This is a genomic window from Streptomyces sp. NPDC092369 (assembly GCF_044755245.1).
Lineage (GTDB): Bacteria > Actinomycetota > Actinomycetes > Streptomycetales > Streptomycetaceae > Streptomyces.
The window spans coordinates 266440-324110 of the sequence record NZ_JBIVQP010000001.1 but is presented as its reverse complement, the minus strand read 5'-3'; the positions used below and the strand labels follow the sequence as shown (position 1 = coordinate 324110).

Here is a 57671-nt window from a genome sequence, read left to right as displayed (position 1 = left end):
AGAACTTTCAGGCGCACGTCCCGGAGTCTAGGAATGGGCCGTTTCCGCGGTGTTTCGTGGTGCCCGTGCGAGTTCCGTGCCGCGGTCAGCCGTGCCGCAGCAGCCCGTGTGCCAGCAGCCGCGTCAAGGCCTCGACCGCCGCGTCGCCCTCCTCCTCGCTCGCGGCCTCGCTCTCGGCGGGTGTCGCGAGCTGGCAGAACCGCTCGATCATCGCCACGGCCGCGAGCGCGGTCAGCCGCGTGTCCCGGTCCGGGGTGGCGAGAGCGCGCGCCTCGGTCACGTGCGCGGTCCAGATGTCGACGTGCCGCGCCCGCATGTCCTCCCAGTGGGTGGCGAACTCCGCGCTGACCAGCGATGCCTCGTAGAGGGCGGTCATCTCGGCGCGGTGGGCGCGGTAGGTGTCCCAGTAGGCGCGCACGTGTCCGCGGATGTCCTCGACCCCGTCGAGCGCGTGCGGTCCGCCGGCCTGCTCGGTCACGCGCTCGCGCAGCGCCGCGGCGAAGTCGTCGACGACCGAGCGCAGCAGGTCGTCCTTGTCGGTGAAGTACCGGTAGAAGACACCGGCCGACTTGCCCGCCTCCGCCGTGATGTCGCCGATCTTCGTCGACAGGTATCCCTGGCGGGCGATCACCCGCAGAGCGGCGGCCTTGAGCTCGGCGGCCGAGCGCTCGCCCTTGGACGTCACGGGTGCGGGCATCGGCCCTCCGGCATTCTGGAGAACGGGCACTGTGGAGAAGGGGCACAGTGGAGAGGAGCAGCAAATGTGAATTCAGGTTCAGTTATAACACCTGACGCGCATCCGCCTGACGCCCATCCCGCCTGATCCCTGTCCGCCGCATGCCCTCCCGCCGTCTACCGCGCCCCCGTCAACACCTCCGCCGCCGCCACGCCGGAGGCCGCCGTGGCCCCGTGCGTGAAGATCTGCACCGCTCCACTCAGGCCGGTCCCCGGCAGGCCCATCTCCACCACGATCGCGTCGGGGCGCGCCGCGATGACGTCGGCGAGGGCGTCGGCCATCCAGGTGTGCCGGGAGACGTCCCGCACCACGACGACGAGGGGGCGGCCCGCGGCGGGCTCCAGCGCGCACGCCCTCAGGGTCGCCGGCTGGAGTTCCTGTCGCCGGACTCGGACGGCGGTCGTGCCGGGCAGGCGCTCACTGAGAGGGGCCGCCACGCCCCACGGGGTTTCCCTGCCGATGGCCAGGTTCGCGGTGGGGGCGAATTCCACGACGTGCGGGGCGGCGGCGAGCGGCAGGGCCGCGGTGACCGCTCCCGTCAGCCGGATGGCACGGCGCGCGGCGGCGAAGCCGATGTCCCCACCGGTCGTGCCGCCGCCGTCGGCATGGGCCAGGCCCGCCGACCAGGTGGCGAACTCCCGCACCCGCGCGGCGGCTTGCTCCAGCCGCTCCCGGGTGAGGCTCCCGTCGGCCACGGCGTCCTCAAGAGCGCCGGCGAGCCGGCCGACCATCGACTCCTCGGCGTTCTCACCGCCGACACAGACCGCGTCGGCACCGGCCGCGACCGCTCGCACGGTCGCGCCCTCGATACCGAACCGGTCGGCGACGGCGCCCATTTCGATGGCGTCCGTGACGATCAGGCCGTCGAAGCCGAGCTCGTCGCGGAGCAGGTCACCCAGGATGCGCGGGCTGAGCGTGGCGGGCAGGTCGGGATCGTACGCGGGCACCAGGAGGTGTCCGCTCATCACCGCGCGCACGCCCGCGTCCAGGGCGGCCCGGAACGGAGGCAGCGCCTTGGCGGCGATCTCGTCGCGGTCGGCGCCGTAGACGGGCAGGCCGTGGTGGGAGTCGACGGCCACGTCGCCGTGGCCGGGGAAGTGCTTGGCGCAGGCGGCGACTCCGCCCGACTGCAGGCCCCGGATCCAGGCGGCGGTGTGGCGGGAGACGACCTTGGGATCCGCCCCGAAGGACCTGACCCCGATGATCGGGTTGTCCGGGTTGGAGTTGACGTCCGCGCTGGGCGCGTAGTCCAGACTCACGCCGACGGCGCGCAGTTGGCGGCCGAGGTCGGAGGCGACGGACTCGGTCAGCTCGGTGTCGTCGACGGTGCCGAGCGCGAGGTTGCCCGGACGGGTGGACCCGGTGGCGGACTCGATCCGGGTGACGTCACCGGCCTCCTCGTCGATCGCGATGATCAACTCGGGGTTCTCCGCGCGTAGTTGTGCGGTGAGCAGGGCGACCTGGTCCAGCGAGACGATGTTGCGGGAGAAGAGGACGACGGACGCCAGCCCGTCCCCGATCTCGCGCAGTACCCAGTCGGGGGCCTCGGTGCCCACGAACCCCGGTTGCAGGACGGAGAGCGCCAGCCGTCGCAACTCCGTACTGTGCTTGCTGGAGACCATCGAGTGTGCTCGCCTTCCGGGTGGTCAACTTGGTACAGACCAATCTGCGCCAAGGCTAGCGGCTCATGTCAAGAGGGAGCCGGGTCGCACCCCGAGTGCCCGCCGCGGCTGCGGTTCCGACCTGCGGCAGGCCCTTCGTCCGCTCCGCCCCGTGCCCTTTCAAGTGCGCATGGATATCGACGAATTGATGGCGACACGCGCTCAACGGGCATGTTTGACACGGCGAGATGGTCTAGTCCAAATTGGTGGCACGCGAGTTCGAAGTGTGGCTGGTGCGGCGCGTGGTGCAGCAACCCTGTAGGCCGCCCGCCCTCCTTCGGGCCGTGCGGCAGCGCGCTGTTCGCCAGGCGCCGTCGCACGGCACCGGTACGCGTCCGGATGCAGGTGTCAGGTGTGCAGACCGCCGCATGCCCGCATTCCTGTGCCGCGGCCGGCACCTCGCACAAGCGGTGGCCTCCGGCCGGTGGCCACCGGTAAGAGATCGAGGTCTGGAACACTGCATGCCCACGCCTGACCGTTATCTCCACCGTGCCGCTTCGCCCGTCCCCTACTTCAGCCCGGACGGCGAGATCTACCTCGCACAGACCGCCCTGCGCGACCTGAAGAAGACCGTTCCCCTGCGCGTGCTGTCCGAGGAGGACTTCGCCTCCTGGCAGAACTACGGCTACGTCGTCGTGAAGCAGGCGATCCCCGCGTCATCGGCCCGCCAACTCGTGGATTTCGCCTGGGACTTCCAGGGGCTGGACCCCGAGCGTCCGGACACCTGGTACGAGGAGCGGGAGTACCGCTCCGACCTCGACCGTGACCTGCACATCTACGGGTTCGTCGAGGCGTACCACCACCAGCTCATCTGGGACAGCCGCATGACCCGGCGGGTCTACGACGCGTTCGTGGACGTCTGGGACTGCGAAGAGCTCTGGGTCACCCTGGACCGGCTCAACCTGAACCCGCCCAACGTCAAGAACCGCTCCCGGGCGCTGATCCCGAGCACCGAGGAGGGGTTCGACATCGAGCTCCACTGGGACGTCGACACCACGCTCGGCGTCCCGCCGCAGCGCGTCCAGGGGATCATCGCCCTCAACGACACCACCGCGGAACTCGGCGGCTTCCAGTGCTGCCCCGAGCTGTTCCACCGCTTCGACCGCTGGAAGGCGCTCCAGCCGGACGGCCGCGACCCGATCCGCCCGCGGATCGACCGCGCCGAATATCCGGTGGTGCGGCCCGAGTTGGAGGCCGGCGACCTGCTGATCTTCAACGGCATGCTGGCCCACGGAGTGGCCCCCAACACCTCGAAGGACGGCGTGCGGGCGGCCCAGTACCTGTCGATGATGCCGGCGCTGGAGACCCACCAGACGCTGCGGCGTTCCCGGGTCGACTCCTGGCGCACGCTCAGCACCCCGGAGTGGAACGCGACGCTGCTGGGCGACGCCCGCAAGCACGAGTCGCTGCGGTACGGCAGGGCCACCCTCGACGAACTGGGCGCCAAGCTCCTGGGCCTCGCGTCCTGGAGCGGCGTCGATCTGGACGACTCGGTCGGAGAAGCCGCATGCGCCGAATATGTCTGACCCTGCCCACCAACCGGCCCTGCTCGGCGACGATCGAGGCCATCGCCGATGAAGCCGCCTACGCCGTCGAGCACTTCGACACCGAAGTGCACCTGCTGATTCTCGACTCCTGCGACGCGCCCGCGTACGCGGAGCACGCCGAGACGGTGCGCCGACTCCCGCACGATCCGCGGATCGTCGTCCACCACCTCGACGAGGAGCACCAACGCGCCTTCCTCCAGCGGACGATCGGCCGGGCCGCGGCCACGAAGCCGGACCTGCTCCTGGAGTTGATGCTCCCCGCGAAACTCTCCTACGGCGCCTGCACCAACCGGGCGTTCCTGATCGCCGCCGCGCTCGGCTGCGAGTCCGTGCACCGCAGGGACTCCGACAGCCGCTACCAGACCCTGAACGGCGAGACCCTTTTCCCCGTCCACCACGAACTCACCTCGCTCGGCCGCCGCGCGGCCGACACGACCGCCGACGTCACCGAGAACATGCTGGCCGAGCGGCACGCAGACAAGACGGTCTCGATGGTGGCCGCCTCCTTCATCGGTGAACTCTCGGTCGACATCGGCGAGATCCTCGACTTCGACCCCGCCGTCTACCACGACATGGTCAGCCTGTGGGCGCCCATGGACTGGTCGGGCGAACAGAAGAAGCAGCTGGTCGAGGAGTCCTTCCGGGGAGCGGGCACCGACCCCTTCGTCCAGGACCACTCGACCCTCGCCCTGGTCGACCCGATGCGCGTCGACATGTGCAACATCAGTTTCCACGGGGTGCACGAACGCGTGCCGCTGCCACCGGCGACGGACACCATCGGCAGCGACTACTTCCTCATCCACCTGGTCCACGACGCGGCCCTGCCCGGAGTGCTGCACAACCGGCACATCGTCAACTTCTACACGGGCGAACGCCGGACCGACGCCGGTTTCACCGCGTACCAGATGCGCTTCGTCAAATTCCTGCTGTCGATGCTCTACTTCAACGTCGTCTACGACCGAATGGCGCAGTCGGGAGCGGAGTTGGTCGACGAGCACGGGCAGGTACGCGCGGCCCCGATCGCCCGGCTGGCCAGGGAGAGCGCCCTGCTCGACCGGACCGAGAACGTGCGCCGGCTGGACGCCCTCGATGTCTCCTACCGGCGACTCGGCGGCAGATACGCGGAGTTCGCCGACCTCCTGGCGGCACGCCGTGAACGCCTCCTCGACGAGGCGCGCGGCGACATCGAGGACTTCGCCCTCCTGACCGAGTCCTGGGAAGCGCTCGTGGAGGCCGCCCGGCACACCCCGGTCCGGACTCCGACGGAGCGGCGGGCGTGAGCGCGACGCAGGTTCAGGAGTCCGCCGCCCTCCGTGCCGCGCTCGTGGCGGCCACCGAGGACCGGATCGTCTTCGACCTCGGCGGAATCGCGGAACGCTACGAGACGCTCCGCCGTGAACTGCCCGATGTGCTCGTCCGGTTCGCCCTCAAGGCCTGTCCGGTCGACGAAGTGATCGCGTGCCTGGCCCAGCTGGGCGCCGGCGCCGACGGGGCCAGCCCACGCGAACTGGAGCAGGCGCTGCGGGCGGGCGTGCCGGTCGAGCGCGTGCACTACGGCAACACCGTCAAGTCCGACCGGGACATCGCCGAAGCCCACCGCCTCGGCGTCGACACCTTCGCGACCGACAGCGTCGAGGATGTGGCGGCGATCGCCCAACACGCCCCCGGGGCACGGGTGTTCTGCCGTCTGGCGACCACCGGCGAAGGCGCCCTGTGGGGCCTGACCGGCAAGTTCGGCTGCTCGCCCGCCGACGCGGTACGCGTACTGGAGACAGCACGCGAAGCGGGCCTCGCACCGGCCGGCCTGTCCGTCCACGTGGGCTCCCAGCAGATGACGGCGGACGCCTGGCACAGCGCCCTCGAAGACCTCGCCGACGTCCTCGCGGAGCTGGGCCGGCGCGGGATCGTCCTGGACCACGTCAACCTCGGCGGCGGCCTCCCGGCGCTCGGCTACCAGGACCGGTACGGCACACCGCTCGAACCGCCGATCGACAAGATCTTCGCGGTCATCCGTGAGGGCATGCGCCACCTCAAGGAGGTCCACGGCGAGCATCTCCGGTTCGTCATGGAGCCGGGACGTCATCTCGTCGCCGACCACGGAGCCATCCGGGCCCGGGTGACCCGACTGGCCGAGCGGCGCGGACCGGACGGCGAACCCCAGTACTGGCTCTACCTCAGCTGCGGGAAGTTCAACGGCCTGTACGAGATGGACGCCGTGCAGTACCGGCTGCACTTCCCCACGCACCCCGACCCCACCCACGTGCTCGCCGTCGTCGCGGGCCCCACCTGCGACAGCGACGACGCCTACCCCAGCGACCAGGGACTCGTCCGCGTCCCCAAGGAGCTGGCGTCGGGGGATCCGGTCTGGGTGCTGTCCAGCGGTGCCTACGCCATGAGTTACATGACCCAGGGCTTCAACGGGTTCGACCCCCTGCCGTACACCGTGACGAACGAGAGGCGCCCATGAGCGACCTCGTACGCATCCGCCCCATCGCGGAGACCGACTGGGACGCCATCGTGGAGATGGAGGCCCGCGCCTACGACGAACTCGGCCTGACGGAGGGCCGCGAGGTGCTGCGCTCCCGAGCCGACGCCTCACCCGATCTGTGCTTCGTGCTGAACGTCGGCGCCCGCCCGGCCGGTTACCTGCTGGCGCTGCCCTACCCGGCCTTCCACTATCCCGACCTGGAACACACCCAGCCGGCGGCGGCCGCGGCGGCCTCGTCGTCGGACAACGTCCACCTGCACGACATCGTTATCACCGAGGGCCTCCGGGGCAGAGGGCTGGCCCAGCGTCTCCTGCACCACCTCGCCTCGACGGTCCGCGCGCGGGGCTACGAGCGGATCTCGCTGGTAGCCGTGGGCTGCAGCCGGACGTTCTGGTCGGCACGCGGATTCACCGCACACCCCCGGGTCCGGCCCAGCGGCTACGGCACGGGCGCCGTCTACATGTCCAAGGCGGTGCGGGCCGACCGCGCCGCGACGCCCGAGCCGGCCGACGTCCCGCCGCGCGGTCCGTTCGCCCCGACGAAGCGAGCTGATGCGCGTGTTCCGTGTCCATGACCCCTTCGTGCGCAGCCAGTTGGCCATCGCCGCACTGTTCTGCGCCCTCGGTTTCCAGTACGCCACCTGGGCCTCGCGGATCCCCGCCATCAAGGCGGACCTCGGACTGACCCCGGCCGAGGTGGGCGTCCTGCTGATGGCGGCCGGAGTCGGCGCGGTGGCGTCCTTCCCGCTGGTCCCGGTGCTCATGAGGAGGCTGGGTTCGGCACAGTTGGCGCTGCTGTCCACCGTCTGCCTGACCGTCGTGCTCCTGGGCCTGGCCGCGGCGCCCAACTACCCGGTCGCCCTGGTGGTCATGGGTGTCGACGGCGTCTTCGTGGGATGCCTGAACGTCGCCATGAACGCGCAGGGCGCCGCCCTGGAGGCACGGCACGAACGCAACACCATGGCCCGACTGCACGCGACGTTCAGCGGCGGTTCCCTGCTGGCGGCGCTGGTCGCCTCCGTCATGACCGCCGTGACCTCGTCGGTCGGGTTGCACTTCGGCGTCGCGGCCGTGCTCCTCGTCCTGCTCGCGGTCGCCGCCCGCCCCGGCCTGCTCGCCGACGACGAGCCGGCAACCGAGGAGAAGGAGAAGAAGAGCCGCGGCACATGGACCCTGCCGTCCCGGATGGTGATGTGGATGTGCGTCGCCATGGCGTTCGGCACCGTCACGGAGGGCGCCATGAACGACTGGTCCGCCCTCTACCTCAAGGATGTGGCCAAGGCGTCCGCGGAACTGGCGCCCCTGGGTATCGCCGTGGTCTCCGGAATGATGGTCCTCGCCCGCCTCTTCGCGGACGGCTGGCGCAGCCGCTGGGGGGACGGCCGGATCGTCCTGTCCGGAAGTGCGCTGGCCGCAGCGGGCCTGGCCTTCGCCCTGGTGAGCGGGGGAGTGGCGCCCGCCCTCATCGGCTTCGCCTGCGTCGGCCTGGGCGTCGCGGCCGTGACCCCGTGCATCTACGTGGCCGCGGCGAAACAGGGCTCGCAGGCCCTGGCCCTGGTCGCCGCGATGGGCACGACGGGCCTGCTCGCCGGGCCGCCGTTCATCGGCTTCGTGGCGAACGCCAGCAGCCTGGTCGGGGGCCTGGCGGTCGTCGCGGCGGCCGCCGTCGTGGTGGCCCTGTGCAGCACGCAGATCCGCTGGACACCCGTGGTCGCCGACCGGACCCTCGCCGGCCAGTAGCGCACCAGCCGACCTGAGGTCGCCACCGGCCCCGCACCGAAGCCGACGGTGCGGGGCCGGTCGCGTCCAGGCCGGTGACGTAGCAGATAGTGTGGCTCTGCGGTGTTTGAGTCGCGCTTATATGTGTACGCGCCCAATATGGCCCACTCGAAGACAGAGACAGAACGAAAGTACCTGGCCCCGCCGACCGGTGACACTTCCTGGCTGACGGAACTGACCGGTGTGGGTGGCATCGCGTCGATCGGTGAGCAGGGCACGGACGAGCTGGACGCCGTCTACTACGACACCGCGGACCTGCGCCTGGTGGACGCGTCGGCCACGCTGCGACGCAGGACCGGCGGCTCCGACGCCGGATGGCACCTCAAACTTCCCCTGTCCGGCGACAGTCGGGAGGAGATCGAGGCCCCGCTGTCTGACTCGGTCCCCGACACCCTGCGCGACCTGTTCCTCTCCCGCACCCGAGGCGCGGAACCGACACCGGTCGTACGCATCCGTTCCACCCGCGTCACCCGCCACCTCGCCGACTCCGCCGGTACGGTCCTGGCGGAGCTGAGCGTCGACAAGGTCCGCGTCGAATCACTGCTCGCCGGGGCCCCGGGCGGACAGGTCTCCTGGACCGAGATGGAGGTCGAACTCGCCGAGGACACCGACCCCTCGCTCCTGGACGTCGTCGACAAGGCCCTCCGCAAGGCGGGCATCGAGCGCGCCGACAACCCGTCAAAGCTGGCCCGGGCCCTGGAGGAGACGGAAATCGGCGTGCCCCGCCGGTCGGACGCGCGTGTCGGCACCGTCGCTCCCGGGCGGGCCGGCGCGGAGATCCTCACGTACGTCGAGGAGCAGGTGCGCGCCCTGGTGGCGCTCGATCCGTCGGTACGCCGTGACGCTCCCGACTCGGTGCACAAGCTGCGGGTGACCTGCCGTCGACTCCGCAGCGACCTGCGCTCCTACCGGTCGGTGCTGAACCGCGAGGTCACCGACCCGATCCGTCGGGAACTCAAGTGGCTCGCCGGTGAGTTGGGGGCGGAACGCGACCAGGAAGTCCTCATGGAACGGCTCAGCTCGCGCATCGGCGCCCTGCCCCCGGAGTTGGTCCTGGGCCCGGTCGAGGCCCGGCTGCGGGCCTGGAACGTGGCGAACACCGCGCGGGCGCGTGAGCGCACCCTCGAAGCACTGCGCTCGCCGCGCTACCTGGCGCTGCTGGACTCCCTCGCCACGCTCGTCCACCAGCCTCCCTTGCGCGGGAAGGCCGGGGGCAAGCCGCGGAAGGTGCTGGGGAAGGGGATCCTCAAGGAGTACGAGCGCCTGGCCGACGAGGTGACGCACGCGCTGGAGCTCCCGCCCGGTAGGGAACGGGACACCGCCCTGCATCAGGCCCGCAAGGCGGCCAAGAAGACGCGGTACGCCACCGAGCCCGCGCGGGCCGCGCTGGGCAAGCCCGTCAAGCGGTTGGGCAGGCGGGTGAAGGCCGTGCAGAAGGTGCTCGGCGACCATCAGGACAGCGTCGTGGCGCGGGAGGCACTGCGGCACTTGGCTGTGGCGGCACACGCGGCGGCCGAACCCGGATTCACCTGGGGGCTGTTGTACGGGCAGGAGCAGGCGGTCGGTGAGGCGCGGGAGCGGGAACTGCCGCGGGCCTGGGCGGTCGCGTCCAAGCCCGGGTTGCGCAAGGCCCTCACTCGCTGAGATCGCGCGGGCTCCGGTCAGTGGATCGGGCGGCCTCGCGGAGGGCGCGTACCGCCGGCAGGTCGCGGTTGGCCGGCAGCCAGGCGAGGAACGACACCGAGTTGCCCAGTTCGGGAACGTCCACGTAGACGAGGCCCGGACGTGGATAGAGGCGCCGTGCCGCTGCCGGGAGGAAGGTGATGGCGCGGGCCTGCAGCACCGCGAGCACCATGGCCTCGGTGTCGCGGACGACCGGTCCGTAGCGCACCGGCGTACCGTCCGGGCGCGGATTGACGGTGAGGTGGTCCCACCACTGCCTGGGTACCTCGCGGGGCATGTCGACCACCACGCGGTCGGCGAGCTGGGCGAGGGTCAACTTCTCCTCGCCCGCGAGAGGATCGTCCGCCGGCAGGCACACCACCCTTGGTTCGACGGCCAGTTGACGGGACTGGAACCCCGACGGCAGCGGCCCGCGCAGGAAGGCCGCGTCGACCTCACCGTGGGCCAAGGCGTCGAACTGCTGGATGAAGTTGAGGTTGTGCACCTCGACCTCGAGATGCGGATGCTGCTCCCGCAGGCGCGAGAGGACGGCCGCGGCGTACGGCATCGCGGCCTCGGCGCCGAGTGAACCGACGCGGAGGGTCCCCCTGATCGCACCGGCGTGCGCGTCGGACACCTGCACCAGCCGTGCCATCGCTTCGACAACTGCCTTGGCCTCCACGGCGATTGCCCGCCCGGCGGGAGTCAGCCGAACCGTCCCGCCGCCGCGCTCGACCAGGGGCACCCCGAGGCGCTGCTCCAGCGCGCGAATCTGCTGACTGAACGCGGGCTGGGAGATGAACACCCGCGCCGCCGCCCGCCCGAAGTGCAGTTCCTCCGCCACGGCAAGGAGCAGCCGTAACTGGTGAACGCTCGGCTCTCGCATCACTCGGCACCTTCCCCCAGGGCCATAGAGACAACGTTATCGAACCATTGATCTTCTCCTCGGTTCCACCTCTACCCCGGCACAGGATCTCCAGCCAGCATGGCAGGCGAGGGCGGCGGCGGATCAGCGGTAGACGATCAACCGGCCGCCCAGGGACCCCGCTTCGGGGGGAGCGGGGACCACACGCGACGAGGACGGGGTTTCACTGATGCACACCACTGACGGGAACGGCTCGCCCGAGTCCGACTCCGGGGCCGGGTCCGATGTCCGCTGGATGCTGGCCTTCGACGCGTCGTGCCCGGCGTGCCGTGCCGTGTCCTCGATCGTGTTCAACGCCTGCGACGGACGCCTTGAGGTGGTCGCCCTCGGGCGCACCGACGTCCGCGCCTGGCGGGCGACGGCACTGGGCCCCGACGCACCCTTGGCTCCGACCCTGCTGAAGGTCTCCGGCACGGGTGGCGCAACCACTGCCTCCGGTGAGACCGTCCGGGCCTGGACGGGCCCGTCGATGACGCTCCACTTGATGCGCCGGCTGGGCCCCCGGGCCACGGTCCGCGTCCTGCGGGCGCTGGGCGAGGCACGCGAGGAGAACCGCGCCGCGACCGGTACGGGATCCAGCCGCGCACAGTTCCTGCGGGTCACCGGCGGGCTCGCGGTGGCCACGACCATCCTGTTCAGGGGCGGTACGCCCGCCTTCGCGGCCGACAAGGGCACCGAGGCCGCCGACGCGTGGGTGAAGGCGCACGCCGGACGCCTACCCACCACCTACTCCGACGTCACCGCCCTGCCACTGGCCCACCGCCGCGCCGTACACGCGGCACTGCCGGCGGCCGCCCGCAGCCGTCTGTGGGTCGAACACATCGACCGCTTCCGGGCAGCGCAGACCCACCTGACCTCTCGTCAGAACACGATCATCAAACGCGCCCGCACGGCAGCCGCGGACACCGCGACCTTCCAACGCCCCACGGCGGCACGCCCCCGACAGAGCGACCTGATCGAGTCCGCGAGCGCGGCCTTCGGCCCGGAGGGCGCGGCCCAACTGCTGGCCACGCTCGGCCCGTCGGAGGCGTTGGCCGAGGACTGCGGATGCAGCGTCTTCTCGGACGCGTGCATCTTCAGCGACTGCATCGGGGGCGGCTGCACGATCACCGACGGCGGGTGCGGGGAGTTCTGGATCTGGGACTGCGACGGGATCTGCCGCTGATCGCAGGACATGCGGGGGCCGCCCGTGCGGGCCCGCTCCTTCGCCTCGCCCTGGTCAGTTCCAGCCGACGACCTTGAAGTCCTTGTTCACGAAGACGTGGTGCGGCCAGTTGACGCTGATGTTGTGGACCTCGTACTCCCCGTCGCTCAGCAGCACCACGCGGTCGTTGACGCCACCGGGGACGACGGCCTGGGCGGCCTTCACCGCCTTGTCGGCCACCGTTCCGCTGACGATCGTGCCCTCACCCTCGGTGTAGTCCGGGATACGGCCGACCGACTTGTCGGGTGACGGTGTGCCCTGCTGGAAGGGGATCACCCCGGCCGCCTCGGCGGCCGCCGCTCCGCCGTCGCCGTGCGGCTGCACGGTGACCTGGGTCGCCTCGATGGTCGCGCTGTCGACCGTGCCCAGCACGAGGACGCTCTCGTCGACCTTCACGGCCTTCTCGGTGGCGTGCTTGGTCCCCTTCTCGTACGTGGTCGTGGACGTCTCGTTGACGGTCACCTTCACCCCGGTCGCGGTCGTCAGCGTGAAGCCCGACGTGGACGTGGACGTGACGATGCCGGTCGCGCCACCGGCGGCCGGTCCTGCAGCGGGGCCGCCGGTGGGCGTCGCGCTCGGTGTGTCCGCGGCCGGGGTCGACGCAACGGACGTACCGGCGAATGCCGTCACCGCCAGCGCGATCCCGGTGAGCGCCACCGCGATCCCGGCGGCGATCGGCACGCGCCTCTTCTTGGACAGCGACGGCCCGGGGGCGTTGGCGGGGTCGTAGTCGTTCATCGGTGAACTCCTCGCGTTGGGATGACGCGACGATCCTCTGGTCCGTACCTACGAGGAGGCTGTGTCCCTGATGAAGAACTTCTGACGACGGCATGAGTTCACGTGGGAGGAAAGGGCGGGCCAGGCGTGTCGATGGCGAGGGCCGCCGCGCGGAAGGCGGCCGCCACGCGGTTGGTCTGCTCGGACGGCGGGTGGGGGAGGCGGGCCAGGAGGAGGCGGCGCTGTTCCTGCGGGCCGCCGTGGACGGGGAGGACGCGTACGCCCGGCGGTGCGGCGGCGGCGAGGACCGCGGGGATCGTGGTCAGGCCGCAGCCGGCGGCGACGAGGTGCAGCTTGGCCAGCCAGTCGCGGGCCGTGTGGGCGATCTCGGGGCGCTCGTCCAGACCGGGCCATACGCCCATCAGGCGGTCCTCGCCGGAGGAGGTGCTGGTGATCCAGCGCTGCCCGCGCAGATCGGCCACGTCGACGAAGTCGCCGCGGGCGAGCGGGTGGGTGGCGGGGACCGCGAGCCGCAGGGCCCGCTCGGTGAGGGTCTGGAGCACGAGCGGGGGCGACTCGGTGTCCGGCGGCCGGAAGGGCGGGGCCGAGCCCAGCAGGGCGAGATCGAGGCTGCCGGCGCGAAGGGCGCGTACCAGGGCTGGAGTGCTGCCCTCCCGGCTGACGACCTGCAGACCGGGATCCGTGCGACGCAGGGCGGCCAGCGCGGCGGGCAGCAGCACGGCACCCGCACTGGGGAACCAGCCCACCCGGACCGTGCCGGCCTGACCGGGCAGGCCGGACAGCTCGCGCGCCGTCGCGTCGATCTCGTCCAGTACGACCGTCGCGCGACGCATGACCACGCGGCCGGCCGGAGTCAGCCGTACCCCGTCCCGGCGCCGTTCCAGCAGCTCGGCTCCCGCCGCACGCTCGATCGCGGCGATCTGCCGGGACACCGCCGACTGCGTGTAGCCCAGCGATACGGCCGCCGCGGTGAAGGTTCCCTGCTCGGCGACGGCGCGGAAGACCCGTAGCGCGGTCAGTGACACATCCGTGAAGTCCATGATGATTACGCATACTAGCCTTGCGTAAGTCTCGTTGGACGCATGCTCGCGGTGTTCCTAGCGTGGATGCATGACCACTTCACGCATCGCCCTCGTCACGGGCGCCAACCAAGGACTCGGTCGCGCCCTCGTCGAAGGACTTGCCGCCCGGATGCGCTTGGACGACCTCGTGCTGCTCACCGGTCGCAGCCAAGAGCGTGTCTCTGAGGCCGCCCGGGAGGTGGCCGCGCTGCCTGACACCCGCAGTCACGTCGAGGGCCGGGTCCTCGACGTCACCGACACGGACGCCATCGCCGCTCTCGCCGACGACCTGCGGGCCCGGTACGGCGGGGTCGACGTCGTGATCTCCAACGCCGTCGCGAGGTTGCTGCCCGAGGACTCGCAGTCGGCGCGGGCCGACGAGTTCATCGACGTCTCCAACACCGCCACCCACGCGATCCTGCGGTCCTTCGCCCCGGTCCTGCGCCCGGGCGGCCGGCTCCTCGTGGTCGCCAGCAGCCTGGGCACCCTCGGCCACCTTGACCCGCGGCTGCACCACCTCTTCGACGGCGCGAGCCTCGAACAGGTCGAGTACGCCGTCGAGTCGTGGCGCAGCGCCATCCACCACAAGACGGCCGCGGAGGCCGGCTGGCCGATCTGGCTGAACATCCCGTCCAAGGTCGCCCAGGTCGCCGCCGTCCGCGCGGTTGCCGCCGAACGCCGCGCACACGACCTCGCCGACGGCACCCTCGTCGCCTCCGTGTGCCCCGGCATGATCGACACCGCCACCTCGCGCCCCTGGTTCAGCGACTTCAGCGGCGCCCAGACCCCGTCCGATGCCGCCCGCGCCGTACTCGACCTGGTCTTCGCCGACGGCGTCGATCCCGCGCTCTACGGCGAGTTGGTCCGCTTCGGCAGGGCACTGCCGTGGCACGACGGCGCGCCGCTGACCGAGCAGGACCGACTGCTCACGCCGTGAACCTGGGGCGGGCGGGCACCTGCGCGCTCGCGCGCGTGGTGCTGAGCACACGGCACTGTGCGCACAACACGGGCCTGTGCGCACGGCATTGAGCACACGGCATTGAGCACACGGCGCTGAGCACACGGCGCTGAGCACACGGCATTGAGTACACAGCAAGGAGTTCGTCCATGAATGCCATCACCACTCCGTTCGGCTTCTCCAGCACGGCCGCCGAGGTTGCGGCGGGGGTCGACCTCACCGGACGCCGTGCGGTGGTCACCGGCGCCTCGTCCGGGCTCGGCGTGGAGACCGCCCGCGTTCTCGCCTCGACCGGTGCAGAAGTCACCCTGGCCGTGCGGGACATCGAGGCCGGTGAGCGCGTCGCCAAGGACATCACCGCTGCGACCGGCAACCAGGAGGTGGGTGTCGCGCCGCTCGACCTGAGCGATCCGGCGTCCGTGGGCGTTTTCACCGCCGGCTGGCGGGGACCTCTGCACATCCTCGTGAACAACGCCGGTGTCATGGCCTCGCCCGAGCAGTACACCGACCAGGGCTGGGAACTGCAGTTCGCGACGAACCACTTGGGACACTTCGCCCTCGCCACCGGCCTGCACGACGCACTGGCCGCTGACGGCTCCGCCCGTGTCGTCGTGGTCAGCTCCACCGGCCACCAGCGGTCGCCGGTCGTGTGGGACGACATCAACTTCGCCTTCCGGCCCTATGATCCGTGGCTCGCCTACGGCCAGTCCAAGACGGCCAACGTGCTCTTCGCGGTGGAGGCGACCCGCCGCTGGGCCAGGGACAACATCACCGCCAACGCCCTGATGCCCGGGGCCATTTACACCAACCTCCAGCGGCACACCGGCGGTCGCGGCAGCGGAAGGGTCCCGACCGACCTGATCAAGACCGTCGAGCAGGGCGCCGCCACATCCGTGCTCCTCGCCACCTCGCCTCTGCTCGACGGCGTCGGCGGGCGGTACTTCACCGACTGCAACGAGACCGAGGTCGTCGACCGCCGCTCCGGCACCCTGCAGGGAGTCGCCCGGTACGCCGTGGACGCGGACAACGCACGGCGTCTGTGGATCCTTTCGCAGGAACTGCTCGCTCAGGCCGGGTGAACCTGTCTCAGACGTCTGAGCCGTCACCGAGAGCCAAGTCGATGGCGTGCAGGTGGTGTTGTACCGGGCCGAAGGAGACGAGACCGCTAGCGGCCCCTGCCAACTCGCCCACGGCCGGCGTGAGTTCCTCCCTCGCTCTGCGCAGGATCCGCTGGTGTCCGACCGCGCCGGCCGCCCGGGCGAGAACGCACCACATCGCCTCCTGGAGCAGGTCGTGCGGTGGCCGGGGAGCCTCGTCGAGTGCCATGCGTGCCTGTTCGCCGGCGCCGGCGCCGGCCAACAGGAGGGGGCGGAGCCAGGGTTCGTAGGGGCCGGCTTCGAGTTCGGGGAAGTCGCCGGGGCCGGGCAGGTTGCTCCCGCGCATGTACGGGACGAGGGCGACCAACGCCGGTGCTCCCTGGGCGAGACCGGGCATGCCGCTGTCCGCGGTCGCGGCCAGAACCCGCGTGTACAAGGGGCGGGCCGCCGACCATCCGTCGGTCTCGCAGGTGCGCAGGGCGCGGAACCAGGACGTGAACACCCCTGCCAGCGGCCGTTCGTGACGGTGTGCCAGCCGATCGATCTCCTCGGCCTCAGCGCCCGCCGTGGTGAGTTCACCCAGTGCGGCGAGTGCCTGGAGGCGTACGAGACGCCCGAGCACCTCGTGGTTGGGCAGCCCGTGGCCGACGGCGAGGTCGGTCAGTTCACGGCCGAGCGCCTCGCGGCCCGAGGCCCCGCCGCAGTGACCGAAGGACTGCATGAAGGCACCGTTGAGCGCGAACGCGAGCAGCCCTGGGTCGCCGAGGCGGCGGGCCAGTCGGACGGCTTCCTCGGCGGCCCGCTCGGCGCGCAGCCGCCAGGGCTCGACGGCGGGAGGGGCGGCGGCCCAGGCAGCCGCTGCTCCGGCAGGTCTGTCACCGGCGGCTCCGACCCGGTCAGTTCCGCCACCGGTACTTCCGACCCGTGCGGGTCGGCCACCGGCGGGTCGTCCCCGGGCAGGTCGGCTATGGGCAGGTCCGTCACCGGTAGGCCCGCCATCGGCAGGTCCGCCATCGGCAGGTCCGCCATCGGTAGGTCTGCCATCAGCAGGCCCGATCGCTCGTGGGATCGGTCCGTCGGCGGCCTCCTCCCCGTCGGACTGGACAGTGACCTGGTCAGGTCCGCCACGAGTGGTTCGTCTTCGGTCAGGTCGATCGCCGACAGGTCCTCGCCGGGCAGGTCCGCCACCGGTGGGCCCGACAGCTCGTGGGATCGGTCCGTCGGCGGCGGCGTCCCCGCGTGACTCGACCGCGACGACCGACAGGAGTCTCGCCCGCAGCGCCGGTGATTCGCCGGGAGCGAGTGCGGCGGCGGCGCGGGCGGCGGCCCGGGACAGCTCGCCCGCGTCGTCGGGATCGTCCGCGCGCGTCCACACGGCCGGCACGTCGTAGGAGCCGATGATCCGGGCCGCCAACTCGGCGTCGCCGGTCGCCTCGGCCGCGGCGACCACGTCCCGTCGGTGTTCGCGGGCCTCCTCCAGGCCGTCGGCGCCGGTCACCGCGAGGTCGCGCAGCAGGGCCGCCGTGGCGTGCAACCGCGCCCGCGACCGGACCGGCACCGCCCGCTCCCACGCGGCTGCCGCCCGTCCCCAGACCCCGTCGACGGCGCCGGAGGCCTCCGCCGACGCCGGGCCGCCCTTGAGGAGTTGCGTCTCGGCCCGAGCCAGTGCGGGGCCGGGTTCGATGCCGAACCTCTCGGAGAGGATGTGCCGGGCCCGACGCAGCGCCTCCAACGCGTCGCCGCGCCGCCCGGAGCGCTCGAGAGCGGTGGCCAGCAGCACCCAGCCGTCCTCCCGCCAGGGGTGCGCGACGACATGGGCCTCCAGGTCCACGGCCGCCTCACGGGCTCCGCCGGTCGACAGCAGGGAATCCGCGCGCCGCTCGACCGCGTCCAGACGCAGCGCCTCCAGCCGGGCCTGCTCGGCGGCGGCCCACCGGACGCCGGGGAAGTCGGCCAGCACGGGTCCCCGCCACAGGCCGAGCGCCTGGTCCCACAGCGCGACCGCCGCGTGCGGAGCCGCGGCGGCGGCCCGGGTCACCGTGTCCTCGAACCGCCACGCGTCCACCACGTCCCGGCCGGCGTGCAGCACATAACCGGGCCCCTGCGTCACCAGCAGCCGGGACGCCTGCCGCGGTGCGCGCTCCGGCTCCAGGGCCCGGCGAAGTGCGGCGACAAAGGTACGCACCGCACCGACGGCACCGACCGGAGTGTCCCCGTCCGCATCCGCGCCCGCGTCCTCCCACAGGTCCGCCACCAGCCGCCCGACCGGTACGACACGGTTGCGCGCGATCAACAGTCGGCCCAGGACCTCCCGGTGCCGCGGCGCGCCGAGCGCGACCGGAACGCCGTCCGCGTCCCACGCGGCCACCGGCCCCAGCAGTCCGAACCGAACACCATCCACCGCACGGCCCTCCTGCGGGCCACGCCGACCCGGCGCGCCGCTCGTCCACTCATCGATCGCTGATCCGGGACCCGCACTCTGGACCGCGTCCCCGGACGTGCCGGACCACCCGGCCCGTCACGACCACCCTGCCACGAGCACCAGGAGCCGCTGTGACACCCCTGAGCATCCCCGGTTTCGACGTCCACCGCGTCCCGGTCGACGAGGGCGTCGACCTGCAAGTCGCCGTCGGCGGCACCGGCAGCCCGGTCGTGCTGCTGCACGGCTTCCCGCAGACCCACCTCATGTGGCGACACGTCGCCGCCGGCCTGGCGGCCGACCACACGGTCATCTGCCCGGACCTGCGCGGATACGGTGCCAGCGACAAGCCAGCCGAGACCGGACCCGACGTCTACTCCAAGCGCACCATGGCCCGGGACGTCGTACGGCTGGCGGCGCGGCTCGGCCACGACCGGTTCGCCCTGGCGGGCCACGACCGCGGCGCCCTCGTCGCTTTCCGAGCCGCCCTGGACCACCCTCGAAGCGTGTCCCGCGCGATCTTCCTGGACGTCCTGCCGACGCTGGACATGTGGGACGCCCTGCACGGCGCCTCCGCCGCCGTCGGCTTCCACCTCTACCTGATGGCCCAGGCGCCCGGCCTGCCCGAGCGGATGATCCAGGCCTCCGCCGACACCTTCTTCGGCCACTTCCTGGACACGTGGGCCACCGACCCGGTCGCCGTACCCGCCGACGTCCGCCGCCACTACCTCGACGCGTGCGCCGCGGCCGTACCGTCGATCGTCGCGGACTACCGCGCCTCCGCGGGCATCGACGTCGACCACGACACCGCCGATCGCGCGGCCGGCAACCAACTCACCATGCCCGTCACCGTCCTTCAGCAGGACTGGGGCGCCGCCCTGGGATACGACGCGGCGGGACTGTGGCGAGCCTGGGCACCGGACCTGCACCACCGCACCGTCTCCTGCGGGCACTTCATGGCGGAGGAGGATCCGAAGTCCATCGCGGCGGAGATCAGGGCTCTGGCCGATCGCTGACGGTGTCGAAGCCGCGGTGGGCCGTGTCGACGCCGGCGCCCGCGCCGTGGACGAGCCCACCGTGTTCCTCGGCCGCGTCGTCGAGGCGTCCGCGACCGACCGCGCCGTCATGGTCGCCGCGCGGACCCTGGGCGCGCATCCGGGCCGGCCAGGTCGACGGTGATATCCAGCTCGACGTCACCGTCAGCGACGTCTACCTGCTGTTCTCCATCGCCCCCACCGACCCCGGCCGCCATGGGCGGCACAGGACGAGGAAGCAGCCTGCTGCGGCCACCGCGACGGCCGCAACGCGGGGGTGGCGCAAACGAACTGACGGCATGACAAGTCCTTCTGGATGGACGGGAGTTGGAGGAGGGGGGCGAGCGCTCAGTTACCGGTGGGGAAGAGGGACCGGTTGGCGATGTCGATGATGAACGGGCCGACGTGGGAGGGATAGCGGTCCACGATCGCCTTCTTGTACGCCTGGCCGTCGTCGCCGAGCAGCTCGCGGGCGTCGTCGAGGTAGCGGTGCACCTGCGCGTAGACCTCCGGCCCGGTGGGCAGGCCGTGACCGGCGAGGATCGTGTCGTATCCGGACTCGGCGGCCAGCGCGTCGACGGCCCGCTGCCAGCCGGTGATGTCGTTGTTGCCCAGGTAGAGGTGGACGTCGTTGTACACGAGGTCCTGGGCGATCAGGACGCCCTGCTCGGGCAGCTTGACGAGGAGTTCGTCGGCGGCCTCGCCGCCGGAGACGGCCTCGAAGACGAACGGGACGCCGTCGATGACCTCGGTGCCCGGGATGAGGGCCACGTCCGGGGTGAAGTCGGTGACCGGGATGACCAGGCCGGTGGGCAGCCGGCTGTCGCCGCGCGCCAGGATCTGCTCCCGTACCTGGGGCAGCGCGTGGACGGGGACGCCGAAGCGGGCGGCGCCGTTGTAGTGGTCGGGGTGGGCGTGGGTGACGATCAGCCGGTCCAGCGGCTTGCCGAGTCCCTCGGCGTACGCGACGGCCTCGTCCGCGTAGGCGGGCAGGAGCTGGGCGTCAATCGCGATGATCCGGGTCGGCGTCTCGATCAGCTGGGTGGCGGTGTGGAAGGTGTCGGCCGGGGACATGTAGCTGTGGATCCGCACCGTGCCCTTGTCGAGGACCGTGACCGTGCCGTTCATGTGCATGCTCCTTGCGGTGGATGACGGCCTTCCGCCGTCTCGCTCTCCTCCACTCTTGCCGTAAAGCTGCAGGCAGGCGAGATACCCTGAAGACACGGCATGGTAAGTCGAGGACATGTGGAGATCGCGATGTTTCCCGCGGACCCTGATACGGCCGATCTGTCGGGAGGCGATGCCATCCTCCGGCTCGACTTCAATCCTCCCCGGGAGCGCGTCCCCGGCTTCGAGATCATCGATCTCGCGACCCTGCACGAACGGCGCCAGCACCGCGGCAGGCGGTCCGACCTGGTGCACCGGGTCGACTTCCACACCCTCACCCTCATCACCGAGGGCAGCGGCGAACACGCCATCGACTTCGTGACCTATCCCTGCTGCCCCGGCACCCTGCTGTGGGTCCGCCCCGGCCAGGTCCAGAGCTTCGTACGGCCGGGCACCGCCAACGGCACGCACCTGCTGTTCACGCCGGCCTTTCCACCTCACACCAGCAGTGCCGACCGGCTGGTGAACGAGTGGTACGGGCCGGCGTGCCGGCAACTGGGCACGAGCCCCGCGTACGCGGTGCTGTCCACCCTGCTGGGCCAGTTGCGCGCCGAGTACGACCGGCCGGAGCAGGACGTTTCGGCGGAGATCCTGCAACTCCTGCTGGCCACCGTGCTGTTGCAGATCGACCGGCTGCCGCAGCCCGACAGCGGCGCCGATCCGCACGCGGGCGGCGAGGTCTACGCCCGCTTCCGCGCCGAACTGGAGCGTTCGTACGCCACCACCCGCCGCGCCGCCGACTACGCACACCGCCTCGGATACACCGTCAAGACCCTCACCCGCGCCTGCACCGCCGCCACCGGGCAGCCCGTCAAACACGTCATCGACGGCCGCGTCGCCCTGGAGGCGCAGCGCCTGCTCGCCCACACCGACGAACCGGTGGCGACCATCGCCCGCCGCCTCGGGTTCCCCGAACCCACCAACTTCGGCAAGTTCTTCACCCGGCACACCGGTGTCACCCCCGGTACGTTCCGTCAGGCGCATCGGAGTCAGCAGTGAGGGTCGGCATCGCACAGTGGTCGCACGGTCCCCTCCGCCGCCATGCGGCGACGGCCTCAGGGCCGTCGCCGCATGGTCGGTACCGGGTGCCCGGTCAGCGCTTCGCGTAGATGAAGCCGAGCTTGTCGATCTCGTCACCGGAGCGTCCGTGGAAGCCGGCGATCTGCCATCCGGACGGGGCGGTGCGGGTCACGCAGTCCGACGTGGTGGATCCGCCGGTCAGGGTGTTGCCGAGGTTGGTGGTGAACCTGGCGTAGAAGATCCGGGTGTGGCCGCTCTTCTGGCCCTGGCACAGTTGGGCGGTGGTGACGTACTCGCCGCTGCCCAGTGTCAGGGACGACGCCGTGCCGCCCGTGCCGCCGTGGGTGAGGACCGTGCCGTTGCCGAGCGTCAGGCCGACGGCGTCCACCCGGGAGCCGCTGCGCAGCGAGAGGCTGACGGGACGTGCGCCCGACGGTACGGCGTCGATGTCGGTGTAGTAGTCGCCGTGCGGGCCGCCGAACTGGTCGCTGAGCTGGAAGTCCGGGTTGCGTGACCAGGTGAAGCCGACCGTGATCGGGTCGTGGTCGGAGAGCATCTTCCCGTCGTCCGTGAGGAATTTGGCGTGCTCGTTGTTGTACGACGTCGCGTTCAGCGAGACCAGCTTGCTGCCGCGGTAGAGGACCTTGTCGACGACCTCGCAGGTGTTGGGCACCGTGGTGCCGGTCTGGTCGCACACCAGCGCGTCGCTGCCCTTGGCGGGCGCGGTGCCGCCGCGGATCAGCTTGACCCAGGCGTCGGTGAGTCCGTTGGCCGCGCCGAACTCCGCGATGGTGTCGGCGGATCGGGTGTACCGGGTGTTGGTGTCGCCCATGACGACGACCGCGTTGCCCGCCGAGTGGGACTGGATGAACGAGGTCAACTGGCTCAGGTTGTCCGCGCGGGACGCCTCGTCGCCGTCATTCGTGCCGGCGTTGGTGTGCAGATTGTAGAAGTCGACGTACACGCCTTCCGCCAGCCGCTCACGCATGAACGTGAACCCCTTGGGGGTCAGGCAGTCGCCCGAGTCGTACTGGCAGGAGTTCCAGTGGACCCGCTCGAAGTCGTCGGTGTCGTAGGGGAGTTTGGACAGGGTGTTGAGTCCGCTGCCGATGCCCGCACCGCCGCTTGTGGGGGTGCGGTAGGTGTGCGCGGTGTCACCCGCGTAGAGGTAGGCGTGGTAGTTGAAGTCCTCCTCGACGTTGACGATGTCGTAGGGCGCGATGCGCTGACCGATGGCGGTGGTGCTGGACTCGCGGGGTGTGGACGCGCTGGAGAGGATCTCCGGCAGGCCCGCCACGTTGTAGGTCAGAGTGCTGAAGGACCCGGACGACGGGTCCGCGGCGGCGGCCGGGAACGCGTTCGCGACGAACCCGCCGCAGGTGATGGCCGCGGCCGTGAGGCACGCGAAGAGACGGCGCATGAAGCGGAACTCCTATGAAGTGGGGTGGGGCAGCGGGAACTTACCGCCGGTAACTCGGTTCTGTCCCCGGTCCGGTCCGGGGAGATCGAAACTTGACCGCGTGGTCCAGGCCAGGGGGCTCCGCAAGGGGCAGCTGCCGGGCCGCATGTCGCCGTTTGACCATGCCGGGTCGCCCTTTCACCTTGCCGACAGTCACCGGCATGGCAAGAGTGACCATGTCGCTGTCTCGTCCTGCGTCGCCCCTGTCTCAGCCTCCGACCTCTCCAAGGAATCCCCGAAGCGCGCTTCGTCGCCACCCCGATCGTCATCGAGCACATCGCCCACTCCTACGAGGGCAAGCTCAAGGCGTGGGCAGCCCTGGGACCGAACCTGCCCACCCGCCTGGTCGACCTCGAACCGCTGACCGGCGACCTGGTCCTTGAGGGCAACCGCTTCGAACTCAGGGGCGGCCCGGCCGAGTTGCCCGACCGCCACTACCTGTGGCAGGCCGAGTACCGTGCCCTGCTCGGCGGGGTACTGCTGTTCCAGCGGGAGCACGTGTGGGTGGCGGACACTCCGACGCCCGACGACCGTGCCTCCTGGATCGGTCTGCTCGACGAAATGGCCGCGCTGCGGCCGGAGTTGGTGGTGCCCGGTCATCGGCTGCCCGGTACGGCGGCGGACGTCTCCGCCATTGCCGCCACCCACCTCCGACGCACCGGCCGACGTGGTCCGCCGCCAGTACCTGGCCTCGGCGGCCGGTGATCTGCAAGCCCTGCGCGCGACGCTCGCCCCGGACGTGGAGTGGACGGAGATGGCCCGCTACACCGCGGTCAACAAGGCCACGGGAAAATCCATCAACGTCCGCGTGGCCCATCACTTCGTGGTCCGCGGCGCGCTGATCGTCCGCTTCGAGCAGTTCGTCGACACCGCCCTCGTCCGCGACGCCATGAGCGACTGAGCTGCCGGCACAGGGCTTCTTGAGGAGGTGTGCTCCGTCTGCGGGGGACGTCCATAGGCGTCAGTCACGGTGGGACGCCTGCGGAGGACAGACGTAGCCGCGCCGGTCGCGTCGATAGGCTCCGGACATGCGCGTGCCCTTCCCGGATCCCCCTCAGTCCTCGCCCCCTGCCCCGCACAGAGCGCGAGACCTCGGCCTTGTCACCGGGGACGGGCCCACGGGCGAGCACAACGCCCTCACCGACGTGCCCGGTATCCGCGTCGGACACACGACGCTGATCCGTCCGCCCCGGGTGCACAGCGGTGTGACCGCGATCGTGCCGGCGGGGGTGGGGCCGAGCCGTCCGCTGCCGGCCGGCGTGTTCGCGGGCAACGGCTACGGCAAGCTGATCGGCGCCACCCAGATAGCCGAACTCGGCGCGCTGGAGACGCCGGTGCTGCTCACCTCGACCTTGTCCGCGTTCTGCGTTGCGGACGCCCTGGTGGGCTGGATGCTGGAGTGTCCCGAGGGGGCCGGCGTACGGAGTGTGAATCCGGTCGTGGGGGAGTGCAACGACGGGTTGCTGTCCGACATCCGGTCGCGTCCGGTCCGTGAGGAGCATGTCCGGGCCGCGCTCGAGTCCGCGTCGGGCGGTCCGGTGGCCGAGGGATGCGTCGGCGGGGGCACCGGCTTGACGGCTCTCGGGTTCAAGGCCGGTATCGGTACGTCGTCGCGGCGCGTGCCCTTGGCGGGCTCGTACGTGACGCTCGGGGTCCTGGTGCAGGCCAACTTCGGGGGCACGTTGCGGGTGCGGGGCCGTACGGTCACTCCCGCGGATGTCGGCGTACCGGTGGTGGAGGCGGGTCCGGAGACAGGGTCGTGCATGGTCTTGGTCGCCACCGACGCGCCGCTGGACGCACGGCAGTTGACCCGGCTGGCGCGCAGGGCCGTCTACGGGCTGGCCAGGGTCGGCGCCGGGTACGGCCATGGCAGCGGCGACTACGGACTCGCCCTGGGGACCCGCCCCCTGGGAACGCCTGCCGGGCCCGCCGTGGTGTCGGACGACCGTCTCGACCCGCTCTTCACCGCCGTGCTCGACGCGGTGGAGGAGGCAGTGCTGAATTCCTTGTTGATGGCATCGACGACCACGGGTCCGGACGGCCACACGCGTCACCCGCTGCCCGCGGCACCGCTCTTGGCGCTGCTCGGCTGAGCGGCGACAGCAGGACCGTACCCGCAGCCCTTGACTCCATACATGGCGCCCGTTGCCCCCGTCACAGACCCGGCCGAGACCCGAGGGTGGCGTGGGCGATTCGACCAACCGCGGCCGGCGTAAGTGAGGTTGGACAGGGCTCGGTGACGGGCGGGACGGGATTCGGCCCTACGTACTCGTCCGCTCTTCCTCGTGCGGTACGGCGTATCCCGGTACGGAGGGCCAGCGCACGGTGAGTACCACCGACTCCTCCTCCGCGACCCAGGAGTGATCCACTCCCTGGCCCCACACGACATAGTCGCCCTGGTCCTCCAGCAGCACGCTGCGGCCGGGGAACTCCATACGGAAGCGACCCGTGACGAGAACGAGGAGAGCGGTGCGCACTTCGCCCTTCACCCACTGCGCTCGCTGTTCGCCGCGCGGGTGGACGCCCCACTTGATCTCCAGGGCGTCGCTGTGGCGAGGATCGCCGGGGTCCTTGAAGTGCCCGAGCAGCCAACCCCGGTCCAGCGCGGCGTCCTTACCCGCGTTGCCCACATACACGCCGTCGTCCATGTGCCCGAACGCTAGCAGTCGGCCACCGCGCGGGTCGCAGGGTGATCAGCTCTTCCGGAGCAGTGCATCGCGCAACCGGCGCGCGGCCACCGCCGCTCCGTCGGTGCGGAGCTTGTCGCTCAGGGCCTTTGCGCGCGCCCGGGTCTCGGGGGCGAGTGCCGTCTTGACCGCGACCTTCAGGGACTCGTCGGTCAGAGCCGGACCGTCGAGTGCCGCGCCGATGTCCAGGTCCGCCACCTGGCCCGCCCAGTACGGGTTGTCCGCCAGTTGGAGAGGCACCACGACCTGGGGCGCGCCCGCCCGCGCTGCCGTCAGCGTCGTGCCCGCGCCGCCGTGGTGGACCACCGCGGCCACCCTCCCGAAGAGGCGCTGATGGCTGACCTCGCCGATGGTGAAGAGGTCGTCCCGGTCGTCGGCCAGGTCCAGGTCCGCCCAGCCGCGGGAGACGAGCACGCGGTGGCCCTGGGCGCGGATCGCCTCGACGGCCCGGCGGGCGATGTCCGGCGCCGGACGCATGCTGCCGAAGCCCACGTAGACCGGCGGTGCGCCCGCGTCCAGGAATGTCTCCAACTCGGCCGGGAGCGGGCGTTCGTCCGGCAGGCTCCACGCACCCGTCTGGATCACGTCGAGGCCCGGGGTCTCCCGCCACGGTCCCAGGACGGGGTCCGCCGCCAGCCACGGCCGGTCGGAGTAGACGTGGTCGCGGACGTTGTCCACCGGTGGCAGACCGAGCGCCGCCCGATGGCCGTTGAGCGGCCCGGCGAACTGCGCGTTCACGTTCTGGGCGTCCAGCTCCCACAGCGTCCGGTTGTCCGTCGCGTCCGGCTCCGGCCACCCCGGCCGCGGTGGCGGCGCGTGGTACGGCGACGGCAGATTGACCGCCGAGTAGCTCGCGTACACGTACTGGATGCCCGAGGCCTCGGCCGCGGACCGCGCGGCGATCTGCGCCAGGCCGGCCGCCACCAGCGCGTCACATCCGTCGACGGCCCCGGGGAAGACGTCGAACTGTGTGTCGACCATCTCGGTGCGGTACCGGGCCAGGTCCGCGGCCGACGGCAGACTCGTCCCGCGCATCACCTCCCGCACCGGGGGGCCGACCGGCACCAGTTCCATGCCGAGACCTGCCAGGCGCTGGGCGAACTCCTCGTCCGGCGGGGCGCACATCCGCACCTCCACGCCGAGCTCCTGGAGCCGCACCGCGAGGGCCACCAGCGGTTCGACATCGCCACGCGTTCCGTAGGTGGACAGCAGCACCCGCATTCGGCGTCCTCTTCCGTTCCGGCTTCCCGAACGGGCAGCATACGTCGCGTTGTCCGGGGGCACGATCAAGTGAGCGTCGTCGCAATGGAGTTGGAGGCAGGACGACACCGGACAGCGCCGGTTCCCGATCGTCGACACAAGCTGAGGGCCACGCAATGCGGAGTTCGTCTGTGCCCGTCCCCGATGTTTCGATCATATTGCCCTGCGCCGGATTCGGAACGCGTTTCAGGGCGCCCTACTCGAAGGAACTGCACTGTCTGGCGCCTGGAGTCACCGTGCTGGACCGCAGCCTGGAGGCCGTTGTCGAACTGGCCAAGAGCGGACTCGACGTGCGCGTGGTCGTCGTATTCGGCACGCACAAACTGGACACCGTGAGTTATCTCGTGCGCTACGCCGAAATCTTTCAAATGGTCTTTGTCCACCAAGACCAGTCATTTGAACCCGATCTCGACGGTGCGATCCGAATTGCCCTGCCGATGACGCAGGGGCCGGTGGCCCTCGTCCTGCCCGACATCGTTGTCTCCGGCGCGGGCAGTGCCGGCAGCCTGCTCGCCGCGGTACGGCACACGGAGGTGTCGGGTTGGAGCGTCGTGGCCGCCGAAGAGCGGGACCCCGACACACTGCGGCAGATGGGCGCGCTGGCCGTGGTCGAGGAAGACGGCGTCGCGAGAGTGGGCGCGGCCATCGACAAGCCGGCGGATCCCTCGGAGTTCAACGCGTTCTGGGGCATGGTGGCGGTCGCCGAGGAAGAGGCGCACCGGCTGCCCGACGTGGTGAGCAAAGGTGCGGCCAGTCCCCTGCCCGGTGCGGTCGCGCACATGGTGGAGCGAATCGTCAACTACAACACGGCGGCGGCCTGACTCCCCATGAAAGCTCTTTCGGTACAACCCATTTGTGGGGATCCCCGGAATGTCAAGTGTTGACATGTCCTGAGACCTGATCGATGCTTACGGCTGTGTCACGGGGGTCGGAAGGAAATTCGAGTGAGCCAGAAAATGGTGTGACCAAGTAACTGGCCGGAGGTTTCGGGAATCGAATTGTCGAATCACCGGGCCGCTTTCCGCCGACTCGCCCTGTGGACTCGCCCCGCGGTGACGGTACGTGCCCGTCCCGGCCGCCGGCCCCCACCCTCCGCCCCTACGACGCCCGCCGGTGGGCGCGCCTCTTCCGGACCGTCGACAGACCGGTGATCCCGGTGTGTCCCGCCCGCCGTCACCCAGTCCCGCACCCAGGGAAGGCCAGGTACTGCCGGTGCAGAGCACCCCCCACCCTGTCCCCGCTGTTCCTACTCCACGCGCGTCCGCCGGTCCGGCCGGCGCGTCCGCCGGTACGGCCGCGGACGGTGCCGAACGGGAGACCCGTGTCCGGCCCGCCTCCTTCGCCCAGCAGCGACTGTGGTTCCTGGCCCAACTGCCGGGCGCGAACGCCGCGTACAACGAGACGATCGCCTTCTCCCTGACCGGACCGCTCGACCGTGACCTGCTGGCGCGCGCCTTCGACGCGCTGACGGACCGTCACGAGGTGCTTCGGACACGGCTGGTGGACGGCGAGGGGGAGGTACGCCAGCACATCGGCCCGCCGGGTACGGGATTTGCCCTGACCTTCGAGGACCTCGCCGCTGCTGAGGATCCGGACGCGCGCGTGGCCGCTCGCCAACTCGACGAGGAGCAGCAGCCGTTCGACCTGGAGGCCGGGCCGCTCGGGCGAGGCCGTCTGCTCGCCGTGGGCCCCGAGCGTCACGTACTCCTGCTGACGTTCCATCACAGCATCTACGACGGCGTCTCGATGAACGTGATGATGGACGAACTCGGTCAGCTCTACCAGGCGTTCTCGGTCGACGCCCCGAACCCGCTGCCTCCGCTGGAGGTGCAGTTCGCCGACCACGCGAGCGCCCAGCACCGGGCTGTCCTCGACGGTGGGCTCGGTGCCCAGGAGGACTACTGGCGGCGCGCGCTCCAGGACGCGCCGCCCGTCCTGGAACTGCCCACCGACCGGCCACGCCCACCGGAACAGCAATACGAGGGCGGGCGGGCCGAGTTCGGCCTGGACGCCGAGATCACCTCCGGACTCCGCGCCCTGGCCCGACGGCACGGGGCCACCTCCTTCGTGGCCGTGCTGACCGGCTGGGCCATTCTGCTGTCACGTCTGTCCGGGCAGGACGACATCGTTGTCGGCAGCCCGTTCGCGAACCGGCGGGGTCCGGGAGCGGCCGGCATCATCGGCTTCCTCGTCAACTCCCTGCCGCTGCGCATCGATCTGTCCGGCTCCCTCACCGTCTCCGAGGCGCTCGCCCGTACCCGCGCCGTCGTACGCCAGGCACTCGCTCACCAGGACCTGCCCTTCGAGCGCATCGTCGAACTGGTCAACCCGCCGCGCAGCGCCTCGCGCACACCGCTGTTCCAGACCATGCTGGCCTGGGTGCCCGAGCGGCAGGACCTGCTGCACCTGCCCGGAGTCGAGGCCCATCCGCTGCCGATCGTCCACGCCCCGGCCAAGTTCGACCTCGCCGTGTCGGCGACCGAGTCCGACGGCCGTATCACCGGGTATCTGGACTACGCGACGGCGCTTCTCGACCAGGCCACCGCCCGGCGCTGGGCCGGTCACCTGCGACTGCTGCTCACCGACATGGCCCGCCACCCCGAACGGGACATCCGTGCACTGGAGTTGATGGAGCCGGAGGAGCGCCGGCAGGTATTGCTGGACGGTGATGCCACGCGGGTCGCCGGTGCCGGCACCGATCCGGGCGGCCCCGATCTGAGATCCGACCCGACGGAGGCCGCCCTGCGTGCGGCGTCCGGACTCGTCGAACTCTTCGAGACCCAGGCCCGCGAGCGCCCCGCGCACACCGCGGTCGTGGACCGGGACCGCTCGCTGGACTACGCGGCCCTCGACCGCCGAGCCAACCACCTCGCGCACGCCCTCGTCGCCCGGTCCGTCCGCCCCGGCGATGTCGTGGGCCTGCACGCGAAACGCTCCTGCGACCTGGCGGTCGGGATCCTCGGCATCCTCAAGGCGGGCGCCGCCTACCTCCCGCTCGACCCGGGGCAGCCCTTGGAACGCCTCGCCACCATGGTCGAGGACGCCGCCTGCCCGATCGTGTTGAGCGACCACGACAGTGCGGAGCGCGGCGGAGGATGGCTCGACCTGAGCGACGTGGAAGCCGAGGGGGTAAGCCAGTCGGGCCCGCCGGCGGGCGTCGGCCACGCGTCCGACCGGTTGGCCTACGTGATCTTCACCTCCGGATCGACGGGACGGCCCAAGGGCGTGGCGGTGGAACACCGCAGTGTCCTCAACCTCTTCGCCACCTGGCACGGCCGTATGGGCACGGCCGCCGGCGAGGTCGGCTCCGCATGGTCCAGCATCGGCTTCGACGCCTCGATCCATGAACTGTTGCTGCCCCTGACCACCGGCGGCGAACTGCACATCGTCCCCGAGGAGTTGCGCGGGGACCCCGAGGCCTTGCTGTCGTGGATGTGTGAACACGCGGTCACCCAGGCGTTCCTGCCGCCCGCCTACGTCAAGTGGATCGACGAGGACCCCGCGGTGCGACTGCGCGGGCTTCACCTGCGCAAGCTGCTGACGGGAGTCGAGTCGCTCACCGAAGCCGCGCTGCACCGCATGACGCGGCACCTCCCGGGCCTCCGGGTCTGCTTCGGCTACGGACCCACCGAAGCGACCCTCTACAGCACCGCCCACTACGACCCGCGCCCGCTGGAGCGGCCCTGTCCCATCGGCCGTCCGCTGCCCGGCACCCGTATGTATCTGCTCGACAGCCGCATGGAGCCCGTCCCGCCCGGCGTGGTGGGGGAGGTGTACCTCGGCGGAGCGTCCCTGGCCCGGGGCTATCTGGGCCGCCCCGACCTCACCAAGGAACGCTTCCTGCCCGATCCGTTCGTGCCCGGCGAGCGGATCTACCGCACCGGAGACCTCGCCCGCCGGCTGCCGGACGGCGCGGCCCACTACCTGGGACGCGCCGACGACCAGGTCAAACTCCGCGGCTTCCGGATCGAGCCCGCCGAGGTCGAGGCGGCGCTGATGGCTCTGCCCGGCGTCCGCGAGGCCGCGGTCGTCGTCGACCGCGACGCGGCGGGCCAGCCCCGCCTGGTCGCCGGCATCGGCCGCGGCACGGCACCGGCCCGCACCGGCCACGACTGGCGTACCGCCCTCGCCCGCCGACTGCCCGACTACATGATCCCTGCCGTCTTCCTCGACCTCGACGCCCTGCCACTCAACCGCAGCGGCAAGCTCGACAGGACCGAACTGCTGCGCCTGGCCCATCAGTCGACGTCCGACCAGGTCAACACGGCCAGTCCGCGCGACCATGTCGAACACGGCCTGTACCGGATCTGGCAGCGGATCCTGCTCCACCCCGACATCGGCGTCAGCGACAACTTCTTCGAGATCGGCGGCACTTCACTGTCGGCCATCAAGATGGCCCACGCCGTCACCGAGACGTTCGGCCGCCGGCTCCCCGTGGCCGAGGTGATGACGCGGCCCACCATCGAAGCCCTGGCCGAGCTGCTGCGTGAGGACGACACCTCCCGCGCCCCGGGCAACCTCATCGAGTTCCGTTCCGGCACGGGCCCGCGCGTGGTCTGCGTCCACCCCGCCGGAGGCACCGCCTTCTGCTACCTGCCGTTGGCTGAACTCCTGCCCGAACAGGTCGGGTTGTACGGCATCCAGTCCCCGGGCGTGAACCCCGGCGAGGAACTCCTGCCCACCGTGGAGGCCATGGCCGAGGAGTACCTGCGTCTGCTCGGACTCCCGGTCGAGGCAACGCCGGACGGGACACCCCTGGACGGGACATCCCTCAGCGAGGCGCCGTTGGTGCTGACCGGCCTGTCCTACGGCGGTCTCGTCGCCCATGAGATGGGTCGCATCCTGGCCCGCGCCGGACACCGTGCCGTCAGCGTCGTCCTCCTCGACACCCAGGCCACCGACGACGCCTCCGCCCGCGAGGAGATCGGCGCTGTCGACGAGGCCGAGTTCCGCGACAAACTCGTGCGGTTCAACGGGATGTATCCCGGCATCGACGACGCCCAGGTCGAGCGCTATTTCCACCTCTACAACCACAACCGGCTCACCGCACGCCAACACCTCCCGGCGGCGTCCCCGACGCGCCTGGTCCTCGCACAGGGTGTACCGGACGGCATCGACACCCCCTTCCACGCCCAGGTGCGCGAGTTCTGGCGGCGCCGCGCGGAGGGCGAGTACTGCGTCGAAACGATGGAGTGCGACCACTGGGAGATCCTGGAGGGTGTCGGCGTGACTCAGGTCGGAGCACTGCTGAGTGCCGAACTGGCCTACCAGTCGGACCGGTTGGCGCTGTCGATACGGGAGGCGTGATGGGCCTGCGACCCACCGGCGACTCCCCGTCAGGACGCCGTCCCGCCACCCCGGCCGCCGCGGAGTCCACATCCCTCGCCGACGCCGTACTGGATCAGGCACGCCGCACCCCCTCCGCCGTCGCCGTCGAGGACGGCGACCGAGTCCTCGACTACACGGAACTCGAACGGGTCAGCGGCCGAGTGGCCGCCCGGTTGCGTGCCCAGGGAGTTCGCCCCGGGCACGCGGTCGCCGTGTGCCTGCCCCGCTCGTGGCAACTGGTCTGTGTCATGCTCGGCATCCGCCGTGCCGGAGCCACCGTCGTCCCTCTGGACCGGCTCAGCCCGCCCGACCGGCAGCGGCACATCCTCGACGACTCGGGCGCCGTCGCCGTCGTCCACGACAGCCGGTTCGGCATCCAACAGCCCTCGCGGGCGGCGGTGTTGGACGCCGATCTGCTCCTGAGCGCCGATGCCGAGCCGGCCGAGGGGTCCGGCCCGCCCGCCGTGGCACCCGGGCGTCCCGGCGACACGGCCACGGGCTTCGTCTTCTACACCTCCGGCAGCACGGGACGCCCCAAAGGCGTCGAGGTCACCGACGACGGAGTGCTGCGGCTGGCCCGGCCCGGCTACATCGGCCTACGGCCCGGCGCCCGCTACGCCTGTCTGTCCAACCCCGCCTTCGACGCCCTCAGTTTCGAGGTGTGGGTACCGCTCCTCACCGGAGGCGTCTGCGTCGTACTCGACGACACCCAGGTGAACAGCCCGCACCAACTGGCCCGAGTACTCGGCGAGCGCCGCGTCGACACCCTGTTCATCACGGTCGCCCTCTTCAACGCGGTCGTCGAGCAGGTGCCGGACTGCTTCGCCGCCGCCGAACAGGTACTCGTCGGTGGCGAACAGCTCAACGCACCGATCATCCGCCGCTGGTACGCGGCCAATCCCGCCTCCCGCACCGTCCTCCACAACGTGTACGGGCCGACGGAAGCCACGACCTTCGCCCTGTGCCACGCGATCCCACGGGACTTCGTCGGCGACACGATCCCCATCGGCACCCCGCTGCCGGGCACCGGCATGCTGCTGCGCACCGAGGACGACCGGACCGCCGAACCAGGCGAGGTGGCCGAACTACTGCTGTCCGGACCCGCGTTGGCCCGCGGCTACCGCAACCTCCCGGAGCAGACCGCCCGCGGCTTCGTCCAACTGCCGAACACAAAGGGCGCGCAACGGCGTTGGTACCGGACCGGCGACCTCGTACGCCAGGACACCCAAGGCCGGATCACCTACGTCGGCCGGGCGGACCGACAGGTCAAGGTGCGCGGTTTCCGGATCGAACCGGGAGAGGTGGAGCGGCAGATCCTGGCGCACCCCGCCGTCCGCCAGGCCTACGTGTGCACGCGCCGGGACGACGCGGGCCGGGGCGAACTCCTCGCCTTCCTCGTCCTGGGGGACGACGCCCTGGACGACGACCACGCCTACGAGGCCTACGACCGTCATCTTGCCGCCGCGCTGCCTTCGTACATGCGCCCCCATCACACCCACCTCGTCGCCGAACTGCCGCGCAACGCCAATGGGAAGGTCGACCAGGCCGAGCTGCTGCGCGACGCCCGGACCTCGTGGCGCGGCACGCGGGGCGGCGATGCACCCGTCAGTGCCGAGCAGCGGCGCGTGCTGGAGATCGCCGAGGAGATCCTCGCCGTCAACGGACTGCGTCCCGGTGACCGTTGGGCGGCCAGTGGCGGCGACTCGTTGAAGGCGCTGCGCTTCCGCTTCGAGATCCTCAGGCGCTTCGCCGTCGACCTGCCCCAGGACCTGGTCCTGACGGCCGACTTCGCCGCCCTCGCGGACGCCGTCCACGCACCGGACGCGGCCGGAGGAGAACACCCGCCCGTGCCCGGCCCCGCGAGCGAACCGAGCGCACCGGCCACCAGCGAGCAGGAACGCCTCTGGCTCCTGCACCAGCGACAGCCCGAAGACCGTTCCTACGACGTGCCGCTCGCGTTCCGCGTCCACGGCAGCGTCGACACCGCCGCCCTGCGTCGCGCGCTGCGCGCCCTGGTCGAACGGCACGTGGCCCTGCGCACCGGGCTGGTGCCCACCCCGCACGGACTGATTCAGCAGACCGCCGAGACCTATGACCCCTGGCAACCACTCGAAGGGCGTCCGGGAGAGGAGTGGCAGGACGCCGCCGACCGGTTCTTCGGCCACCGCTTCGACCTCGCGGACGCTCGGATGCTGCGGGTCGCCTGGGTGGCACAGGCCGACGGCGGGATGCTCCTGCTGCACCTGCACCACGTCTCCGTGGACGGCTGGTCGCTCAGCCTCCTCCTTCGCGATCTCGCGGAGGTGTACGCCGCCGGTGGTGCCCAACAGCCCTCCGTCCTCACGCCCTTGGACTTCGCCCACTGGCAGCGCACCTGGCACACGAGCGCTCCCTACCGGGACCGTCGCGAGCGGCTGCGCTCCCACTACGGCCGCGACGGTGAACCGTCCGCTGCTCTGCCCGCCCCCGATGCGACCGCCGTGCCGCAGGCCCGGCTGCTGCGCACCTCGCTCGACCTGGTCCGCCGCGGCGCACTGGACCGTCGCGCCGCCCAACTGGGCCTGACGAGATTCCAGTTGCTTGTGTCCGCGTTCGCCGCGGGTCTGTACGGCGTCACCGGGCAGGACCGTCCGCTGATCGCCGCGCCCGTGGCGAACCGGCCGCGACCCGAATTCGCGGAAACGGTCGGCATGTTCGCCAACACCGTGCTCCTGGACCTGCCGATGGAGCCGCACCGCTCGCTGGACGCCCAGCTCACCGCCCACTCCCACGCCGTGTCCGCCGTGCTGCGGGATCAGGAGGTCGCTCTCGCCGACGTCCTCGCGGACCGCGCCTTCCGTGAGCGAACGCCTTTGTTCGACTACCTGTTCGTGCTGGAGAACACCGAGTTCTCGGCACTGCGGCTGGACGGCTGTGAGGTACGGCCGGTGTGGCGCGAGCCGCTGGGTGCCAAGTGCGCCCTCACCCTGTCGGTGGTCGAGCACGAGGGCGGGTTCGACTGCCTCTGGGAGTACCGGGACGACATCGGGGCCGAGCGCGCCGAAGCCGCCGCCCAGCTCTTCCGCCAGACTCTCGACCACCTGACCGGCGACACCGGCGAAACCGGCCTCACCCTGCACGACCTTGTCGCCTCCTACCGCCGCTCACTGCCCGACCACGGCAGAGGCCCCCAGCGGACACCCGACTTCACCACCGTCGCCGACGGCTTCGCCCGGCAGGCGGCCCGCACCCCGCACGCCCCGGCCGTCACCACCGGAGAGTCGACTCTCACCTACGCCGAACTCGACGCCCAGGCAGCCGAGTTGGCCGCCGGCCTGCGCACCCGCCTCCGCATCCCGGCCGATCCCGCCGCGCCGGCGGCCGTGGCGCTCTACCTCCACCCCTCCGTCGAACACATCGTGGCGCTCCTGGCGGCCGCCCGCCTCAACCTCACCGTCGTCCCCCTCGACCCCGCGTACCCGCCGCCTCTGCTGCGACAGGTGCTCGACCAGGCCGACCCCCTGTGCGTGCTCCTGGCGCCCGAGGACGAGGACGTCCTCGCCGCGATCGCGCCCCCCTCCCTGCCACGGCACACCGTCGCGCTCGCCACCGCTCCCACGGCCACGCCGCCCGAACCGCCCACCCACCAGGGGCTGCGCCCGCTGTACACCCTGTTCACGTCCGGCTCCACCGGTACCCCCAAGGGAGTCCAGGTCCCCGACCGGACTCTGTGCAACCTCCTGACCTGGCAGCGCACCGATGGCGGCCTGCGCGGGCCCGCCGTCACGCAGCAGTTCTCCATGCTGTCCTTCGACGTCTCCTTCCAGGAGGTCTTCACCACCCTGTGCTCCGGTGGCCTGCTGCGCTTGGTGCGACCCGCCTGGCGGCACGATGTCCCGTCCCTGCTGCGGGAGTTGGAGACCGGGGGAGCGGAACGGATCTTCCTGCCGTATGTCGCCCTCCAGCTGCTCGCCGAACACGGAGTACGCACCGGGCGGTTCCCGTCGCGGCTGCGCGAAGTCGTCACGGCGGGCGAACAGTTGGTGTGCACCGACGCGATCCGCCGCTGGTTCGCGGGGCTGCCGGACGCCCGCCTGTTCAACCACTACGGCCCCACCGAGACCCACGTCGCCAGCGGCCTGTGCCTCGACGGTGACCCCGCCGCCTGGCCGCTGCGCCCGGCGATCGGGCGCCCGGTCGCCAACGCCGTCCTGCGGATCGTCGACGAAGGCGGCCACCCCGTCCCGCCGGGCGTCACCGGCAAGTTGCTCATCGGCGGACTGATGGCCAACCGCTGCTACCTCGGCCCCGAGGCGCCACACAGTGACCGCTTCACCGACGATCCCGACCTGGGGCTCTTCTACCGCACCGGTGATCTGGCCCGCTTTGATTCCGACGGCCTGCTGCACTACGCGGGTCGGGACGACGCCCAGGTCAAACTCGGCGGGCACCGGCTGGAGCTGGAGCAGGTCGAGGCCGCTCTGCTCCAGTTCCCCGGTGTGACCAACGCGGTCGCCGTCGTGGCGGACGGTCGGCTGGTGGCATGCCTGCAGTGTCGGGGCGGTGATCCCGACATCGCGGAACTCACAGACCATCTGGCCGGTCAGTTGCCTGCCTACATACGCGTCGGCCGCTTCCGTCGCCTGACCGAACTGCCCCGCACGCCGAGCGGCAAGCTGGATCGGCAGGCGGCACTCACCGCCCCCGGCCGTGAGTTGAGCCCGGCCCCCGCGACGGCCTCGGTGCTGTCGCCGCTCGAAGGGCGGCTGGCCGCGCTGTTCGAGACGGTGACCGGCAAGGCGATCGCCGTTGAGCAGCGGTACTTCGACGCGGGCGCGACGAGCCTGGATCTGATGCGCTTCCAACTGCGGTGTGCGGGCGAGGACGGACTCGCTTTCACGGTGCCGGAGTTGTTCGAGCACGTCAGCCTTCGCGCCCTGGCCCGTCTCCTGGACCGGCGGGGCGCGGTCACCCCTGAGCCGGCGTCGGTGGGTACCGGCCCGGTGGGGGAGCGGGCCGAGGAGCCCATCGCCGTCATCGGGATGGCCGTACGCCTGCCGGGCGCCCCCGACCTGGCCGCTTTCTGGGACCTGATCGTCTCCGGTGACCGAGGCATCGAGCACTTTCCGGCGGCCGACGGCCTGGTCGGTGCCCGCAGCCAGATGGCGGGGCTGCTCGACTTCGACCCGGGCCGCTTCACGATCAGCCCGCACGAGGCCCGGCTGATGGACCCCCAACAGCGGCACCTCCTGATGAACTGCGTCGAGGCACTCGCGCACGCGGGCATCGGCGCCCCCCTGGCCGGTCGCGTCGGACTCGTGGCCGCCTGCGGCGAGAACACCTACTTCCAGCGGATGCTGCGCGAGGCCGACCCGGCCGAACTGCCCGACACCTTCCGGCTGGCGCTGCACCACGAGAAGGACTTCCTGGCCACCAAGGCCGCCTACCATCTCGGCCTGACGGGCCCCGCCTTCACGGTGCAGTCGGCATGCTCCAGCTCGCTGGTCGGCGTGCACATCGCCGCCGGGATGCTCCGGCAGGGCGACGCGGACGTGATGCTCGTGGGCGGTGTCCTCGTCGACCGCGACCTGACCGACGGTTACACCTACCGGCCGCAGCACATCTTCTCCCCGGACGGCCACTGCCGGCCCTTCAGCGCGGACGCCGCCGGCACCGTCGGAGCCAGCGGCACCGGCGTGGTCGTCCTCAAGCCCCTCGCCGCCGCCCGCCGGGACGGGGACACCGTCTACGCCGTCATCACCGGCTCCGGCATCAACAACGACGGCTCGGACAAGCTCAGTTACAGCGCGCCCGCCCTGGCCGGACAACGTGCCGCGATCCGCACCGCCCTGCACCGCAGCGGCCGTACCGGCGCCGACCTCGGCTATGTGGAGGCACACGGCACCGGCACCCGACTCGGGGAACCGGTGGAGGCGGCCGCGCTGCGCCAGGCGTACGGCCTGGCCGACGACGCGCGCGTGGCGCTGTCCTCCGTGAAGAGCCAGATCGGACACCTCGGTGCCGCCGCGGGCGTCGTCGGCATGGTGCGGGCCGTGCTCGCCGTGCACCACGGGATCGTCCCGCCCACGGCGGACTTCGACCGCCTCAACCCGGAGATCGACGACGGGCCGTTCCGGGTACCGGTAGCGGCGGAACCCTGGCCGCAGGGCGTGCCGCGGGTGGCCGCCGTGAGCAGCTTCGGCATCGGGGGGACCAACGCCCACCTGCTGCTTGAGCAACCCGAGGCCCCGCCGACGGCGTTCACCGCACCGACCGCGCAGACAGCACCCGAACCCGTGCCGTGCCTGCTCCTGTCCGGCGGTTCCGAGGCGGCCGTACGCGCGGATGGCCGCCGTATCGCCGACTACCTGAGCGCACACCCCGAGACGTACCCGCAGGTACTGCGCCATCTCCAAGCCGGACGTCCGGCGCTCGCCCACCGGGCGGCGGCGGTCTGCCCCGACGTCGTGTCGGCCGTGGCCTGGCTGCGCTCGCTCACCCCGGCAGCTCCGCCGGCCTCGTCAACTCGACCTGTCCAACCGGGACATGACCCGCAGGCGGTCGCCGCGGCCTGGACGGCCGGGCACACCTTCGTCTGGTCCGAGGGTCCTGCGAACCCGCCCTGGGACTTCCCGCCTCCCGCCTTCGACACGGCCGAGTACGACTTCCCCCGAGCTGTCGGTGCGGTCGCGCCCGCGTCGCCGCAACGGCTGCCCGCCACCGAGTGGTTCCACCAGCCGCAATGGACCCGCATACGCCGAGCCCGCACCACCACACCTTCCCAAGAGCCGCGCCGCACCGCCGTGTTGGTCACCGCGCCGGGCACGGACCCTGACGCGTGGCGACCCCTGGAGCGGCACTACGCCCGCGTGATCCGTGTGCAGGCGCGGGGCACCAGCGTGCCCGACACCCTCACCCGCCTCGGCGACGACCGCTACGAGGTCGATCCCGTCAACTCCCGACAGCTCGCGGCACTGTTGGCTCGCGCGACCGATCGCGGCGAACCCGGCGTCGACTGGTTGCACGCCCTGCCCTTGGCGTTGGACGGCAGTGTCGACGAACGTTCGCTGGAGACCGCACAGTGGGCGTGCCTCGATACAGTCGCCGTGCTGAGCAGGACCCTGGCCAACCTCCCGGACGTGGACCGGCCACGCGTGTGGCTGCTGTCCCACCAGGCACAGCCGGTGGACGGCGCTGTCCGCAGGCCCGAAGCGGGACTGCTCGCCGCGGCGACCGAGACCCCGCGCCAGGAACTCGGCGTGAGCATGCGCTGGTTGGACCTCCCGGGACCCGACCCGGCCGACTGGGGGGACCACCTGCCCGACCTGCTGATCGACGACACCCCCACCGGACCGACGGTCGCCCTGCGCGCCGGCTTCTGGTGGCACCGCACCCTCCACCCGGTCCCCGCGCCCGTGCGCACCACCTCGCCGGTCGCCCCCGGAACCCACCTCATCCTCGGCGGTACCGGCGGCATCGGCACCACTGTGGCCGCACGCCTCCTCGACCACCCCGGCACCCGAGTGGTCCTGCTCGCCCGCGGAGTCAGCGCACCGCCCACCCTGCGGGCCCACGCGGACCGGGTCACCGTCGTCCCGGCCGACCTCGCCACGGAGGACCCGCACACCATCGCCGCGCGCCTGACCCCGCATCTCGACGACCTCACCGGCATAGTGCACGCGGTGGGCACAGCCGCCGGGGGTCTACTGGCCCGACGCGATCCCCTCAACGCCCGTCGTGTCACGGCCGCCAAACTGCGGGGCGCCCTGCTCGTCGAGCGGCTGATCGCCGAGCACCGTCCCCACTACGCGGCCTACTGCTCCTCAATGGCCGCCCTGTACGGCGGCGTCGGCCAGTTCGACTACGCGGCGGCCAACGCCTGTCTGGATGCCTTCGCCCAGTACGCACCTCCCGGCGTGGACGACGCGGACGCGACCGTCCGGACGAGTGTCGGCTGGGACGCCTGGCGGGAGGTCGGCATGGCGCACCACGCCCTCGGCGCCGACGCCCGCCACCAGCAGCACCTGGCCGTCGCGCTCACCCCCGAGGACGGCGCGGCGGTCTTCGAACAGGCCCTGCACCTGCAACTGCCCCACCTGATGGTCAACACCACACCCCTGCCCGAGGCGCGCTTCTTCTACGAACCCGCAGAGGAGCCGGAAGGGGTACGCGGGCAGGCACCCGTCCCGAAAACGCCCCCGGCGCACAGCGCCCCCATACCCGGCGACCCCGCCACCGACCTCGCCGACGTGCTGCGCGACCTGCTCGGCGTCGACGCCATCGACCCCGCCGCACCGCTGTACGACCTGGGCGCCGACTCGTTGACCCTGCTGGAGGTCATCGAGGAGGTGAAACGGCGGTACGGCGTCGACATCGAGCTGTCCCGGCTCAGCCACCGTGTCACCCTCGCCGAGATCCTCGACCACCTCGCCGCCGTCATCCACCCGACCTCTTCGGCAGGCGCCGAGGTGGACGTCGAGGTCTGGCAGCGCGGCACCGGCCGGGACGTCCTCTGCCTGGTCCATCCGGTCGGCGGTGACATCCAGGCCTACCGTCCACTGGTGTCGGCCCTCCCGGACCACCTGACCGTCTGCCTCATCGCCGACCCGGCCCTGCGCGACCCCCACCTGCCCGCCCGGTCGATCACCGACCGCGCAGCGCACTACCTGGAGGCCGTCCGGACCGCGTTCCCCGATCGCGACCACCGACTACGCCTGGCCGGTTGGTCGTTCGGGGCGTGGACGGCCCTGTCGATGGCGGCCCTCGCGGAGACGGACGGGCGCCCGGTCCACGCCCTGTATCTCCTCGACCCGCCACCGCCCGGCGCCGGCGAACGGCTCGCGGCCTACGACGAGCAGCAGGTGGACGCCGTCTTCGCCCGCGAACTGACCGGCAACGGCGGCAACGGCACCGACCGCCTGACCGAGTCGGGCCGCGCCTACGCCGAACGGCTCGCCCGCTGCTGTCGTACCAACCTCGCGGCCATGACCGAGCACCGGTTGCCGCGGCTCACCCGGACACCGACCACCGTGTGGCTCGCCGAGCGACCCGTCGACGACGTGACCCCACTGGCCCCGGAACCCACCTCGCCGGACGCGTGGAACGCCCATCTGCCCGGCCCGGTCGGCGTTCATCGCGTCGACGCGACCCACTACGAACTCGTAGCCCCGCCGCATGTCCATGAGATCGCCGCCGCCCTCAAGGACGACCTCGCGCGCATCCCGGTGAGAACGCGCGACTCCGCATGATCCGCAACCCGCGAACTCCCGCCCCACCGAACCACGGAGGATCCTCATGGAGGACTACGCACTGCAGGCCGTCGAGCGGCTGACGACCCGGCCCGCCGAGCCGTACGACACCCTCTCCGTCGCCCCGATCTCCCCGCTCCTGGGCGCGGAGGTGTCCGGGCTCGACCTGTCGCGGGAACTGACACCCCAACAGGAGAAGGAACTCAAGCACGCGTTCCAGACCCACCACGTCCTGGTCTTCCGCGACCAGGACATCGACCCCGAGCAGCACAAGAGGTTCGCGGCCGTCTTCGGTGAACTGCATCCCGTCGCGCTGCCGGTCGAGGGATCCGACCCCTACATCCTGGAGATCAAGGCGACCAAGGAGTCCAAGGCGGTCGCCGGCAACGGCTGGCACGCCGACGGCACCGCGGACGTCGAGCCGTCCCTCGGGTCGATGCTGTACCTGACCACGGTCCCCGGCAGCGGTGGCGGTGACACGTTGTTCGCCAACATGCATCTCGCCTACGAGCTGCTCTCGCCGTCGATGAGGGAGTTCCTGGACGGACTGACCGCGCTCCACGACGGGGCCCTGCCCTGGGTCGCCGCGGGACAGACACCGCCGCCCGAGTACGAGGTGCCGCGCACCGAACACCCCGTCGTCGTCCGGCACCCGGAGACCGGCCGGAAACTGCTGTTCGTCAACGCCCCCTACACCTCGCACATCACACAGCTGTCCCGCGCCGAGAGCGACGCGCTGCTCGGCATGCTGTACACGCACATCGCCGGGACCCCACTGCTGCACTGCCGGGTCCACTGGCAGCCGCGCACGCTGGTGTGCTGGGACAACCGCAGCGTGCAGCACCACGCCGTGTGGGACTACTTCCCGCACACCCGCCACGGCCGCCGCGTGGCCGTGAACGGGACCCGCCTGTACGCCTGACCACTCCCGGTCCCGTCCCGGCCGCGCCCGTCGGGCGGGCGTACGGCACCATGGTGACCCGACGATCACTTCGGGGCCGTACGCCCCTCCTCCACCGCCCGTCTCGTCCCGGGAGGAGCACCATGAGCGCCACCACGCCGACCGGGAGCCCCACGCGAACCACCTCGGACTCGGCGTGGGCTCCGTTGGCCCGACCGGTGTTCCGGGCGCTGTGGATCGCGCAGTTCGTGTCGAACATCGGCACGTGGATGCAGACGGTCGGCGCGCAGTGGCTGCTGGTCGGGCACGGGGCGACGCTCGTCACGCTGGTGCAGACGGCGTCCAGTCTGCCCGTCGTGCTGCTGGCGCTGCCTTCCGGCGTGCTCGCCGACCGGTTCGACCGGCGGGGTCTGCTGCTGGTCGCGCAGTTCGCGATGTTCGCCGTGTCGGTCGTGCTGACGGTGCTGGCCTTCGCGGATGCGTTGTCGCCCGCGCCCCTGCTCGCGCTGACCTTCCTGCTCGGCTGCGGGACCGCTCTGATGGGGCCGTCCTGGCAGGCCATCCAGCCGGAGTTGGTGGACCGGGAGCAGCTCGGGCAGGCGTCCGCGCTGGGCGCGGTGAACATGAACCTGGCCCGTGCCGTGGGCCCGGCGCTCGGCGGTGTCGTGGTCGCCGCGGCCGGTGCGGGCTGGGTGTTCGGTTTCAACGCGGTGTCGTTCCTCGGCATTGCGGCCGTGCTGTTGGTGTGGCGGCGGCCGAGGACCACGGTGCCCACGGCTGAACGGGAACGGCTGCTGACCGCGCTGTACGCGGGCCGGCGCTACGTATGGAACGCCCCCGGTGTCCGGCGCGTGCTGCTGCGGACGGCCCTGTTCATCCCCGGTGCCGCCGCGCTGTGGTCGCTGCTGCCGCTGATCGCGGCCGACTCCCTGGGCATGGGGTCCGGCGGCTACGGGCTGTTGCTCGGTGCGGTCGGGGTCGGCGCGGTGGCGGGTGCCTTCGCGCTGCCGTGGCTTCGCCGACGGCTGGGAATCAACGGGGTGTTGGCGGCCGGCGCCGTCATGTTCGCCCTCGTCCTGGCGGTCCTCGCCACCGTTCACGTCACCTGGCTCGCGGTCCTCGTGCTGCTGCCCGCGGGGCTCGCCTGGATCGGTGTCCTGTCCACGCTCAACGCGGCGATCCAGACGCGCCTGCCCGGCTGGGTACGGGCGCGCGGACTCGCCGTCTATCTGCTGGTCTTCCAGGGCGGTCAGGCGCTCGCCGCTCCGCTGTGGGGCGCTCTGGTGCAGTGGCTGGGACTGACCGCTGCCCTGCTCACGGGCACCGCGGTGATGCTGCTGAGCGCGCTCACCCTGCTGCGCTGGAAGCTGTACGGCACGGAGGGGCTCGATCCCACGCTCTCCGACCACTGGCCCACCCCGCCGCTGGTCTTCGTGCCCGGTCCGCTGGACGGCCCGGTCCTGGTCTCCGTCGTCTACCGTGTCGGGCCGGACGACTGCGGCGCGTTCCTCGACGCGATGGACGACGTCGCCCGCTCCCGGCGCAGGACCGGCGCCCTCACCTGGGGCCTGTTCCAGGACGGCAACGCACCCGGCCGCTTCATCGAGAACTACCTTGTCGGCTCCTGGGGCGAGCACCTGGCCCAGCACCACAGCCGTCTCACCGGCACCGACCGACGCTTCGAGGACCGCGCCCGAGCCCTTCTCCTGCCCGGTACGACTCCCGAGGTGACCCACGCCTTCGACGCGTCGGTCGGCCCGACCGTGCCCAGGCCGGAGGGCGCGTCCTCCTGACCCGTCAGGCAGGGGGAGTCACCACGGCCCGCAGCCAGGTGGGTCCACAGCTCCCCGGAGATGCCTTCCGCCCTGGCGCTCGCATGGCAGGCACCAAGTAGGTACCATCGCCGTATGCCCTCACTGAACGTGTCCTTCACCGACGAGGAACTCGAAGGCGTGCGCGCGGCCGCGGCGGCCGAAGGCAAGAGCCTCAAGCAGTACCTCCACGACCTGGGTGTCCGCGAGATGCAGCGCAGGCAGTTCGTCGCGGGCGCGGGGGCGTGGGCCGACCGGCTGCGCGAGGAGTTCGACGACGCCTTCCCGGACGAGGTGCCGCCCGCCGAGCGCGCCGACGGAGCCGCTGCCGCCTGATGCACCTGAACGTCGACGTCTCCTGGCTCCTCGACGTCCAGGAGTCCGCCCTCGGTCACGAGGACATGTCCGTCACCGACTACTCCGCCCTGGTGGCGGCCGTCGCCAGGCACCGCACCAAGCTCCCCACCCTCGAAGCCGCGGACCCGGACGCCGCGTGGCGGGCCGCCGCCCTCATGCACACGATCGTCCGCCTGGAGCCGCTCCCGCACCGCAACAGCCTGTACGCCGCGTTCGTCGCGGCCCAGTACATGGCCCAGTCCGGCGAAGGCATCGACCCGCCCTACGGCGCGCTGTCCGAACTCGTGCGGAAGATCCGCGACACGCGGGTGCGCGTTCCCGCGGTCGCCGACCAACTGCGCTCCTGGAAGGTGTGACGGCATATTCCGCCGGCCCTTTCCCCGGCCTGTTCCGGTCACCGGAACGCGCCGTGACAGCCGGGTTCGCGCGGAGCAGCCTGGTGGGCCAACAGGGCGCGCACCGGGCGAACGCAGGTCCGCACCGCCGGGCGGCGCCGGTACTCATCGGGGGATGCAGCCGTATGGACCGTATGGATGGTGTGGACGTCGCGGTGAACAGAGGGGCGCCAGGGGGACAGGGGATCCGGGTGGTGGTGGTCTCCCCGGTCCGGATCTATCTCCAGGGCCTGGCCCGACTGCTGGCCGGCGAGGACGGATTACAGCTCGTGGGGACGGCGCCCGACGTGGGGTGCGCGCAGTCGCTGCTGGCCGGGACGGACGCCGACGTCGTCCTGCTCGACGCGACGGGGGACATGGCCGGCGAGGCGGGCCTGGACGCGCTGTACCGGCTGGGTGAGAGCACGGCGGTGCCGTGTGTGGTGCTCGGCATCTCCGACCGGGCCGCGGACGTGGTGGCGTACGCGGAGGCGGGCATCGCCGGATACGTCACCAACGAGAACTCCTTCACGGATCTGGTCGACACGCTCCGGTCCGCGACCCGGGGCGAGTTCAGCTGCCAGGCCGGTATCGTCGCGGGACTCGTCGGACGGCTGGCCGCGCTGGCCAGGGTCCACCGGGGCGTGCGGGCGCCCAAGCTCACCTCCCGCGAGCTGGAGATCGTGGTGCTGCTCGAGTCCGGGTACGCCAACAAGGAGATCGCGCGGCTGCTGCACATCCAGCTGACCACCGTGAAGAACCACGTGCACAACGTCCTGGAGAAACTGGGCGTGGGCAGCCGCAGCGAGGTCGCCGCCGCGGTGCGCGGGTTCCGAATGACCCTGCCCGCACCGGCAGTTGCCACCACGCGCAGGGGGGCCGGGACCGGATCCCGTACCGGTCCCTTTCCGGATCCCATGGATTCATTCGCCCGCGAAAGGGTGCCCGCACAATCGCCCTGATGCCCCCTCTGCGTGGAGGTGCCAGGTGCTCGAGCGTTCCGCGAAAGGCGCACAGGGACAGGACCGGTCCCCGCCGGGCAGGGCTCCGGCCCCCGTCTCCCGGACGCGGGCGACCTCCCCGCCCGGGCACATCCTGCGCAGTCTCGGGAACACGGCCGTCGCGGAAGGCGTGAGCCCGTACGCGTCCGCCGTGGCACCGGCGGAGCAGACGGTCACCGCCGCACCGGCACAGCAGGTGGCCGCCGCCTTCCACCGGCATGGTCCGGCGGCGGCCGCGGCCACCGTCCGTGCGGCCCGGGCTTCCGGCAGCCCGCTGCCCGCCGAGATCGCGTCCCGGGCGGGTGCGCACTTCGGTCTGCCCCTCGGGCAGGTACGGCTGCACGACGACGCCTTCGCGCACGAGGCGGCGGCAGGAGTGCGGGCCAACGCGTTCACGGTGGGCGACCATGTCTTCTTCGGCGCGGGCAAGTTGGAGACCGGCACGTCCGCCGGTCGGTTCCGGATGCTGCACGAGATCGCCCACACCCTGCAGCAGCGCAGGCCGGGCGCGGCCGGCGCCGACACCGAGGCCCTGGAACGGGACGCGGACCGGGTCACGGTGGCCGGAGCGGCGGCGGTACCAGGCATGCTCGGCACCGGCCGGGTGCTGCTGCGTGAGCCGACGTACCCCCGTCGGGCCACCTCGACCCAGATGCTGCGGGAGGCCGACCGCGTCCTCGGACAGGCCCGCAGCGAGGAGGCCACCGACCCGACCCTGCGCATGTGGTCGCGCGTCACGTCGAACTTCGAACCCGACGTGACCTGCGGTGTGCTCGCCCGCCGGGTGTGGACCTCGGTCTTCCTGCGGCACTTCACCGAGCCCGAGCAGCGGCCGGGCGTGGAGAGCGCCCACCCGCGCTACCTCTACTCCCGCGACTACGGCTGGATCGACGGACAGCACTTCTTCGCCTTCATCGACTTCGCCGAGGGCCAGGTCAGGGCCGCGGGCAGCCGGCAGGGAGGGCTCGACCGGGCGACCGCGCAGGGCTCGGAGATCGAACGCGGCCAGCAGAAGGTGAAGGACAAGGTCCTCCTCGGCGCGCCTCCGGCCACCGACGTGACCCGGCTGATGCAGGTCCGCGGCCCGCGGACCGGGCTGTTCGTCCTGCCGCGGGCCGCCGCCGGAACCGCCACCCGGCTCGGCGCCGACATCCTCGCGTGGCAGAGCCTCACCGGCGCCCAGTCCGAACTCTTCGACCAGCTCGACCCCGTACAGCGCTCGAAGTTCTGGACCGACAGCGCCAAGTCCGCCTGGAGCTACGAGGACATCGTCTCCAACCAGCTCGGCACCCGGTTCTTCCTGGAGCACAGAGAGGCGATCAACGCCCTGCCCGCCGCCGCCCGGCCGACCGGGTTCACCGCACGGCTCGCCGCCTTCCTCCAGGCCATCAAGGTCGTGGACGACCAGGCGGTCCTGGACGGTGTCGCGCGCAACCTGCCGGGCCAGGAGCGCTACAAGCCGCCGACGACGGACGAGGCGAAGGCCCGGCAGCTGCACCCCGAGCTGTTCACCCTGCCCCGGTGATCCGCCGCACCCCCCGGACACGGGCGAGGGATCCGGACACGGGTCAGGGATCCGGATGCCGGCGAAGGATCCGGATCCCGTGCCGGTCCCTTTGCGGACCCAGGGGATTCATGCGGGCGGCCGCGCACTTCACCAGAGTTGTACTCACCGGAAGCGGTGCACACCGATGGACCCGATTCGAGTTCTCGTCGCGGACATGGTCGCTCTCGACCGCGACATCGTGGCGCGCATCGCCGCACAACCGCAGGACATGACGATCGTGGGCAGCGCCCGCGGAGCGGCCGAGGCCGCCGCCGCGCTCGACGCCCACGGGGCCGACGTCCTGGTGACGTCCGCGTCCGGCACCGGATCGCTGGGCGCCTGCCTGGAGTTGATGTGGACCCACCCGCGCCTCGCGGTCGTGGTGGTGGACCCGGCGGACCCACGAGGTCTCGTCCGGGTCTGCCGCCTCGCCGAACAGGTGCGAGGGGCGGGGGCTGCGTGGCCGCAGTACCTGCTGGACGCGATCCGCTCGGCGGCGGTCGCGGCGCGAGAGGACTGAGGGGCGCTGTTCGACGGCGGCCCCGGGAGGAGGAGCACATGACCGTACGGATCAGGAGCCTGCTCACGTCGGGCCCGATCATGGTCTCGCTGAACAGCGGACGCACCGTCCGGCTGTCGCCCGGGCGGTGGTCGGCCGAGCTGCGCGACGCCGAGGTGGCGGACAACGCCAAGGTGGACAAGCTCAGCCGGCGCGGCGACATCGAGGTGGAGCAGAGCGGCGAGGAGTCCGAGGCCGCCGCCCAAGAGGCACCCGCCGCTCAGGACGACGCCGGCGCGAGCAAGGGCACGCGCACCCGGAAACGTACCGACTCCGCCGGATGACCGCGCGCACCCCAGGCTTCGATTCGCAGAGGAGACGATCATGCCGACCCTGAGTTATCCGGGTGTCTACGTCCAGGAGGTGTCCGGCGGAGTGAGGCCGCTGGACACGGCCAGTACGTCCACCGCCGCGTTCGTCGGACTCAGCGAGATGGGTCCGGACACCGGCGCGGGACTGGTCACCAACTGGACCGACTTCCAGCGCGTCTACGGCTCGTTCATCACGGACAGCTACCTCGCCCACGGCGTGTTCCAGTACTTCGGCAACGGTGGCCGCCAGTGCTACATCGTGCGCGTCACCCGCCCCGACGCCACGGTCGCCAGTGTCACCGTGCACAACCGCGCGGCCGTACCGGCGGCGGGACTCACCTTCTCGGCGAAGAACAAGGGCGAGTGGGGCAACACGCTGCTCCTGCAGATCGAGGACGGCACGCTCGACCCCGGCAATCTGTTCAAGCTGACGGTCCGTCGGCAGACCGATCCCGCCGCTCTGCCGGACAGCCCGCAGGACCTGCCGGCGCTGGAGGTCTTCGACAACCTCAGCATCGACCCCGCCTCGCCCGCCTACGTCGTCACTGTCGTCGGACAGGCCTCCGGGCTGGTCGACGTCGAGGTACTGGCGGCCAACAACGGCACCCAACAGGGCCTCCACCGGGGCGGGTTGGGCCCCACCCTGCCGCTGGCCACCGACCTCTCCTTCCAGATCTCCCTGGACGGTGACGGCTTCCAGCCGGTCACGCTGGCCGCGGGAGCGGGCACGGCGACCGCGCTCAGCGACGTGGCCACCGCGATGGAGAACGCGGTCCACCCGCTGAAGAAGCGGAAGGCCTCCACCGACGGCGCGGCCTTCACCGGCTTCTCCTGCACCACCGAGACGGTCGGATCGAAGCTCCGGCTCGTGCTGAAGTCCGGTACGAACACGGCCACTTCGTCCGTACGGATCCAGCCCGCGGCGGCGCACGACGCCACCGCGCTGCTCAGGATCGGGGCCGCCGCGGGCGGACGCTCCGAGGACGGCATCGCCCTACGACGCCCGGCCGCCGTCCAGTTGCTGCAGATCGGCGACTCGGGCATCGCCGCCCCCGTGACAGCGGCCACCCGTGGCTCGGACGGCGACGCGGACATCACCGAGACCTCCTTCAGCGACGCGTTCTCCCGGTTGGACCACATCACCGACTTCAGCCTGCTGGCCGTACCGGGGGAGTCCAGCCCCACGATGGCCGACCTGGGGATGGCCTACTGTGCCAACCGGCCGCTCCAGGACGTCTTCTACATCGCGGAGACCGGCCGGGACGACGACACCGTCGCCGACGCGACGACCTTCCGCAACAAGCTGACCACCTCCAACTCCTACGGGGCGCTGTACTTCCCGTGGGTCAAGTCCCTCGACCCCGCCGGCGGTTCGACCGATCCGGTCCTCCTGCCCCCCTCCGGCTCGGTCGCCGGCCTCTACGCCCGCATCGACGCCTCGCGCGGAGTGTGGAAGGCGCCGGCCGGCACCGAGGCCGGGCTGAACGGGGTCGTCGGCCTCGGCGCGGAGCTGAGCGACGTCGACCACGGCAACCTCAACCCCCGAGGCGTCGACGTCATCCGGCGCTTCCCCGGAGTCGGCGTGGTGGCGTTCGGCGCCCGCACGATCTCCGCGGACCCGCAATGGCGCTACGTCCCGGTGCGCCGGACCGCGATCATGCTGCGGGTCAGCATCTACAACGGCATCCAGTGGGCCGTGTTCGAACCCAACGACGAGCCCCTGTGGTCCCAACTCAGGCTGTCCATCGGCTCCTTCATGACGACCCTGTTCCGCCAGGGGGCGTTCCAGGGCGCCACCCCCTCGCAGGCCTTCTTCGTCAAGTGCGACGCGGAGACGACCACGCAGGCCGACATCGACGCCGGGGTGGTCAACGTCCTGGTGGGCTTCGCACCCCTGAAGCCGGCCGAGTTCGTCGTCGTGAAGATCAGCCAGCAGGCGGGCCTGGCGTCCGGGTAACGGCGGACGAACTACAAAAGGAGCAGGGCCGATGCCCAAGTTCACTGTCAACAGCACCCGGTTCGACCCCTACCTGGGATTCAGGTTCAAGATCAAGATCGACGGCCAGTACGTGGCCGGCCTCAACAAGTGCAGCCCGCTGAAGCGGACCACGGAGGTCACCTCCTGGTACGAGGGCGGCGACGCGAGCGGACCCCACCGGATACCGGGGAAGACCCAGCACGCCGAGATCACGCTGGAGGCCGGTGTCACCCACGACACCACCTTCGAGGACTGGGCGAACAAGGTGAACAACTTCCAGGGCGACGCCGCGATGTCCCTGGCCACCTTCCGCAAGGACATCGCGATCGAGGTCTACAACCTCGGCGGCCAGAAGGTCCTCGCCTACAACGTCTACCGCTGCTGGGTCTCCGAGTACCAGGCGCTGCCCGAGCTCGACGCGGGCGGCAACGCGGTGATGATCAGCTCGATCAAGCTCGAGAACGAGGGCTGGGCCCGGGACGCCTCGGTGACCGAGCTCAAGGAGACGTGAGAGGTTCCCCATGGGCGTGCTTCCGGGCGGCTACTGGGACTCCGCCGGACGACTGCACCGAGAGTTCGAACTCGCGACCCTCACCGGCCGTGAGGAGGAGCTGCTGGCCGGCGCCCGCGCACCGCACACGGCGGCGCACGTCACCGAGGTGCTCAGCCGCTGTCTGGCCCGCCTCGGCGATATCAGCCCCGTACCGCCGGAGGTGACCCGCCACCTGCTGGTCGCCGACCGCCAGTTCCTGCTGCTGCACCTGCGCAGGGCCACCTTCGGCGACCGGGTCGGGGCGAGCCTGATCTGCCCCTGGCCGGAGTGCGGCAGGCGGGTCTCGATCGAGTTCTCCATCGACAGCGTGCCGGTGGAGGAGGCCCGGGACCGGGCGCCGACGCACACGATGACCACCTCCGACGGCACCGAGGTCACCTTCCGACTGCCCACGGGCGCCGACCAGGAGGAGCTCTCGCCGCACCTGGCGGTCAACGAGGCCGAGACGCTCACCGGACTGCTGTCCCGCTGCGTCCTGCGGATGGGCCCGCAGGGTGGCCCACCGGACCGTGACTCGGTGGTCGCGCTGCCGGCGGCCATCAGGGCCGAGATCGAGGAGGCCATGCGGGAACGGGCCCCCTCGGTCGAACAGACCCTGGAGGCCGAGTGCGCCGAATGCGGCCGGACCTTCCTCGCGCCCTTCGACGTCCACCGCTTCTTCTTCGGCGAACTGCGCACCGACGCCACCGCGCTGTACCAGGAAGTCCACTACCTGGCCTATCACTACCACTGGAGCGAGACCGAGATCATGGCCATGACCCGCGACAGACGGCACACGTACATCGACGTGCTCGCCGACGCGATCGAGGTGCTCAACAGTGGCTCGTGACGGTTACGCGTACGCGGTACTGGCCGACGGCGCCCGTCCCCACCTCCACCGCGCCGGCGTCCGCGCCCTGTTGGGCACGGCCGAGGAGACGGGCGTACGGGTCAGCTTCGCACCGGCGGCGCGGGGGCGTTCCTTCCGCTACGTCCGCGAGCATCAGGGCGACACGGCGGCGCCGTCGGGGTGGGACGACGTGCTGGCGGAGGTGGAGGCGGAGGCAGGGGCGGGGACCGGAGGGCGGGGGCGGCTGGGCCCTCCCGCAGCTCAACTGGCGCCTGACGCAGGGCTGTTTGAGGCCCGTGCTCTTGAAGAGGGCACGACTGGAGCGCGTGCGTCGCACGGTTCAGGCATCGTGCGTCCTGGACGCTCCAACGACGCCGCGCCGGAAGCGGTCGCCGACAGTTATGCGCACGCGGTGCTGGTCGACGGGGCCCAGCCCTACCTTCACCGCGCCGGTGTGCGCGCCCTGCTCGGGGTGGCCGAGGAGACGGGTGTCCGGACGAGCTTCACGCCGGCTGGGCACGGGCGTTCTTTCCGCTACGTCCATGAGGACGGGGACAGTTCGATGGCCCCCTCGGGCTGGGACGACGTCCTGGCGCAGACGGAGGCCGTCGGCACGACCGAAGCCCTGCCTGGCGATCCGGAACCGACCGGGACGGTAGCGGGCGCCGGCACGCCGGTCATCGTCGACATGGTGGTGCCCGGCGGCAGGGCGGGGGCGGCGACTGCCGCGGTGGAACGGCTTCCTGAACCCATCGCCGACTCGGTGCCGCTCTCTGTCGAGCAGGCCATGCCGCACCGGACGGAAGAGCCGGCCGTGCGCCGCCCCGCGAAGGCACCGGCCCCAGCGACTCGGCCTCCGGTTGAAGTCCCCGTGTCCGAGAGCGAGTTGACGGAGAGCGCCCCGGAGAGGGCGTCGGCGGAAGCGGTACGGAACGCCTCGACGCGGGCGCTTCGCAACGAGCCGCCGACCGTGTCCCGGTCCGTGCCCATGCCCCAGCCCGCAATCGTGGCCGAGCTTGTGCCCGCGACTGAGCTCGCGCCCATGCCCGTAGCTGCGCCCGACCCGACGCTCGCGCCTGACCCCACACCCGGTCCCGGCCTCACGCCCGGTCCGACGCCCCGCCATGTTCCCCGCCCCGCCCCTCGCCACGCTCCCGCAGCAGCCGGCCCCACCCCGACCCGTTCCCGGACTCTCACCACCCCTCGACCGGTCGCGCACCCAGGGACGACCGGCACCCCGCACGAGCCGGATCCCGGCGACCCGTTCACCTCCTCGCGGACCTCACCCCGCCGGCATGTCACCCCGCCCTACCGTCGGAGTTCATCCCCGCCGGCCGCTGCCCCCGCACCCCCGCAGCAGCAGCCCACCGACCCCGACCCCGCTCCCACCAGCGCCCCCCAGGCCCCCGCGGCCGCCCGAACTCCCGCTCAGCCGCCGGTCGTTGTGGTCCGGGCTCCCGTCGCACCACAGGGCGAGGCCGCCTTCTGGGAACGGCGTCATCTGGGTCGGTTCCTGAACGGGGTCCTGCGATGAGTGCCTCCACCGCGCTCGGCATGGTCAGCGCGTCGCTGCGAAATCTCCTGGTCGGCGAGATGCGCCTCAGCCCCGCGCCCGACGTCACGATCCTCGCACCGGACGAGCAGAGCAGCACGCGGCGGATCAACCTGTTCCTCTACAAGCTGGCCGAGAACCCGTTCCTGAAGAACCAGGACTTCACCGTCCAGCCGGGCAGCCCCAATCAACTCGTGCCGGCGCCACTGTCGTTGACCATGTCGTACCTGCTGACCCCTTACGCGCCCAACGATCCACAGGAGGGCAACGCGGCTGCGCACCAGCTGCTGGGCGAGGCGATGCGGGTGTTCTACGAGAACGCCGTCGTTCCGTCGGTCTATCTGGACCCGGGTCTCGCCGACGCTCGCGAGCGGCTCCAGATCGCGGGCAACGCCCTCGACCCGGAGGAACTGAGCCGGATCTGGAGCACGTTCTCGCAGCCGTTCCGCCTGTCCGTGCTCTACCAGGTCTCCACCGTGCAGCTCGACCGACTCCCCGCCGCCCGGCGGCCGTTGGCCGAACGGGTGCGCCAGGTGGGCGTCGACGTCGGGGCACCGTTCGACCCGCCCGCCGTCACCGCCATGACCCCGGCCGCGGGTCCCGCAGGTACCACGCTCACCTTCACCGGCGTCCATCTCGCCCGCTGGCGCGGCCGGGTGCGGATCGGCGACCGAGCGGTGCTGCCGGGACAACAGCTGACCGGCGACACCTTCACCGCCGTGGTGCCCGACGATCTGCTCCCCGGTTTCTACGAGGTGCGCGTCGACATCGCCAGCCTCCACCGGCGCACCTTCCTCTACGAGGTGACCCCATGACCGCCTACCAGGACACCTTCGAGCACCTCACGGACGAACTGCGCCGCCTCGACCTGTTGATCTCCTTGCGGCTGGAGACGGCCGCCCTGCAGAACGAGGCCTTCCCGCACTCCCAGGTGGACCGGACCGTGTACATCACGCGGCAGGAGGTCGACCGGCTGCTCGCCGACGGCCTCGACACCGGCATCAACTCCGGCACGGCTGCCAACCTGGTCGCCCTCAAGCAGCTCGCCGCCGAGATCGAGGACAGGGTCCGGGACAGCGCGGAGGCGGGTGCGGAGCCGCCGTTGGCCGCTCTCGGCCGGCTCTTCGGACTCTCGCCGACCGAGCTGGGCGCCGTACTCATCTGTCTCGCGCCCGAACTGCGCCGCAAGTACGACCGGCTGTACGCCTACCTCCAGGACGACATCACGCGCCGCAGGCCCAGCGTGGACCTGGTCCTGGAGCTGCTGTGCACGAGCGAGCGGGAGCGCTGGATCGCGAGCAGCGTCTTCCTGGCCGACGCGCCACTGATGCGATACGGCATTCTGCGGACCGTCGACGATCCGCAGAGCCCCTCCGGCTCCTCCGGACTGGCCCGGATCCTGGTGCTGGAGCCGCGGATCCGCCAGTTCCTGCTGGGATCCGGCGAGCCCGATGCCCGGCTCGTCGGTCACATCGGCGGGTACGCACCCTCCGATCCGATCGAGCACGAGGCCGACCCGGAACTCGCCGACCGACTGCTGCGCCTGGCCGTCCATCATCTGACCCCCGGCCGGCCACCCCTGGTCTGCCATCTGCACGGCCCGGACGACGACGCTCAGTTCGACCTGGTCCGGCTCACTGGCCGGCGCCTGGATCTACCGCTGGTCAGCGTCGATGCCAGGACCCTGGTCGGTCCCGACGGCCCCGCACTCCTGCGACTTGCCTTTCGTGAGGGCCTGTTGTGGGGCGCCGCCGTGCATCTCGCCCACGTCGACGTCCTGTTGGGGGAGGCGAGCAGGCCGCTGCGCGTGGCGCTCGCCGATACCGTCACCGACTACGGACTGCCCCTCTTCCTCACCGGTACCTCGCCGTGGACGGCGGAGGCGACGGAACTGGCCGCGCACTCCATGGACGTACCGCTGCCGGACCTGGCCCGCAGCACCTTGCTCTGGCAGGAGACCCTCGGCGCTCGGAGTGAGCAGGTCACGGCGTGGGCCGCCGAGTTGGCAGGGCGGTACCGGCTGCCCTCCGCGCGGATCCGGGCCGCGGCGCGCCTGGCCGACAACCGGCGGCTGATGGAGCCCGTGCCACGGGAGTTGACCCTGGCCGACCTGACCGCGGCCTGTCGCAGCGAGTCGCAGCACTCGCTCGGCCCGGCGGCCGCCAAGGTGCGTACCCGCTGCGGCTGGGACGACCTGGTGCTGCCGGCTGACCGCGTCACCCAGCTCCGGGAGATCTGCGACCAGGTGCGCCATCGCCAACTGGTGCTGCACACCTGGGGGTTCGGTTCCCGCCTCGGCTATGGCACCGGGCTCGGCGTGCTGTTCAGCGGGCCGCCCGGTACCGGAAAGACGATGGCAGCCGAGGTGCTCGCGCACGAACTCGACGTCGATCTCTACAAGATCGACCTGGCCGGGGTGGTCAGCAAGTACATCGGTGAGACGGAGAAGAACCTCGCGCGGATCTTCGCCGAGGCGAGCTCCGGCAACGCCATTCTCTTCTTCGACGAGGCCGACGCGCTCTTCGGCAAGCGCACCGAGGTGTCGGACGCGCACGACCGGTACGCCAACATCGAGACGAGCTATCTGCTCCAGCGGATCGAGGAGTACGAGGGCGTCGTCGTCCTCGCCACCAATCTGCGGCAGAACATCGACGAGGCCTTCACCCGGCGGATCCGCTTCGTCGTGGAGTTCCCCTTTCCCGAGGCGGACGACCGGCGCCGGATCTGGCAGACGCTCTTCCCGCCCGGGGCGCCGTTGTCGGCGGACGTCGATCTCACCCGGCTGGCCCGGGAGTTCGCCGTGACCGGCGCGAACATCAAGAACATCGTGCTGCACGCGGCCTTCCTGGCCGCGGCCGAGGGGACCGACATCGGGCGGCCGCACATCCTGCGGGGGACCCGCAGGGAGTTCGAGAAGATCGGCAAGCTCTGGGCCGAGGTGGGGGAGTCATGACCGACGGTTTTCCGAACAAGCCCAGGATCCTGCGGGGCGCCTTCGTGGAGTTCGGGCTGAGCGTGCCGCCCCTGGTGGTGGTGTTCCAGTTCAACCCCGTACAGCTGACCCGCAATCACGCGCTGACCTTCTCCTTCCCCGGGGTGCCCGGCCCGACTGCGGCCGGCGACGCGCCGGCCGCCGCGCCCCAGCGCACCCTGCGGCAGTGCCGCGGCGAGTTCTCCGACCTGCTGGAACTCCAGCGGCAGCAACTGGTGAACGTACAGGACCAGACCATCGCGTTCGACCTGCGGCTTGACGCCACCGACAAGCTCGACGACCGCGACACGGTGACCGAGCAGTTCGGCATCGCCCCGCAGATCTCCACGCTCGAACTGATGGTGTACCCGAAGGACGAGAGCCTGCTCGGCCGGGCCGGGGACGCGCTGCTCGGCAAGTCCGCGGGCTTCAGCTTCACCAGGAGCCCCAACCCGCCGATGATCCTCTTCATCTTCGGCCGCAAGCGGGTGCTCCCGGTGAACATCAACGCGATGAACATCACCGAGACGGAGTTCAGCGCCGACCTCAACCCGGTGCGGGCCACGGTGTCGGTGAACCTGACCGTCATCGAGGGCAACAGCGTGCCGTATCTGTACTCCAAGGCCATGGTCGAGGCGATGTCGGCGCTCAACGTCGCCAACAGCACCGACGCCGCCAACGTCGTGGTCCCGGGGTGACGCGGCATGTTCGACAAGCTCTCCCGCTACCTGGACGTGCCGGACATCGCGGTGGCCGACGCCCGGGGCAGGGTCGTGGCGGCCAAGGACGTCCGGCCGCTGCCCGAGGTGACCGGCACCTTCACCCACACCGTCGACAGCGGCGACCGGCTGGACCAACTGGCCTTCGCCTACTACCGCCAGCCGCTGCAGTACTGGCACATCTGCGACGCCAACCCCGAGTTCCTCTCGCCCCTCGACCTGCTGGACGGTGGACCGCTGGCGACCCACCGCTTCCCCCTCTCCGTGCGCCAGGGCACACCGCCCTGGGCCGCCCTGGTCCGCGAGCTGTCCCGGACGGTCGGCGTGGACGAGGTGACCGTCATCGACGACGTGACGGCCGTATCGCAGCCGGGCGGCGCGGTGGTGGAGCAGGTCGTCCGGGCGGTCCTGGTGACCCACGCGCGGGCGAGCGTCGACGCGCAGGCGCTGTCCGCGGTGATCAGGTCGACCGGATTCGGTGTCGGCATCCCGGTGGAGCAGGGGCGGCTCGGGCGGCCGGTCGTCGTTCCTCCGCAGGTGAGTTGAGGGGGCGGGCCATGCAGAACGACCACCTGCTGATCGAGATCGACGGCGCCGAGGCCTCCGACCTCAAGTGCGACCTGATCGGCCTCGACATCGAACTCGACGAGGAACTGGCCGGCATGTTCCGGATGACGCTGGCGCTCCGCCTGCGGGCCGACGGCTCGTGGACCCACCTGGACGACGGGCGCTTCGCCCTGTGGCGGAAGGTC

The 57671-nt window shown here is 71.3% G+C and carries 45 protein-coding genes and 1 pseudogene (2 of these 46 only partly in view); 35 read left to right on the top strand and 11 right to left on the bottom strand.

Going from position 1 to position 57671, the window contains the following annotated elements; all coding sequences use genetic code 11:
* From ACIQI8_RS01385 to ACIQI8_RS01375, 3 genes are all read right to left on the bottom strand, one after another.
* Positions 1-17 carry the start of a hypothetical protein gene (locus tag ACIQI8_RS01385; protein WP_402343241.1) on the bottom strand. It extends 430 nt beyond the left edge of the window, so only the first 17 of its 447 coding nucleotides appear in the window; the start codon lies at positions 15-17; its stop codon lies off the left edge, out of view.
* A 68-nt stretch (positions 18-85) separates the two neighbouring features.
* On the bottom strand, positions 86-697 hold the full coding sequence (locus tag ACIQI8_RS01380) for a TetR/AcrR family transcriptional regulator (protein WP_402343238.1): 612 nt from the start codon (positions 695-697) through the stop codon (positions 86-88).
* A 155-nt stretch (positions 698-852) separates the two neighbouring features.
* A complete protein-coding gene (locus ACIQI8_RS01375) occupies positions 853-2358 on the bottom strand; it encodes a glycoside hydrolase family 3 protein (RefSeq protein ID WP_402343235.1) in 1506 nt (501 codons plus the stop codon).
* A 500-nt stretch (positions 2359-2858) separates the two neighbouring features.
* On the opposite strand from ACIQI8_RS01375, the gene ACIQI8_RS01370 reads away from it, so the two are divergent.
* The 6 genes from ACIQI8_RS01370 (at position 2859) to ACIQI8_RS01345 (ending at position 9855) form a co-directional block, all read left to right on the top strand.
* On the top strand, positions 2859-3923 hold the full coding sequence (locus ACIQI8_RS01370; protein ID WP_402343232.1) for a phytanoyl-CoA dioxygenase family protein: 1065 nt from the start codon (positions 2859-2861) through the stop codon (positions 3921-3923).
* Positions 3905-5224 carry a DUF6271 family protein gene (locus ACIQI8_RS01365; protein WP_402343229.1) on the top strand — a complete coding sequence of 440 codons (1320 nt, stop codon included), beginning with the start codon at positions 3905-3907 and terminating at the stop codon, positions 5222-5224. Before ACIQI8_RS01370 ends, ACIQI8_RS01365 begins: the two co-directional genes overlap by 19 nt.
* Positions 5221-6411 (top strand): type III PLP-dependent enzyme, encoded by a 1191-nt coding sequence (locus tag ACIQI8_RS01360; RefSeq protein ID WP_402343226.1) that lies wholly within the window; start codon positions 5221-5223, stop codon positions 6409-6411. Before ACIQI8_RS01365 ends, ACIQI8_RS01360 begins: the two co-directional genes overlap by 4 nt.
* Positions 6408-7007 carry a GNAT family N-acetyltransferase gene (locus tag ACIQI8_RS01355; protein ID WP_402343223.1) on the top strand — a complete coding sequence of 200 codons (600 nt, stop codon included), beginning with the start codon at positions 6408-6410 and terminating at the stop codon, positions 7005-7007. The genes ACIQI8_RS01360 and ACIQI8_RS01355 overlap by 4 nt, the downstream gene beginning before the upstream one ends.
* Positions 6985-8172 carry an MFS transporter gene (locus ACIQI8_RS01350; protein WP_402343220.1) on the top strand — a complete coding sequence of 396 codons (1188 nt, stop codon included), beginning with the start codon at positions 6985-6987 and terminating at the stop codon, positions 8170-8172. Before ACIQI8_RS01355 ends, ACIQI8_RS01350 begins: the two co-directional genes overlap by 23 nt.
* A 138-nt stretch (positions 8173-8310) precedes the next feature.
* Positions 8311-9855 carry a CHAD domain-containing protein gene (locus ACIQI8_RS01345; RefSeq protein WP_402343217.1) on the top strand — a complete coding sequence of 515 codons (1545 nt, stop codon included), beginning with the start codon at positions 8311-8313 and terminating at the stop codon, positions 9853-9855.
* On the opposite strand, the gene ACIQI8_RS01340 is transcribed toward ACIQI8_RS01345, so the two are convergent.
* Complete coding sequence (locus tag ACIQI8_RS01340; RefSeq protein ID WP_402343214.1) at positions 9845-10759, bottom strand: LysR family transcriptional regulator; 915 nt, start codon at positions 10757-10759, stop codon at positions 9845-9847. The genes ACIQI8_RS01345 and ACIQI8_RS01340 overlap by 11 nt on opposite strands.
* 208 nt (positions 10760-10967) lie before the next feature.
* On the opposite strand from ACIQI8_RS01340, the gene ACIQI8_RS01335 reads away from it, so the two are divergent.
* Positions 10968-11963, top strand: coding sequence for a bacteriocin fulvocin C-related protein (locus ACIQI8_RS01335; protein ID WP_402343211.1), 996 nt, complete (start codon positions 10968-10970; stop codon positions 11961-11963).
* 54 nt (positions 11964-12017) lie between these two features.
* Here the strand turns inward: ACIQI8_RS01335 and ACIQI8_RS01330 are convergent, their stop codons facing one another.
* Complete coding sequence (locus ACIQI8_RS01330) at positions 12018-12740, bottom strand: hypothetical protein (protein WP_402343208.1); 723 nt, start codon at positions 12738-12740, stop codon at positions 12018-12020.
* A gap of 98 nt (positions 12741-12838) precedes the next feature.
* Complete coding sequence (locus ACIQI8_RS01325) at positions 12839-13780, bottom strand: LysR family transcriptional regulator (protein ID WP_402343205.1); 942 nt, start codon at positions 13778-13780, stop codon at positions 12839-12841.
* 70 nt (positions 13781-13850) lie between these two features.
* On the opposite strand from ACIQI8_RS01325, the gene ACIQI8_RS01320 reads away from it, so the two are divergent.
* Together ACIQI8_RS01320 and ACIQI8_RS01315 are read left to right on the top strand one after the other, a co-directional pair.
* Positions 13851-14738, top strand: a complete 888-nt coding sequence (locus tag ACIQI8_RS01320) for an SDR family NAD(P)-dependent oxidoreductase (protein ID WP_402343202.1) — start codon at positions 13851-13853, stop codon at positions 14736-14738.
* A 170-nt stretch (positions 14739-14908) separates the two neighbouring features.
* The gene (locus ACIQI8_RS01315) at positions 14909-15838 is read left to right on the top strand and encodes an SDR family NAD(P)-dependent oxidoreductase (RefSeq protein WP_402343199.1); all 930 of its coding nucleotides are present in this window, start codon (positions 14909-14911) and stop codon (positions 15836-15838) included.
* A gap of 7 nt (positions 15839-15845) precedes the next feature.
* Here ACIQI8_RS01315 and ACIQI8_RS01310 read toward each other — a convergent pair whose 3' ends face one another.
* The gene (locus ACIQI8_RS01310) at positions 15846-18236 is read right to left on the bottom strand and encodes a BTAD domain-containing putative transcriptional regulator (protein ID WP_402346616.1); all 2391 of its coding nucleotides are present in this window, start codon (positions 18234-18236) and stop codon (positions 15846-15848) included.
* A gap of 173 nt (positions 18237-18409) precedes the next feature.
* Between ACIQI8_RS01310 and ACIQI8_RS01305 the strand changes: the two genes are divergently transcribed.
* Complete coding sequence (locus tag ACIQI8_RS01305) at positions 18410-19291, top strand: alpha/beta fold hydrolase (protein ID WP_402343196.1); 882 nt, start codon at positions 18410-18412, stop codon at positions 19289-19291.
* Between the two features lie 16 nt (positions 19292-19307).
* Positions 19308-19454 carry a hypothetical protein gene (locus tag ACIQI8_RS01300; RefSeq protein WP_402343193.1) on the top strand — a complete coding sequence of 49 codons (147 nt, stop codon included), beginning with the start codon at positions 19308-19310 and terminating at the stop codon, positions 19452-19454.
* A 203-nt stretch (positions 19455-19657) separates the two neighbouring features.
* Here ACIQI8_RS01300 and ACIQI8_RS01295 read toward each other — a convergent pair whose 3' ends face one another.
* Positions 19658-20437: an MBL fold metallo-hydrolase gene (locus tag ACIQI8_RS01295; protein ID WP_402343190.1), complete on the bottom strand. Its 780-nt coding sequence runs from the start codon at positions 20435-20437 to the stop codon at positions 19658-19660.
* Positions 20438-20566: 129 nt separating this feature from the next.
* On the opposite strand from ACIQI8_RS01295, the gene ACIQI8_RS01290 reads away from it, so the two are divergent.
* Positions 20567-21475: an AraC family transcriptional regulator gene (locus tag ACIQI8_RS01290; RefSeq protein WP_402343187.1), complete on the top strand. Its 909-nt coding sequence runs from the start codon at positions 20567-20569 to the stop codon at positions 21473-21475.
* A gap of 94 nt (positions 21476-21569) precedes the next feature.
* On the opposite strand, the gene ACIQI8_RS01285 is transcribed toward ACIQI8_RS01290, so the two are convergent.
* Positions 21570-22916, bottom strand: coding sequence for a jacalin-like lectin (locus ACIQI8_RS01285; RefSeq protein ID WP_402343184.1), 1347 nt, complete (start codon positions 22914-22916; stop codon positions 21570-21572).
* 273 nt (positions 22917-23189) lie between these two features.
* On the opposite strand from ACIQI8_RS01285, the pseudogene ACIQI8_RS01280 reads away from it, so the two are divergent.
* From ACIQI8_RS01280 to ACIQI8_RS01270, 3 genes and pseudogenes are all read left to right on the top strand, one after another.
* Positions 23190-23600, top strand: a pseudogene (locus tag ACIQI8_RS01280) (MBL fold metallo-hydrolase); the annotation flags it as partial.
* Between the two features lie 22 nt (positions 23601-23622).
* Complete coding sequence (locus tag ACIQI8_RS01275) at positions 23623-23856, top strand: nuclear transport factor 2 family protein (RefSeq protein WP_402343181.1); 234 nt, start codon at positions 23623-23625, stop codon at positions 23854-23856.
* A 127-nt stretch (positions 23857-23983) separates the two neighbouring features.
* Entirely contained in the window at positions 23984-25048 is a 1065-nt protein-coding gene (locus tag ACIQI8_RS01270; RefSeq protein WP_402343178.1) for a P1 family peptidase, read from the top strand.
* A 168-nt stretch (positions 25049-25216) separates the two neighbouring features.
* Here the strand turns inward: ACIQI8_RS01270 and ACIQI8_RS01265 are convergent, their stop codons facing one another.
* On the bottom strand, positions 25217-25603 hold the full coding sequence (locus tag ACIQI8_RS01265) for a signal peptidase I (protein ID WP_402343175.1): 387 nt from the start codon (positions 25601-25603) through the stop codon (positions 25217-25219).
* A 45-nt stretch (positions 25604-25648) separates the two neighbouring features.
* A complete protein-coding gene (locus tag ACIQI8_RS01260; RefSeq protein WP_402343172.1) occupies positions 25649-26863 on the bottom strand; it encodes a glycosyltransferase in 1215 nt (404 codons plus the stop codon).
* A gap of 275 nt (positions 26864-27138) precedes the next feature.
* Here ACIQI8_RS01260 and ACIQI8_RS01255 point away from each other — a divergent pair, with 275 nt between their 5' ends.
* The 20 genes from ACIQI8_RS01255 to ACIQI8_RS01160 form a co-directional block, all read left to right on the top strand.
* Entirely contained in the window at positions 27139-27723 is a 585-nt protein-coding gene (locus tag ACIQI8_RS01255; RefSeq protein WP_402343169.1) for a hypothetical protein, read from the top strand.
* Positions 27724-28114: 391 nt separating this feature from the next.
* Positions 28115-32209 carry an amino acid adenylation domain-containing protein gene (locus tag ACIQI8_RS01250; protein ID WP_402343166.1) on the top strand — a complete coding sequence of 1365 codons (4095 nt, stop codon included), beginning with the start codon at positions 28115-28117 and terminating at the stop codon, positions 32207-32209.
* Positions 32209-41457: an amino acid adenylation domain-containing protein gene (locus ACIQI8_RS01245; RefSeq protein WP_402343163.1), complete on the top strand. Its 9249-nt coding sequence runs from the start codon at positions 32209-32211 to the stop codon at positions 41455-41457. Before ACIQI8_RS01250 ends, ACIQI8_RS01245 begins: the two co-directional genes overlap by 1 nt.
* Before the next feature lie 46 nt (positions 41458-41503).
* Positions 41504-42379 (top strand): TauD/TfdA dioxygenase family protein, encoded by an 876-nt coding sequence (locus ACIQI8_RS01240; protein ID WP_402343160.1) that lies wholly within the window; start codon positions 41504-41506, stop codon positions 42377-42379.
* Between the two features lie 122 nt (positions 42380-42501).
* A complete protein-coding gene (locus ACIQI8_RS01235) occupies positions 42502-44151 on the top strand; it encodes an MFS transporter (RefSeq protein WP_402343157.1) in 1650 nt (549 codons plus the stop codon).
* Between the two features lie 114 nt (positions 44152-44265).
* Entirely contained in the window at positions 44266-44505 is a 240-nt protein-coding gene (locus ACIQI8_RS01230) for a hypothetical protein (protein ID WP_185146375.1), read from the top strand.
* Positions 44505-44882 (top strand): toxin Doc, encoded by a 378-nt coding sequence (locus tag ACIQI8_RS01225; RefSeq protein ID WP_402343153.1) that lies wholly within the window; start codon positions 44505-44507, stop codon positions 44880-44882. Before ACIQI8_RS01230 ends, ACIQI8_RS01225 begins: the two co-directional genes overlap by 1 nt.
* 164 nt (positions 44883-45046) lie before the next feature.
* Complete coding sequence (locus ACIQI8_RS01220) at positions 45047-45862, top strand: LuxR C-terminal-related transcriptional regulator (protein WP_402343150.1); 816 nt, start codon at positions 45047-45049, stop codon at positions 45860-45862.
* Positions 45863-45887: 25 nt separating this feature from the next.
* Positions 45888-47426: a DUF4157 domain-containing protein gene (locus ACIQI8_RS01215; RefSeq protein ID WP_402343147.1), complete on the top strand. Its 1539-nt coding sequence runs from the start codon at positions 45888-45890 to the stop codon at positions 47424-47426.
* 166 nt (positions 47427-47592) lie between these two features.
* Positions 47593-47967 (top strand): hypothetical protein, encoded by a 375-nt coding sequence (locus tag ACIQI8_RS01210; RefSeq protein WP_402343144.1) that lies wholly within the window; start codon positions 47593-47595, stop codon positions 47965-47967.
* Positions 47968-48005: 38 nt separating this feature from the next.
* Positions 48006-48290 carry a hypothetical protein gene (locus tag ACIQI8_RS01205; RefSeq protein ID WP_402343141.1) on the top strand — a complete coding sequence of 95 codons (285 nt, stop codon included), beginning with the start codon at positions 48006-48008 and terminating at the stop codon, positions 48288-48290.
* Positions 48291-48330: 40 nt separating this feature from the next.
* Positions 48331-50274, top strand: coding sequence for a phage tail sheath family protein (locus tag ACIQI8_RS01200; RefSeq protein WP_402343138.1), 1944 nt, complete (start codon positions 48331-48333; stop codon positions 50272-50274).
* 31 nt (positions 50275-50305) lie between these two features.
* The gene (locus tag ACIQI8_RS01195; protein ID WP_402343135.1) at positions 50306-50806 is read left to right on the top strand and encodes a phage tail protein; all 501 of its coding nucleotides are present in this window, start codon (positions 50306-50308) and stop codon (positions 50804-50806) included.
* Positions 50807-50816: 10 nt separating this feature from the next.
* Entirely contained in the window at positions 50817-51677 is an 861-nt protein-coding gene (locus tag ACIQI8_RS01190) for a hypothetical protein (RefSeq protein ID WP_402343132.1), read from the top strand.
* The gene (locus ACIQI8_RS01185) at positions 51667-53211 is read left to right on the top strand and encodes a hypothetical protein (protein ID WP_402343129.1); all 1545 of its coding nucleotides are present in this window, start codon (positions 51667-51669) and stop codon (positions 53209-53211) included. Before ACIQI8_RS01190 ends, ACIQI8_RS01185 begins: the two co-directional genes overlap by 11 nt.
* Positions 53208-54044, top strand: a complete 837-nt coding sequence (locus tag ACIQI8_RS01180) for a Pvc16 family protein (RefSeq protein WP_402343126.1) — start codon at positions 53208-53210, stop codon at positions 54042-54044. Before ACIQI8_RS01185 ends, ACIQI8_RS01180 begins: the two co-directional genes overlap by 4 nt.
* Positions 54041-56182 (top strand): ATP-binding protein, encoded by a 2142-nt coding sequence (locus ACIQI8_RS01175; protein ID WP_402343123.1) that lies wholly within the window; start codon positions 54041-54043, stop codon positions 56180-56182. The genes ACIQI8_RS01180 and ACIQI8_RS01175 overlap by 4 nt, the downstream gene beginning before the upstream one ends.
* Entirely contained in the window at positions 56179-56898 is a 720-nt protein-coding gene (locus tag ACIQI8_RS01170) for a hypothetical protein (RefSeq protein ID WP_402343120.1), read from the top strand. Before ACIQI8_RS01175 ends, ACIQI8_RS01170 begins: the two co-directional genes overlap by 4 nt.
* A 6-nt stretch (positions 56899-56904) precedes the next feature.
* Positions 56905-57465 carry a hypothetical protein gene (locus ACIQI8_RS01165; RefSeq protein WP_402343117.1) on the top strand — a complete coding sequence of 187 codons (561 nt, stop codon included), beginning with the start codon at positions 56905-56907 and terminating at the stop codon, positions 57463-57465.
* 11 nt (positions 57466-57476) lie between these two features.
* Positions 57477-57671, top strand: the beginning of a protein-coding gene (locus ACIQI8_RS01160; RefSeq protein WP_402343114.1) for a phage late control D family protein. 909 nt of this gene lie beyond the right edge of the window; 195 of the gene's 1104 nt are visible here — the first part of the coding sequence; the start codon lies at positions 57477-57479; the stop codon falls past the right edge of the window.

Coding starts and splice junctions, on each gene's coding strand:
- ACIQI8_RS01380 (WP_402343238.1), bottom strand. CDS start 697: ATGCCCGCACCCGTGACGTCCAAGGGCGAGCGCTCGGCCGCCGAGCTC.
- ACIQI8_RS01375 (WP_402343235.1), bottom strand. CDS start 2,358: ATGGTCTCCAGCAAGCACAGTACGGAGTTGCGACGGCTGGCGCTCTCC.
- ACIQI8_RS01370 (WP_402343232.1), top strand. CDS start 2,859: ATGCCCACGCCTGACCGTTATCTCCACCGTGCCGCTTCGCCCGTCCCC.
- ACIQI8_RS01365 (WP_402343229.1), top strand. CDS start 3,905: ATGCGCCGAATATGTCTGACCCTGCCCACCAACCGGCCCTGCTCGGCG.
- ACIQI8_RS01355 (WP_402343223.1), top strand. CDS start 6,408: ATGAGCGACCTCGTACGCATCCGCCCCATCGCGGAGACCGACTGGGAC.
- ACIQI8_RS01350 (WP_402343220.1), top strand. CDS start 6,985: ATGCGCGTGTTCCGTGTCCATGACCCCTTCGTGCGCAGCCAGTTGGCC.
- ACIQI8_RS01345 (WP_402343217.1), top strand. CDS start 8,311: ATGGCCCACTCGAAGACAGAGACAGAACGAAAGTACCTGGCCCCGCCG.
- ACIQI8_RS01340 (WP_402343214.1), bottom strand. CDS start 10,759: ATGCGAGAGCCGAGCGTTCACCAGTTACGGCTGCTCCTTGCCGTGGCG.
- ACIQI8_RS01335 (WP_402343211.1), top strand. CDS start 10,968: ATGCACACCACTGACGGGAACGGCTCGCCCGAGTCCGACTCCGGGGCC.
- ACIQI8_RS01330 (WP_402343208.1), bottom strand. CDS start 12,740: ATGAACGACTACGACCCCGCCAACGCCCCCGGGCCGTCGCTGTCCAAG.
- ACIQI8_RS01325 (WP_402343205.1), bottom strand. CDS start 13,780: ATGGACTTCACGGATGTGTCACTGACCGCGCTACGGGTCTTCCGCGCC.
- ACIQI8_RS01320 (WP_402343202.1), top strand. CDS start 13,851: ATGACCACTTCACGCATCGCCCTCGTCACGGGCGCCAACCAAGGACTC.
- ACIQI8_RS01315 (WP_402343199.1), top strand. CDS start 14,909: ATGAATGCCATCACCACTCCGTTCGGCTTCTCCAGCACGGCCGCCGAG.
- ACIQI8_RS01295 (WP_402343190.1), bottom strand. CDS start 20,437: ATGAACGGCACGGTCACGGTCCTCGACAAGGGCACGGTGCGGATCCAC.
- ACIQI8_RS01290 (WP_402343187.1), top strand. CDS start 20,567: ATGTTTCCCGCGGACCCTGATACGGCCGATCTGTCGGGAGGCGATGCC.
- ACIQI8_RS01285 (WP_402343184.1), bottom strand. CDS start 22,916: ATGCGCCGTCTCTTCGCGTGCCTCACGGCCGCGGCCATCACCTGCGGC.
- ACIQI8_RS01270 (WP_402343178.1), top strand. CDS start 23,984: ATGCGCGTGCCCTTCCCGGATCCCCCTCAGTCCTCGCCCCCTGCCCCG.
- ACIQI8_RS01265 (WP_402343175.1), bottom strand. CDS start 25,603: ATGGACGACGGCGTGTATGTGGGCAACGCGGGTAAGGACGCCGCGCTG.
- ACIQI8_RS01260 (WP_402343172.1), bottom strand. CDS start 26,863: ATGCGGGTGCTGCTGTCCACCTACGGAACGCGTGGCGATGTCGAACCG.
- ACIQI8_RS01245 (WP_402343163.1), top strand. CDS start 32,209: ATGGGCCTGCGACCCACCGGCGACTCCCCGTCAGGACGCCGTCCCGCC.
- ACIQI8_RS01240 (WP_402343160.1), top strand. CDS start 41,504: ATGGAGGACTACGCACTGCAGGCCGTCGAGCGGCTGACGACCCGGCCC.
- ACIQI8_RS01235 (WP_402343157.1), top strand. CDS start 42,502: ATGAGCGCCACCACGCCGACCGGGAGCCCCACGCGAACCACCTCGGAC.
- ACIQI8_RS01230 (WP_185146375.1), top strand. CDS start 44,266: ATGCCCTCACTGAACGTGTCCTTCACCGACGAGGAACTCGAAGGCGTG.
- ACIQI8_RS01225 (WP_402343153.1), top strand. CDS start 44,505: ATGCACCTGAACGTCGACGTCTCCTGGCTCCTCGACGTCCAGGAGTCC.
- ACIQI8_RS01220 (WP_402343150.1), top strand. CDS start 45,047: ATGGACCGTATGGATGGTGTGGACGTCGCGGTGAACAGAGGGGCGCCA.
- ACIQI8_RS01210 (WP_402343144.1), top strand. CDS start 47,593: ATGGACCCGATTCGAGTTCTCGTCGCGGACATGGTCGCTCTCGACCGC.
- ACIQI8_RS01205 (WP_402343141.1), top strand. CDS start 48,006: ATGACCGTACGGATCAGGAGCCTGCTCACGTCGGGCCCGATCATGGTC.
- ACIQI8_RS01200 (WP_402343138.1), top strand. CDS start 48,331: ATGCCGACCCTGAGTTATCCGGGTGTCTACGTCCAGGAGGTGTCCGGC.
- ACIQI8_RS01195 (WP_402343135.1), top strand. CDS start 50,306: ATGCCCAAGTTCACTGTCAACAGCACCCGGTTCGACCCCTACCTGGGA.
- ACIQI8_RS01190 (WP_402343132.1), top strand. CDS start 50,817: ATGGGCGTGCTTCCGGGCGGCTACTGGGACTCCGCCGGACGACTGCAC.
- ACIQI8_RS01180 (WP_402343126.1), top strand. CDS start 53,208: ATGAGTGCCTCCACCGCGCTCGGCATGGTCAGCGCGTCGCTGCGAAAT.
- ACIQI8_RS01175 (WP_402343123.1), top strand. CDS start 54,041: ATGACCGCCTACCAGGACACCTTCGAGCACCTCACGGACGAACTGCGC.
- ACIQI8_RS01170 (WP_402343120.1), top strand. CDS start 56,179: ATGACCGACGGTTTTCCGAACAAGCCCAGGATCCTGCGGGGCGCCTTC.
- ACIQI8_RS01165 (WP_402343117.1), top strand. CDS start 56,905: ATGTTCGACAAGCTCTCCCGCTACCTGGACGTGCCGGACATCGCGGTG.